This window comes from Streptomyces sp. NPDC001480, from assembly GCF_042894725.1.
GTDB lineage: Bacteria > Actinomycetota > Actinomycetes > Streptomycetales > Streptomycetaceae > Streptomyces.
Genome location: NZ_JBIAVX010000007.1, coordinates 1 through 57,671, shown reverse-complemented (window position 1 = coordinate 57,671; position 57,671 = coordinate 1). Strand labels below are relative to the sequence as shown.

At 72.7% G+C, this 57,671-nt stretch carries 47 protein-coding genes (1 of these 47 running past the window's edge); 24 read left to right on the top strand and 23 right to left on the bottom strand.

Going from position 1 to position 57,671, the window contains the following annotated elements; translation table 11 throughout:
- Positions 1–366, top strand: partial view of an acyl-CoA dehydrogenase family protein gene (locus tag ACFY01_RS18375; RefSeq protein ID WP_390736756.1) — the end only. 807 nt of this gene lie to the left of the window's left edge; 366 of the gene's 1,173 nt are visible here — the last part of the coding sequence; its start codon lies off the left edge, out of view; it ends in the stop codon at positions 364–366.
- Positions 367–734: 368 nt separating this feature from the next.
- Here the strand turns inward: ACFY01_RS18375 and ACFY01_RS18370 are convergent, their stop codons facing one another.
- Entirely contained in the window at positions 735–1,178 is a 444-nt protein-coding gene (locus tag ACFY01_RS18370) for a hypothetical protein (protein WP_390736755.1), read from the bottom strand.
- 268 nt (positions 1,179–1,446) lie between these two features.
- On the opposite strand from ACFY01_RS18370, the gene ACFY01_RS18365 reads away from it, so the two are divergent.
- The 4 genes from ACFY01_RS18365 to fxsA all read left to right on the top strand — a co-directional run bounded on the left by ACFY01_RS18365 (position 1,447) and on the right by fxsA (position 5,678).
- Positions 1,447–1,887, top strand: coding sequence for an Lrp/AsnC family transcriptional regulator (locus ACFY01_RS18365; RefSeq protein ID WP_066997022.1), 441 nt, complete (start codon positions 1,447–1,449; stop codon positions 1,885–1,887).
- A 233-nt stretch (positions 1,888–2,120) separates the two neighbouring features.
- Positions 2,121–3,737, top strand: coding sequence for an amidohydrolase (locus tag ACFY01_RS18360; RefSeq protein WP_390736754.1), 1,617 nt, complete (start codon positions 2,121–2,123; stop codon positions 3,735–3,737).
- 538 nt (positions 3,738–4,275) lie between these two features.
- Positions 4,276–5,070 carry a polyprenol monophosphomannose synthase gene (locus tag ACFY01_RS18355; protein WP_390736753.1) on the top strand — a complete coding sequence of 265 codons (795 nt, stop codon included), beginning with the start codon at positions 4,276–4,278 and terminating at the stop codon, positions 5,068–5,070.
- A 50-nt stretch (positions 5,071–5,120) separates the two neighbouring features.
- Positions 5,121–5,678, top strand: a complete 558-nt coding sequence (gene fxsA, locus ACFY01_RS18350; protein ID WP_390736752.1) for an FxsA family membrane protein — start codon at positions 5,121–5,123, stop codon at positions 5,676–5,678.
- A 99-nt stretch (positions 5,679–5,777) separates the two neighbouring features.
- Here fxsA and ACFY01_RS18345 read toward each other — a convergent pair whose 3' ends face one another.
- From ACFY01_RS18345 to ACFY01_RS18330, 4 genes are all read right to left on the bottom strand, one after another.
- Complete coding sequence (locus ACFY01_RS18345; RefSeq protein WP_009187548.1) at positions 5,778–6,152, bottom strand: RNA polymerase-binding protein RbpA; 375 nt, start codon at positions 6,150–6,152, stop codon at positions 5,778–5,780.
- A gap of 267 nt (positions 6,153–6,419) precedes the next feature.
- Positions 6,420–7,769: an MFS transporter gene (locus ACFY01_RS18340; RefSeq protein WP_390736751.1), complete on the bottom strand. Its 1,350-nt coding sequence runs from the start codon at positions 7,767–7,769 to the stop codon at positions 6,420–6,422.
- Positions 7,770–7,850: 81 nt separating this feature from the next.
- The gene (locus tag ACFY01_RS18335; protein WP_390736750.1) at positions 7,851–8,618 is read right to left on the bottom strand and encodes a glycerophosphodiester phosphodiesterase; all 768 of its coding nucleotides are present in this window, start codon (positions 8,616–8,618) and stop codon (positions 7,851–7,853) included.
- On the bottom strand, positions 8,615–9,250 hold the full coding sequence (locus ACFY01_RS18330; protein WP_390737097.1) for a YitT family protein: 636 nt from the start codon (positions 9,248–9,250) through the stop codon (positions 8,615–8,617). The genes ACFY01_RS18335 and ACFY01_RS18330 overlap by 4 nt, the downstream gene beginning before the upstream one ends.
- Positions 9,251–9,381: 131 nt before the next feature.
- On the opposite strand from ACFY01_RS18330, the gene ACFY01_RS18325 reads away from it, so the two are divergent.
- Positions 9,382–10,890, top strand: a complete 1,509-nt coding sequence (locus ACFY01_RS18325; RefSeq protein ID WP_390736749.1) for a PLP-dependent aminotransferase family protein — start codon at positions 9,382–9,384, stop codon at positions 10,888–10,890.
- Positions 10,891–10,903: 13 nt separating this feature from the next.
- Here the strand turns inward: ACFY01_RS18325 and ACFY01_RS18320 are convergent, their stop codons facing one another.
- Entirely contained in the window at positions 10,904–12,481 is a 1,578-nt protein-coding gene (locus tag ACFY01_RS18320; RefSeq protein WP_390736748.1) for a hypothetical protein, read from the bottom strand.
- A 49-nt stretch (positions 12,482–12,530) separates the two neighbouring features.
- Positions 12,531–12,725, bottom strand: a complete 195-nt coding sequence (locus ACFY01_RS18315) for a hypothetical protein (RefSeq protein ID WP_361441348.1) — start codon at positions 12,723–12,725, stop codon at positions 12,531–12,533.
- A 344-nt stretch (positions 12,726–13,069) separates the two neighbouring features.
- Between ACFY01_RS18315 and ACFY01_RS18310 the strand changes: the two genes are divergently transcribed.
- The 5 genes from ACFY01_RS18310 (at position 13,070) to ACFY01_RS18290 (ending at position 18,533) form a co-directional block, all read left to right on the top strand.
- Positions 13,070–13,462: an ankyrin repeat domain-containing protein gene (locus ACFY01_RS18310; protein ID WP_390736747.1), complete on the top strand. Its 393-nt coding sequence runs from the start codon at positions 13,070–13,072 to the stop codon at positions 13,460–13,462.
- A 299-nt stretch (positions 13,463–13,761) separates the two neighbouring features.
- Positions 13,762–15,180 (top strand): HEAT repeat domain-containing protein, encoded by a 1,419-nt coding sequence (locus ACFY01_RS18305; protein WP_390736746.1) that lies wholly within the window; start codon positions 13,762–13,764, stop codon positions 15,178–15,180.
- A 139-nt stretch (positions 15,181–15,319) separates the two neighbouring features.
- On the top strand, positions 15,320–16,450 hold the full coding sequence (locus ACFY01_RS18300; RefSeq protein ID WP_390736745.1) for a glycosyltransferase family 4 protein: 1,131 nt from the start codon (positions 15,320–15,322) through the stop codon (positions 16,448–16,450).
- Entirely contained in the window at positions 16,447–17,688 is a 1,242-nt protein-coding gene (locus ACFY01_RS18295; RefSeq protein WP_390736744.1) for a glycosyltransferase, read from the top strand. Before ACFY01_RS18300 ends, ACFY01_RS18295 begins: the two co-directional genes overlap by 4 nt.
- Positions 17,685–18,533, top strand: a complete 849-nt coding sequence (locus ACFY01_RS18290; protein WP_390736743.1) for an SGNH/GDSL hydrolase family protein — start codon at positions 17,685–17,687, stop codon at positions 18,531–18,533. Before ACFY01_RS18295 ends, ACFY01_RS18290 begins: the two co-directional genes overlap by 4 nt.
- Before the next feature lie 3 nt (positions 18,534–18,536).
- Here the strand turns inward: ACFY01_RS18290 and ACFY01_RS18285 are convergent, their stop codons facing one another.
- The 5 genes from ACFY01_RS18285 to ACFY01_RS18265 are packed head-to-tail and all read right to left on the bottom strand — an operon-like array spanning position 18,537 to position 22,946.
- Positions 18,537–19,406, bottom strand: coding sequence for a biotin-dependent carboxyltransferase family protein (locus ACFY01_RS18285; RefSeq protein WP_390736742.1), 870 nt, complete (start codon positions 19,404–19,406; stop codon positions 18,537–18,539).
- On the bottom strand, positions 19,403–20,020 hold the full coding sequence (locus tag ACFY01_RS18280; RefSeq protein ID WP_390736741.1) for an allophanate hydrolase subunit 1: 618 nt from the start codon (positions 20,018–20,020) through the stop codon (positions 19,403–19,405). Before ACFY01_RS18280 ends, ACFY01_RS18285 begins: the two co-directional genes overlap by 4 nt.
- Positions 20,017–20,775: a LamB/YcsF family protein gene (locus tag ACFY01_RS18275; protein WP_390736740.1), complete on the bottom strand. Its 759-nt coding sequence runs from the start codon at positions 20,773–20,775 to the stop codon at positions 20,017–20,019. The genes ACFY01_RS18280 and ACFY01_RS18275 overlap by 4 nt, the downstream gene beginning before the upstream one ends.
- A gap of 24 nt (positions 20,776–20,799) precedes the next feature.
- Complete coding sequence (locus ACFY01_RS18270; protein ID WP_390736739.1) at positions 20,800–21,630, bottom strand: putative hydro-lyase; 831 nt, start codon at positions 21,628–21,630, stop codon at positions 20,800–20,802.
- The gene (locus ACFY01_RS18265) at positions 21,627–22,946 is read right to left on the bottom strand and encodes an MFS transporter (protein WP_390736738.1); all 1,320 of its coding nucleotides are present in this window, start codon (positions 22,944–22,946) and stop codon (positions 21,627–21,629) included. Before ACFY01_RS18265 ends, ACFY01_RS18270 begins: the two co-directional genes overlap by 4 nt.
- A gap of 127 nt (positions 22,947–23,073) precedes the next feature.
- Between ACFY01_RS18265 and ACFY01_RS18260 the strand changes: the two genes are divergently transcribed.
- From ACFY01_RS18260 to ACFY01_RS18245, 4 genes are all read left to right on the top strand, one after another.
- Positions 23,074–23,826 carry a GntR family transcriptional regulator gene (locus ACFY01_RS18260; RefSeq protein WP_390736737.1) on the top strand — a complete coding sequence of 251 codons (753 nt, stop codon included), beginning with the start codon at positions 23,074–23,076 and terminating at the stop codon, positions 23,824–23,826.
- An 80-nt stretch (positions 23,827–23,906) separates the two neighbouring features.
- Positions 23,907–25,433, top strand: a complete 1,527-nt coding sequence (locus tag ACFY01_RS18255) for a hypothetical protein (protein WP_390736736.1) — start codon at positions 23,907–23,909, stop codon at positions 25,431–25,433.
- A gap of 38 nt (positions 25,434–25,471) precedes the next feature.
- Positions 25,472–26,350 (top strand): hypothetical protein, encoded by an 879-nt coding sequence (locus ACFY01_RS18250; protein ID WP_390736735.1) that lies wholly within the window; start codon positions 25,472–25,474, stop codon positions 26,348–26,350.
- A 39-nt stretch (positions 26,351–26,389) separates the two neighbouring features.
- Complete coding sequence (locus tag ACFY01_RS18245; protein WP_390736734.1) at positions 26,390–31,066, top strand: hypothetical protein; 4,677 nt, start codon at positions 26,390–26,392, stop codon at positions 31,064–31,066.
- A gap of 3 nt (positions 31,067–31,069) precedes the next feature.
- On the opposite strand, the gene ACFY01_RS18240 is transcribed toward ACFY01_RS18245, so the two are convergent.
- The gene (locus ACFY01_RS18240) at positions 31,070–31,639 is read right to left on the bottom strand and encodes a hypothetical protein (RefSeq protein ID WP_390736733.1); all 570 of its coding nucleotides are present in this window, start codon (positions 31,637–31,639) and stop codon (positions 31,070–31,072) included.
- Positions 31,640–32,042: 403 nt separating this feature from the next.
- Here ACFY01_RS18240 and ACFY01_RS18235 point away from each other — a divergent pair, with 403 nt between their 5' ends.
- The 5 genes from ACFY01_RS18235 to ACFY01_RS18215 are packed head-to-tail and all read left to right on the top strand — an operon-like array spanning position 32,043 to position 39,974.
- The gene (locus ACFY01_RS18235) at positions 32,043–34,889 is read left to right on the top strand and encodes a nitrate- and nitrite sensing domain-containing protein (protein ID WP_390736732.1); all 2,847 of its coding nucleotides are present in this window, start codon (positions 32,043–32,045) and stop codon (positions 34,887–34,889) included.
- Positions 34,886–35,320, top strand: a complete 435-nt coding sequence (locus ACFY01_RS18230) for a roadblock/LC7 domain-containing protein (RefSeq protein WP_390736731.1) — start codon at positions 34,886–34,888, stop codon at positions 35,318–35,320. The genes ACFY01_RS18235 and ACFY01_RS18230 overlap by 4 nt, the downstream gene beginning before the upstream one ends.
- 9 nt (positions 35,321–35,329) lie before the next feature.
- A complete protein-coding gene (locus ACFY01_RS18225; RefSeq protein WP_390736730.1) occupies positions 35,330–35,725 on the top strand; it encodes a DUF742 domain-containing protein in 396 nt (131 codons plus the stop codon).
- A gap of 24 nt (positions 35,726–35,749) precedes the next feature.
- Positions 35,750–39,388, top strand: a complete 3,639-nt coding sequence (locus ACFY01_RS18220; RefSeq protein ID WP_390736729.1) for a hydantoinase B/oxoprolinase family protein — start codon at positions 35,750–35,752, stop codon at positions 39,386–39,388.
- On the top strand, positions 39,369–39,974 hold the full coding sequence (locus tag ACFY01_RS18215) for an ATP/GTP-binding protein (protein ID WP_390736728.1): 606 nt from the start codon (positions 39,369–39,371) through the stop codon (positions 39,972–39,974). Before ACFY01_RS18220 ends, ACFY01_RS18215 begins: the two co-directional genes overlap by 20 nt.
- 69 nt (positions 39,975–40,043) lie before the next feature.
- Here ACFY01_RS18215 and glpK read toward each other — a convergent pair whose 3' ends face one another.
- The 5 genes from glpK to ACFY01_RS18190 all read right to left on the bottom strand — a co-directional run bounded on the left by glpK (position 40,044) and on the right by ACFY01_RS18190 (position 46,092).
- On the bottom strand, positions 40,044–41,564 hold the full coding sequence (glpK, locus tag ACFY01_RS18210; RefSeq protein WP_390736727.1) for a glycerol kinase GlpK: 1,521 nt from the start codon (positions 41,562–41,564) through the stop codon (positions 40,044–40,046).
- 20 nt (positions 41,565–41,584) lie between these two features.
- The gene (locus ACFY01_RS18205) at positions 41,585–42,334 is read right to left on the bottom strand and encodes an MIP/aquaporin family protein (RefSeq protein ID WP_390736726.1); all 750 of its coding nucleotides are present in this window, start codon (positions 42,332–42,334) and stop codon (positions 41,585–41,587) included.
- Positions 42,335–42,654: 320 nt separating this feature from the next.
- Positions 42,655–44,304, bottom strand: coding sequence for an EAL domain-containing protein (locus ACFY01_RS18200; protein ID WP_390736725.1), 1,650 nt, complete (start codon positions 44,302–44,304; stop codon positions 42,655–42,657).
- A 154-nt stretch (positions 44,305–44,458) separates the two neighbouring features.
- Complete coding sequence (locus ACFY01_RS18195; protein ID WP_390736724.1) at positions 44,459–45,649, bottom strand: lipid-transfer protein; 1,191 nt, start codon at positions 45,647–45,649, stop codon at positions 44,459–44,461.
- Positions 45,646–46,092 (bottom strand): Zn-ribbon domain-containing OB-fold protein, encoded by a 447-nt coding sequence (locus ACFY01_RS18190; RefSeq protein WP_390736723.1) that lies wholly within the window; start codon positions 46,090–46,092, stop codon positions 45,646–45,648. Before ACFY01_RS18190 ends, ACFY01_RS18195 begins: the two co-directional genes overlap by 4 nt.
- 223 nt (positions 46,093–46,315) lie before the next feature.
- On the opposite strand from ACFY01_RS18190, the gene ACFY01_RS18185 reads away from it, so the two are divergent.
- Positions 46,316–46,852 (top strand): NUDIX domain-containing protein, encoded by a 537-nt coding sequence (locus ACFY01_RS18185; protein ID WP_390736722.1) that lies wholly within the window; start codon positions 46,316–46,318, stop codon positions 46,850–46,852.
- A 7-nt stretch (positions 46,853–46,859) separates the two neighbouring features.
- Here ACFY01_RS18185 and ACFY01_RS18180 read toward each other — a convergent pair whose 3' ends face one another.
- Positions 46,860–49,220, bottom strand: a complete 2,361-nt coding sequence (locus tag ACFY01_RS18180) for a glycoside hydrolase family 31 protein (RefSeq protein WP_390736721.1) — start codon at positions 49,218–49,220, stop codon at positions 46,860–46,862.
- A gap of 211 nt (positions 49,221–49,431) precedes the next feature.
- Here ACFY01_RS18180 and ACFY01_RS18175 point away from each other — a divergent pair, with 211 nt between their 5' ends.
- The gene (locus tag ACFY01_RS18175; RefSeq protein ID WP_390736720.1) at positions 49,432–51,399 is read left to right on the top strand and encodes an acetoacetate--CoA ligase; all 1,968 of its coding nucleotides are present in this window, start codon (positions 49,432–49,434) and stop codon (positions 51,397–51,399) included.
- 12 nt (positions 51,400–51,411) lie between these two features.
- On the opposite strand, the gene ACFY01_RS18170 is transcribed toward ACFY01_RS18175, so the two are convergent.
- Positions 51,412–52,731 carry an aminotransferase class I/II-fold pyridoxal phosphate-dependent enzyme gene (locus ACFY01_RS18170; RefSeq protein ID WP_390736719.1) on the bottom strand — a complete coding sequence of 440 codons (1,320 nt, stop codon included), beginning with the start codon at positions 52,729–52,731 and terminating at the stop codon, positions 51,412–51,414.
- 111 nt (positions 52,732–52,842) lie between these two features.
- On the opposite strand from ACFY01_RS18170, the gene ACFY01_RS18165 reads away from it, so the two are divergent.
- Positions 52,843–54,048 (top strand): MFS transporter, encoded by a 1,206-nt coding sequence (locus ACFY01_RS18165; protein WP_390736718.1) that lies wholly within the window; start codon positions 52,843–52,845, stop codon positions 54,046–54,048.
- Positions 54,049–54,069: 21 nt separating this feature from the next.
- The gene (locus tag ACFY01_RS18160) at positions 54,070–54,963 is read left to right on the top strand and encodes a hypothetical protein (RefSeq protein WP_390736717.1); all 894 of its coding nucleotides are present in this window, start codon (positions 54,070–54,072) and stop codon (positions 54,961–54,963) included.
- A gap of 68 nt (positions 54,964–55,031) precedes the next feature.
- Here the strand turns inward: ACFY01_RS18160 and ptsP are convergent, their stop codons facing one another.
- From ptsP to ACFY01_RS18145, 3 genes are all read right to left on the bottom strand, one after another.
- The gene (ptsP, locus tag ACFY01_RS18155; protein WP_390736716.1) at positions 55,032–56,702 is read right to left on the bottom strand and encodes a phosphoenolpyruvate--protein phosphotransferase; all 1,671 of its coding nucleotides are present in this window, start codon (positions 56,700–56,702) and stop codon (positions 55,032–55,034) included.
- A 79-nt stretch (positions 56,703–56,781) separates the two neighbouring features.
- Positions 56,782–57,231, bottom strand: coding sequence for a PTS glucose transporter subunit IIA (locus tag ACFY01_RS18150; RefSeq protein ID WP_390736715.1), 450 nt, complete (start codon positions 57,229–57,231; stop codon positions 56,782–56,784).
- Between the two features lie 240 nt (positions 57,232–57,471).
- On the bottom strand, positions 57,472–57,671 hold a 200-nt coding region (locus tag ACFY01_RS18145; RefSeq protein ID WP_390736714.1), incomplete at its 5' end, for a hypothetical protein.

Sequence of the window (57,671 nt, the reverse complement as noted above, 5' to 3'; positions counted from 1 at the left end):
GCCTATGCCACCGACCGCCGGCAGTTCGGCCGCCCGATCGCCGACTTCCAGGGCCTGCGCTTCATGCTCGCCGACATGGCCACCCAGGTCGAGGCGGGCCGCGCCCTGTATCTGGCGGCGGCCCGGCTGCGGGACGCCGGCCGGCCGTTCGCCAAGCAGGCGGCCATGGCCAAGCTGCACTGCACCGACACCGCCATGCGCGTGACCACCGACGCCGTGCAGATCCTCGGCGGATACGGCTACACCGCGGACTTCCCGACCGAGCGCTACATGCGCGAGGCCAAGGTCCTCCAGATAGTCGAGGGCACCAACCAGATCCAGCGGATGGTCATCGCCCGTCACGTAGCGGGGCCGGAAGGCCGCTGAACTGCCCGAGGGTGACCGGCGGAGCCGCCAGCCTGACCCACTCCGGGTCGTGGCGGCCCGGCAGGGTGCGGCCCCGGTCGGCCCAGGCGCGCATCAGATCGCGGTAGATGGGCGGGTCCTGCGGCAAGGGCGGCGGAACCGATCCCGCGGGCGGGGGAACGAACACGCGGTACTGACGCCCGGTCGCCGATTGTGTGGGGGTCATACCAGGCCAACGCCCGCACCCGCGGACTGGTCACCGCCCCGGGGAATCGGGAGTGCGTTCGCGGCCGTACCACCCCGGGAATGCCGCGCGGCACACTGACCTGCACCACGGCAGCCTGCGGGCCATGGTGCAGGGCAGCTACTGGGATGCGGCGGGGTGATGTTCAGGCGGCCCGGCGCATCGCCGGCACGCGCATCGGGCGGGAACCCGGGCCGCCGACGTGCGAGAAGGGCTGCGTCCGCCAGTCCAGGCCCTGCGGCAGGGTCAGCAGGAGCGCGGTGTCCTGCTCCTGGGGCCGGAAGGACTCGTCCGCGGGGCGGGCGTCGGCGGCCCGACGGCCCGTACCGGCACACACCGTGAGACCGAACGGGTTCCACGGCGAGGCGCACAGCGCGTGCTCCGGCAGGACCTCCTCGTCCGCCAGCAGGGCGATGGGCTGCGCGCAGTCCGGGCAGATCACCCGGTACATCTCGAAGGTGTCGTAGGCGTCGAGTTCCTCGACGTCCGCGTCGTCGAAGGCGTCGGGTTCGACACCCTCCGGCGCGGGCTCGACGACCGGCTGCTGCCGCTTGGGCACGCCGCGACCAGGGCGCTTAAGACTCTGCATGGGATTCTCCCCCTAAGGCTGGGCCGTGAAGGCACTGCGGCCTCGACCACAGCAAGCACTTCCCGTCCGCTCTCGGCGGTAATCACGAGAACATCACGGAGCCCGTTCGGTGGCTGTGGCGTTCGTCACATGCCGCCCGCAGGTGCCCGGTGCGGTGCGTTTGTCCCCCAGCCGGCTCACAGCGGACTGCCGGGGACATCACGAACCGGGTATGACCTGGGCTGCTCAGGTATCCGAGGAGTTCAGGCGCACTGTAGGTTTTGGCGCCATGGAGGAGCTGGACCGTCAGATCGTGCAGCTGCTCGTCAAGGACGGGCGGATGAGCTACACAGACCTGGGCAAGGCCACGGGCCTGTCCACGTCGGCCGTGCACCAGCGGGTGCGCCGGCTGGAACAGCGTGGCGTCATCCGCGGCTATGCCGCGGTCGTCGACCCCGAGGCCGTCGGGCTGCCCATGACCGCCTTCATCTCGGTGAAACCGTTCGACCCCAGCGCCCCCGACGACATCGCGGACCGGCTCGCCGGCGTCCCGGAGATCGAGGCCTGCCACAGCGTCGCGGGCGACGAGAACTACATCCTCAAGGTCCGCGTGGCCACCCCGCACGAGCTGGAGGAACTGCTCGCCCGGCTGCGGTCCCTGGCCGGGGTGTCCACCCGCACGACGGTGGTGCTGTCGACGCCGTACGAGGCCCGGCCGCCGAAGATCTGAGACGGCGGCGGCCGTCCGCCGGTGCCTCAGATCTTCGGCGGCCGGCCGCTGGTCCGGGCTCACGCCGCGCCCCGGCCCAGCGGCCATGTCCGCGCCGGAGCGGCGCGACCCGGTCCGGTGGTGGCCCGCGCCGACCTGCCCCGCCGGCGCACCGCTCACGGCGTCGGCGCACCGCGGCCGGTGCGGCGGCCCCGCCTGCGACCTGCCGGGTCCCGCGCGAGAGACTGTCGGTCATGAGTGAACGACCCGCTGCCGACCCCAAGACCGTCCTCCTGCGCCGCGGAGAGGTGCACAGCCCCGCCGACCCCTTCGCCACCGCGATGGTCGTGGAGCGCGGCCAGGTCGCCTGGGTCGGCTCGGAGGGCGCCGCCGACGCCTTCGCGGACGGGGTCGACGAAGTGATCGACCTCGACGGCGCCCTGGTCACGCCGGCGTTCACCGACGCGCATGTGCACACCACCGCCACCGGGCTCGCGCTGACCGGCCTGGACCTGTCCGGCGCGCCCTCACTGGAGGCGGCCCTCGCCCGAGTGCGGGAGTTCGCCGCCGCCCGCCCGGACGACCGCGTGCTGCTCGGCCACGGCTGGGACGCGGCCCGCTGGCCCGGCGGCCGCCCCCCGACGCGCGCGGAGCTCGACGCGGCCACCGGCGGGCGCCCGCTGTACCTCTCCCGCATCGACGTCCACTCGGCGGTCGTCACAAGTGCGATGCTCGACCTGGTCGCGGGCGAGGTGTCCCGCGCCGACGCCCCGCTCACCCGCGACGACCACCACGCCGTCCGCTCCGCCGCGTTCGCCGCCGTCACCCCGGCCCAGCGAGCCGAGGCCCAGCGGGCCGCCCTCGCGCACGCCGCCTCCCTCGGTATCGGGTCCGTGCACGAGTGCGGCGGGCCGCGGATCTCCTCCGAGGACGACTTCGCCGGCCTGCTGCGGCTCGCCGCCGAGCAGCCGGGCCCTCGGGTCACCGGCTACTGGGCGGAACGCGACGCCGAGGGCATCACCAAGGCGCGTGAGCTGGGCGCGCGCGGTGCCGCGGGCGACCTGTTCGTCGACGGCGCGCTCGGCTCGCACACCGCCTGCCTGCACCAGCCGTACACCGACGCGGACCACACCGGCACCGCCTACTTCGACGCGGCCGCTGTCGCCGAGCACGTCGCCGCCTGCACCGACGCCGGCCTCCAGGCGGGCTTCCACGCCATCGGGGACGCCGCCGTCACCACCGTGGTCGAGGGCGTCCGTGCCGCCGCCGAGAAGATCGGCCTCGCCCGCGTCCGCGCCGCCCGGCACCGGGTCGAGCACGCCGAGATGCTCATCCCCGAGACCATCGCGGCCTTCGCCGAACTGGGCCTGACCGCGTCCGTCCAGCCCGCCTTCGACGCGCTGTGGGGCGGCGAGGACGGCATGTACGCCCGGCGCCTCGGCGCGCAGCGGGCCCGGACCCTGAACCCGTTCGCCGCCCTGCTGCGCGCGGGCGTCCCCCTCGCGTTCGGCTCCGACAGCCCGGTCACCCCCCTCGACCCCTGGGGCACCGTCCGCGCGGCCGCCTTCCACCGCACGCCCGAACACCGGATCTCCGTGCGCGCCGCGTTCACCGCGCACACGCGCGGCGGCTGGCGGGCGGTCGGCCGGGACGACGCGGGCGTCCTGGTACCCGGCGCGCCCGCCGACTACGCCGTCTGGCGGACCGACGCCCTCGTCGTCCAGGCCCCCGACGACCGGGTGGCACGCTGGTCGACCGACCCCCGCTCCGGCACCCCGGGCCTGCCCGACCTGACCCCCGGCCACGACCTGCCCGTCTGTCTGAGGACCGTCGTGGGCGGACGGACGGTGTTCGTACGGCCGGGCGAGTGATCTACCGGGGTGGCGGGGCGGCGATCGGCCGCCGCGGCCCCGTCGCGCGACCTGCGCATCCTCGCCTCTGACCAGGGGGTTGATCCTTTTCCCGCAGGTCAGGCGACTGTTGACAGTCAGCGGCGGCGGGCCGATAGGTTCGGCCGAGTCCACCACCGGACGCCCGACCGGGAAGCATTTCGCGCACGCGTCGCAGCGCCGCTGGGTCAGGGACGGTGTGCCGCACCGGGGCACCGTCGCTGGGAGCCAGGCTCAGCGCCCGCGCCGACGCGGGAACGCTTCCGACCGGGTCGGGAAGGTGTGACCCGGGTGGGGCCCGGACGCTCAGTAGACAACGGCTTTCGGTCGATCCGCAGCCAGCGGGTCCCAGGTCGGCCCGAAGGGCGCCGGGCCCCCATCCGCAGCCGGACGCGGAACGAAAAAAATCATTCTTACCCCGTTCTTGGGGAATCGACACCGCCTTACGCACGAGCCGTCGCTTCGGCGCAGGCCGCGGCCACTATGGTGGACCCTGCGTACGACATGTGAAGGGGCAGCAGTGAACGACGGCGACGGGACCCTCGCGGCACAGGACCGGGGAAGGCAGTACGGCCCGCTCGGCACGGCCTTGGTGATCATCCCGACCTACAACGAGGCGGAGAACGTCAAGTCCATCGTCGGCCGGGTGCGCAAGGCCGTCCCCGAGGCGCACGTGCTGGTGGCCGACGACAACAGCCCCGACGGCACGGGCAAGCTCGCCGACGAACTCGCCGCCGAGGACGACCACGTCCAGGTGCTGCACCGCAAGGGCAAGGAGGGCCTCGGCGCCGCCTACCTCGCCGGCTTCCGCTGGGGCCTGGACAACGGCTACGGCGTGCTGGTCGAGATGGACGCCGACGGTTCCCACCAGCCCGAGGAACTGCCCCGCCTGCTGACCGCCCTCAAGGGTGCCGACCTCGTGCTCGGCTCCCGCTGGGTGCCCGGCGGCCGGGTGGTGAACTGGCCGAAGTCCCGCGAGTTCCTCTCGCGCGGTGGCTCCACCTATTCGCGGCTCATGCTCGACGTGCCGATCCGCGACGTGACCGGCGGCTTCCGCGCCTTCCGCCGCGAGACCCTGGAGGGCCTCGGCCTCGACGAGGTGGCCTCGCAGGGCTACTGCTTCCAGGTCGACCTGGCCCGGCGCGCGGTCAAGGCCGGCTACCACGTGGTCGAGGTGCCCATCACGTTCGTGGAGCGGGAGCTCGGCGACTCCAAGATGAGCCGCAACATCGTGGTGGAGGCACTGTGGCGGGTCACGGCGTGGGGCGTGGGGGAAAGGCTGGGCAAGGTCACGGGCAAGGGCAAGCGGGTCTGACCCCCTGACCCCTTATCCCGAGCTGAGCCGGGCCCGGGCACACTGGTGGCATGACGACTGGCGTTCCGACCTCGCAGCAGCCCACCATGCGGCCCCGGCGCTCCCGGCTGCGTACCTTTCTGCCGCTGGGGATCGCCGCCTGGCTGGTGCTGGAGATCTGGCTGCTGACGGTGGTCGCGGGCGCGGCGAGCGGCTTCACGGTGTTCCTGTTGCTGGTGGCGGGCTTCGTCGCCGGTTCCGTGGTGATCAAGCGGGCCGGCCGCCGTGCCTTCCAGGACCTCAACGAGGCGTTGCAACGGGGCGGCTCGCCCTCGAAGGGCTCCGGCAACGGCATGATGATGCTCGGCGGCCTGCTGCTGATCATCCCTGGCCTGATCTCGGACGCCATGGGCCTGCTGCTGTTGATCCCGCCCGTCCAGAAGGCCCTGAGCGGCTACGCCGAGCGCACCTTCGACCGCAAACTCCGTGCGGCAGCGCCCGGCAGCCTGGGTGACGCCTTCCAGCAGGCGCGGATGCACCGGCCCGACGGGAAGGTGGTCCAGGGCGAGGTCATCAGACAGGAGCCGGGCGACGCGCCGTGGGAGCAGCGTCCGCCGCTGACCGGCTGAGGGCTCGCAGCGCGGCGTTTGAGCAGCAGAAAACCGCGGGCGCCGTACGTGACTGACGTACGGCGCCCGCGGTGATGACGCTCCTTGTTGTCTGCCGCGCTACGCGCTCTTGCGGCTGTCCCGGGGGTGAACCGCGATGTTCATCGCCCCGGAGCGCAGTACCGCCAGCCGCTCCTCGAGGACCTCTTCGAGCTCCTCGCGGGTGCGTCGCTCCATCAGCATGTCCCAGTGCGTACGCGCGGGCTTGGCCTTCTTCTCCTCTGGGCCGTCGCCGTCCACCAGGAGCGCAGGGGCTCCGCAGACCTTGCACTCCCACTCCGGCGGGATCTCCGCCTCCACCGAGAAGGGCATCTCGAAGCGGTGCCCCTTCTCGCATGCGTACTCCACGGCCTGGCGGGGGGCCAGGTCGATGCCGCGGTCCGTCTCGTAGCTGGTCACCACGAGGCGCGTACCGCGAAGAGCTCGCTCACTCATGAATCGTGCCTCCCGGGCTTGTCGCCCACAGGACAGGTGTCGCTGTCGTCGTCATCCGGTCAACGTCCGGTCGGCGGTAAAGATTCCCGTTCCGTGTCCCGTTCCGGGTCATGCATCGCCGTCGTAGCCGCCCCTTGTTGTACCCACCAGCGCCCGGTTTGTCACATCTGAAAGCAGATGTCACCTAGCGTTTCGGCTTCTTTGACGCGCAGTAACGGTACGCCTGGCAGGCCAAACGCGTACACTACCTCCCTTTCGTGTTGAGCGCTAAATCTTCTCCGGAACCGGATTGCCCGCCTCTCCGATCGCCCGCTGTACCGGGACCCGCGCCAGCAGCGCGAACCCGATGACGAAGAAGGCCACGAGCGAGATGATCGCCGAGCGGTAGCTGCCGGTCAGCTGGTAGGTGACGCCGAACAGCAGCGGTCCGAGCCAGCTCATCCCGCGGTCGCTCATCTCGTACGCCGCGAAGTACTCGGCCTCCTTGCCGGGCGGGACCAGATGGGAGAACAGCGACCGGGAGAGCGCCTGGCTGCCGCCGAGGACCAGCCCGATGCCCGCGGCGAGCACGAAGAACCACCCCGGCGCCCCGGCGGGCAGGAAGTACCCGGCACCCAGTGTGAACGTCCAGGCGACGAGTGACCCGAGGATCGTCCGCTTCGCCCCGTAGGTCCGGGCCAGCCGCCCCATCGCCAGGGCGCCGGCGACGGCCAGCACCTGCACCAGGAGCACGGCCCCGATGAGAGTCGACTGCCCGAGCCCCAGCTCCTCGGAGCCGTAGACCGAGGCCTGGGAGATCACCGTCTGGATGCCGTCGTTGTAGACGAGGTAGGCCAGCAGGAAGGCGAGCGTCAGCGGATGGCGGCGCATGTCCCGGACGGTGGCCGCCAGCTGCCGCAGCCCGGGAGCGGTGGCCTCCCGTGCCGCCCCGGCGCCGCGGTCGCGCAGCCGCCGCAGCGGTACGAGCGTGAAGGCGCCCCACCACAGACCGGCCGACGCCAGACAGATTCGGACCGCCGCCGTCTCCGAGAGCCCGAAGGAGTCGTGCGCGGAGTACAGCACCAGGTCGCCGATCAGCACCAGGGAGCCCGCCGCGTACCCGAAGGCCCAGCCCCGGGAGGAGACCGTGTCGCGTTCCTCGGGCGGGGCGATCTGCGGCAGGTAGGAGTTGTAGAGCATCATCGCCACGGACTGTGCCGCGTTCGCGACGATCAGCAGGACGCCGCCCAGGAGATAGCGGTCGCCGTCGAGGAAGAACATCCCGGTCGTCGCCGTCGCGCCCACGTACGCCGCCGCCCCCAGGAGCGGCTTCCGGCGGCCGGTGCGGTCGGCCGCGCTGCCCACGACGGGCATCACCACGACCGCCAGGACCACCGACAGGGACACCGAGTAGGCGAAGAAGGACCCGGCCCGGACCGGCACCCCCAACGGGTGGACGAAGCCGTCGGCATCCGCCGCCGACTCGGCGACCGACGTCAGGTAGGGGCCGAGGAACACGGTCAGCACGCTCGTCGAGTAGACCGAGCACGCCCAGTCGTAGAAGTACCAGCCGCGCTGCTCGCGGCGCCGCCCGGCGGCCTCACCGGCCCCCTGGGCCTGCACGGTGTCGGTGCCCACCCGTGCCCTCGCTTCCCCGCTGAAGTGCCGTGCGAAGGGCCCTGCTCCGGGGGGGTCCCGGCACCGGGGACCCCGGACCGCTCAGGCCCAGACGCCCCGGTCCTCCATGACCTTGCGCAACGTGTCGATGTGATCGGTCATGATGCCATCGACCCCGAGGTCGAGGAGCCGGTGCATCCGCTCCGGTTCGTTGATCGTCCACACGTGCACCTGGAGCCCGTGCGCGTGGGCGACGCGCACGAAGCGGTGGTCGACCACCGGGACGCCCGACTGGGACTCCGGCACCTGCGCGGCGACCGCGGACCGGCGCACCGCGGCGGGCAGCCCCCAGGAGCGCAGCCGGAGGTTGAGCACCCCGCGCGTACCGAACGACGTGGCCAGGCGCGGCCCGGCCAGCCGCTGGGCGCGCAGCACCCGCGCCTCCGAGAAGGAGCCGACGCAGACGCGGTCCCAGGCGTCTCTCCGCTCGATCAGCGCCAGCAGCGGCCGCAGGGCCGGCTCCGCCTTGCAGTCGACGTTCCAGCGGACGTCCGGGAAGTTGTCCAGCAGCTCCTCGAAGAGCGGCACCGGTTCGCGGCCCGCCACGCGCGCGTGCCGGACGTCCTCCCAGGGCAGGTCGGCGATCCGCCCCGCGCCGTCCGTGACCCGGTCCAGGGTCGCGTCGTGGAAGGCGACCAGCTTCCCGTCCGCCGTGGCGTGCACATCGGTCTCGATGTACCGGTAGCCGAGGTCGACCGCGCGGTGGAACTGCGCCACGGTGTTCTCCAGGCCGTCGGCGGCCCCGCCCCGGTGCGCGAAGGCGATGGGGCCGGGGTGGTCCAGGTACGGGTGGCGGATGAGCGTCGTCACCTGCGCAGTATCACCCTCTCGGGTGACCCGGTGGCAACCACCGTGCTGCCGGCGGATGCCGACGGGACGGCGAAAAGCCGCAGGAACAGCTGGGCCAGCGGGCCGATCGACAGCGCGTACAGCACGGTGCCCACCCCGACGGTGCCGCCCAGGGCGAACCCGGTGGCCACGACCGTGAGCTCGACGGCGGTGCGGATCAGCCGGATCGAGCGGCCCGTGCGCCGGTGCAGCCCGGTCATCAGACCGTCGCGCGGGCCCGGGCCGAAGTCGGCGGCGATGTAGAGGCCGGTCGCCGCGCCGTTGAGCACGATGCCGGCCAGCAGCAGCGGGATCCGTACGGTCAGGGCGTGCGCGTCGGGCAGCGCGGAGAGCGTGGCGTCCATCGCGGCGCCGATCACCAGGACGTTGGAGACGGTGCCGAGGCCGGGGCGCTGGCGCAGCGGGACCCAGAGCAGCAGCACCGCCGCGCCCACGATCGTGAGCACGACGCCCATGCTGAGGCCCGTGAGCTCCGCGAGGCCCTGGTGCAGGACGTTCCACGGCTCGAGACCGAGACCGGCCTTCACCAGTAGCGCGGAACTCGCGCCGTACAGCGCGAGCCCCCCGTACAGCTGGATCAACCGCCTCGCCATCTGGTGCTTCGCGAACGACTTCGCGGACAAAGTGTCCCCCCTGGGTGGTGGTAGTGGCCTGACGCGTGTCACTCTGTGGCTTGGAAAGGCAAGCCATCCATGGCCAATCCGGGGAAGGTGGACTTATCTTCATGGCTCAGTGGACCTCAGCGGTGGGTGCCGCGCAGCTCGCCCGGCTCCTCAACTCCCAGCAGGACCGCCCGGCCGGCCCCGGTACGCGCCGTCCGCCCGCCTACCGGGCGCTCGCCGACGGCATCCGGTTGCTGGTCCTGGAGGGCAGGGTGCCGGTCGCCGCCCGCCTGCCCGCCGAGCGGGAACTGGCGCTCGCCCTCTCGGTCAGCCGCACCACGGTCGCCGCGGCCTACGAGGCGCTGCGTGCCGAGGGTTTCCTGGAGTCCCGGCGCGGCGCGGGCAGCTGGACGGCGGTCCCGGCGGGCAACCCGCTGCCCGCCCGCGGTCTCGAGCCGCTGCCGCCCGAGGCGCTCGGCTCGATCATCGACCTGGGCTGCGCGGCCCTGCCCGCCCCCGAGCCATGGCTCACCCGGGCCGTGCAGGGCGCTCTGGAGGAATTGCCGCCCTACGCCCACACGCACGGGGACTACCCGGCCGGCCTGCCCGCGCTGCGCTCGGTGATCGCCGAGCGGTACACCGCGCGCGGGATCCCGACCATGCCCGAGCAGATCATGGTGACGACCGGCGCGATGGGTGCCATCGACGCGATCTGCCACCTGTTCGCGGGGCGCGGCGAGCGCATCGCCGTGGAGTCGCCGTCGTACGCCAACATCCTCCAGCTGATGCGGGAGGCGGGCGCCCGGCTCGTACCGGTCGCGATGGGCGAGGGGCTCAGCGGCTGGGACATGGACCGCTGGCGCCAGGTCCTGCGGGACGCCGCGCCCCGGCTCGCGTACGTCGTCGCCGACTTCCACAACCCCACCGGCGCCCTCGCCGGCGAGGACCAGCGGCGCCGGCTGGTGGACGCGGCCCGCTCGGCGGGCACGGTGCTCGTCGCGGACGAGACGATGAGCGACCTGTGGCTCGACGAGGACCTCGACGGCTCGGTGATGCCGCGCCCGGTGTGCGGCTTCGACCCGGCCGGCTCCACGGTGATCACGGTCGGCTCGGCGAGCAAGGCCTTCTGGGCCGGGATGCGCATCGGCTGGGTACGGGCGGCACCGGACGTGATCCGCAGCCTGGTCGCCGCGCGCGCCTACGCCGACCTGGGCACGCCCGTCCTGGAACAGCTCGCCGTCAACTGGCTGTTCACCACCGGTGGTTGGGAACAGGCGGTGGACCTCCGCCGCACCCAGGCCCGCGAGAACCGCGACGCTCTCGTCACCGCGATCCGGCGCGAGCTGCCCACCTGGGAGTTCGAGGTCCCCAAGGGCGGCCTGACCCTGTGGGTGCGCGCGGGAGGCCTGTCGGGCTCGCGGCTCGCGGAGGCGGGGGAGCGGGTCGGCGTACGGGTCCCGTCGGGCCCGCGCTTCGGGGTCGACGGTGCCTTCGAGGGCTACGTACGGCTCCCCTTCACGGTCGGCGGAGCGGTGGCGGAGGAGGCGGCGGCCCGACTGGCCGCGGCCGCACGCCTGGTGGAGACGGGCGTGAGCAACGGAACGGAGTCACCGCGCACGTTCGTGGCCTAGCGGATTTGTCCCCTCACGAACTCTCGGCCGCCACGGCCTCCGCGGGCACCGGCTCGGCCTCCACCGCCGCCGCGTCCGCCGGGGTGGTCCGCGGCGGCAGCAACGCCAGCACCGTCCGCCGGTCGGCCTCATCGGTGTCGTCGTCGTACGGGTCGGGCGTCGAGGGCACCTGCAGCCGGTGCACCGGGCCATGGCCCAGCCGTGCGTACCCCCGCCCCGGCGGCACCTCGGCCGGCGGTGTGGTGTGCGGCGGCACGCCCAGCACGTCGACCAGTTGCTCCCGCGTCGCGGGGCCGAGCACGACACGCGCGCGCGTGTGCTGCCGTACCGCCTCGCTCAACGCGTCGGCGCTGTCGAACTGGTCGGCCACCGCCACCGTCACATTGGCCGCCCGGCCGTGCCGCAGCGGCACCTGGAGCAGCGCCTGCGGATCCTTGCGTCCGTCCGCCGCGGCCACATGGGTGAGCGCGCTCGGCCGGTCCAGCAGGATCCACAGCGGCCGCCTGGTGTCGTCCGGCGGCGGATGACCCGCCTGCCGCGCCCGGCTGAGGGCGATGAGCCGCCGTTCCGTCTCGTGCGCGGCCCACTCCAGGCTCGCCAGCGCCCCGGCCGGCCCGCACTCCACCGCGAGCACCCCGTCGCGCCCGGTCAGGCACGCGTACTCGCCGGTGCCGCCCCCGTCGACGACGAGCACGTCACCGTGCTGGAGGGCCTGGAGCGCGACGGACCGCAGCAGGGTCGAGGTGCCGCTGCCCGGCCGGCCCATGGCCAGCAGGTGCGGCTCGGTGGAGCGCAGGCCGGTGCGCCACACGACGGGGGGAACGTCGCGCCGCTCCTCGCCGAAGGAGAGGGGCAGGGTGCGCTGCACCTCGGTGGGGTCGGTGAAACCGAGGACCGTCTCGCCGGGCGCGGTGACGAACCGCTGGGCGGCGATGCCGGCGGGCAGCGGGGCGAGGGCGGTGACGGTGAGTTCGTTGCCCTCCTGGTCCCACGTGAAGTGGTACTCGCGGCCTCGCCCGGCCTTCGCGGCGAGCAGCGCCTCGACCCGGGCGCGGGCCTCGCTCTCGCCGTCCGGGAAGTACGCCGGGTACCGGATCAGCAGGTGCCCGACGCGGCCCACGTCGTCGAACTCGTGCACGGCGAAGGCCTTCTCCCAGTCCCCGCCGTGTGCGTACAGCGGAGCCGGGTCGTCGGCGGTGGAGAAGTGGGGGACGAGAGCCTCGTACAGCGTCTGGAGGCGCTGGGTCTGGGCCTCGTCGGGGCCGGCCGGCCCGGGCGGTGTGCGGTCCCGGCCGTGCCAGGCCGCGGCCGCCATCAGCGTGATGGCGGCCAGCAGCGGGCCGTACGGCACCAGGGCCACGACCATGACCGCCGAGGCCGCCAGGAACAGCAGTGGCCCGCGCCTGTCCTTGGGCGTGTCCGCCCATCTGCGTCGGCCGGCCGAGGCCAGCCGGCGCAACCCGCGTGTGACGGTGATCAGCGGGTGGAGGACGTCGGTGGCGCTGTCGGCCGCCGTCCGGGCCAGCTCCCGGCTCCTGGCGATGTGCGCGCCGCCGGTGCTCAGAATGCGGGGGAGGGGGCGCCGGGCCACTGCTGTCTCCTGAGGGTGCGTACGGGCGGAACGGTCGGCGTGGGGTCGCTCAGAACTTGATGCCGCCCAGTAGCCCCGCCAGGCTTTCGCCGCCGGCCTTGATGCTCGGGGCGATACCCGTGCTCGCCAGGTAGAAGCCGAACAGCGCCGAGGTGCACGCGTGCGAGCCCTTGAGCCCGTCCTTCCTGAAGAAGAGGAAGACGATGACGCCGAGCAGCATGACGCCTGAGATGGAGAGGATCATTTGAGGTCTCCTGGTGTCGAGGGGGACAGTCACCCTGAGTTCTTCCAGGATCACAGCATGTATCCATACGATAAAAGGTGCAACTGGGTGAATTGCGGCTGATTTCGCCCCAGTGGTCCAGTGGTGGGGGTCCGGTTGGCCGGGATTCCTGAGCCTGACGGGGTGCCCGGTGTCGTCGGGGTGATCTTTACCTCGGGCAGATCGGGTCATGTTCCCCCGGAACCAGTACGCTGGCGATTCACTCGTACGGCGGCGGGTCGCACCGCTGCCGTACGCTCCCCCCGTCACCGGAAGCCCCCCGGGGCCCCGGAGTTCCCAAGTTCCAAGGAGAGGCGGTCAGGCCGATGAGTGAAGCCCCCGACCCCGAGGTCGTGGAGCTGGCGACCAAGATCTTCGATCTGGCCCGCAAGGGGCGGACCGAGGCACTCGTGGCGTACGTCGACGCGGGGGTTCCGGCCGACCTCACCAATGACCGCGGTGACTCGCTGGTCATGCTCGCCGCCTACCACGGCCATGCCGAGGCGGTGCGGGCGCTCCTCGCCCGCGGCGCCACGCCCGACCAGGTGAACGACCGGGGCCAGACCCCGCTCGCGGGAGCCGTCTTCAAGGGTGAGACGGACGTGATCGAAGCACTTCTGGAAGGCGGCGCGGACCCCGGGGCGGGGACCCCGTCGGCCGTCGACACCGCCCGGATGTTCGGTAAGACGGAACTCCTGGAATTGTTCGGCGCACACTGATCCGAACGTCCTGACCAGGCACGACACGAAAAACGGGGGAGGCGGTAAAGGGCCGCCGGAAATACGGTCGCGGCAGGAGAAACCCGCGGGTCATCATGACGTCGTGATTCACGGACGCGATGGCTGGGCAGGTGTTGCCGCACCACGCGGGCCGTGATGCGGTCCGCATGGGCCACAGACGAGAGGCAGAGAGATGGTCTACAGCAAGCAAGAGACGGCGGGCGCCCCGACGTTGTGTCACGCGGCCAGGTAGTGCGTGTTCCCCGGTTGCGTCGACGCTTGATGTGAGGCTGTTTCCCATGTTCGATCCGGTCATAGCGCCCAGCGGTACGCTGCTCGGCCTGCTCCAGCGGGGCCGTGGCGACGGCACGCTGCACGCGCTCACCGCCCCGCGCGCCGAGGCGCTCGCGGCCCTGGACCACTGCGTGCTGCGCGATCCCCGCCACGACTGGCAGGTGGAGAACCGCTCCCTGTACTACGCCCGCCTGTACCTCGACCTGAACGGTGAACTCGACGCCATCGAGGCGCACCTGTTCGACCCCGAGGACGTCCTGGACACCGAGGAGTCCCGTACCGGACTGGCGCTCGCGGTCCTCGGCCACCTCGCCTCGTACGGCAGGCGGGACGCGCTCGAACTGCTGCGCAGGTACGCCGCGCACGGCTCCAACTGGGCCTGGGCCCTCGACGAGCTGGCGCTCCGCGACGACGACGCGGCCCTGCGCGCCCTCGCCGCTCCCGTCCTGGCGCGTTTCCCCACCGACCCCGACGGCGAGGCCGAGCTGGCCGCCGCCGTCCGCGACGCCTTCGAGCCCCGGCCGTGGCGGTTGTGGGCCGAGGATCCGCGCGAATCGATCGCCACGCGCGTGCGTGCCGCCCAGGAGGCGGGCTGCTTCGACCGCTGGCAGCGGCAGATGCGGCCCGGCGGCCCCCGCCCGGACTGGAGCGTGCGGGCCGTCCTCGAATGGGCCCAGCAGGGCGTCGAGCGCGGTGCGGCCCTGCACGTCCCGGCCGCCCGCTGCCTGGTCGCCGTAGCGGGCCCCGAGGACCGGCCGGAGATCGTGCAGGCCGCCAAGGACGGCACCGAGGGAGCCCGGTGCACCGCCCTGCGCTACCTCGCCGACAGCAACGACCCCGTCGCCCTCGACCTCGTCGAGGCCGCCGTCGCCGACGGCACCACGCCCGTCGTCGAGGCCGCCGTGGACGCCTTCGAACGGATGCGCAGCATCGCCGCCGTCGACCGCGCGCGCGGCTGGGCCCACCGGCCCGACGCCCTCGGCGCCGCCGCCGGACGCATGCTCGCCTGCCGCGGCGGTGCCCAGGACAGCGACCTCGTACTGGGTGCCCTCCGCGAGGCCGTACGGGGCGAGGGCCCCGACGCACCGACCCTGTGGACCCTCGTCGACGGCGCCGGACGCCTCGGCATCGCCTGCGCCGCGCCCGTCCTGCGCCACATCTACCGCGAGACCGCCTCCTCCCATCTCCGCGGCCGCGCCGCCCGCGCGCTCGCCGCCACCGATCCCTCCTTCCCCGCCGGATTCGCCGTCGAATGCCTCTGGGACTGCGAGGAGACCACCCGCGAAATCGCCGCCCGGCACGCCGAGACCGGCGACGCCCGCGTGGTCGATCAACTACGCCGGCTCGCCGCCGACCCGGCCGAGGAGGCCGAGGTCCAGACCGCCGTACGCAGCCGGATCGGACCGGAAGGGCTCACCGCGTGAACACCGGATGACCCGCGGGTCAGGAGGGCATGGACACGGCCTGACCTGCTCGGGTGTGCAGTGCAACGCTCACAGGACGTTCCTCGTCCGGAAAGATCCACGTTGACGCGGCCACGTCCAGCGCGGCGACAACACCCTTATGCGTGTCGTCATCGTGACCGAATCCTTTCCCCCCGATGTGAACGGCGTGGCCCACTGCGCGCTCCAGACCGCCCGGCACCTCGTAGATCGCGGTCACCTTCCGCTCGTCGTCGCGCCGGCGCCCGCGCCCGGTGTCAAGGCCGACGCCCTCGCGGCGCCGTGCCCCGTCGTCCATGTCCCTTCTCTCCCGCTCCCCGGCTACCCCCAGGTCCGCGTCGCCCTCCCCAGTCGGCGCCTCGCCGCGGCCGTCACCGAGCACCGCGCCGACCTGGTCCACCTCGCCAGCCCCTTCGTCCTCGGCGTCCGCGGCATGGCCGCCGCCGCCCGGCTGGGCGTCCCGGCCGTCGCCGTCTACCAGACCGACCTGGCCGGATACGCCCGCACCTACATGGGCGCCGGCGAGGCGGCCGCCTGGCGCCGCATCCGCTCCGTGCACTCCGCCGCCGACCGCACCCTCGCCCCCTCCAGCGCCGCCCTGCACGACCTGGAGGCGCACGGCGTGCCCCGGGTACGGCTCTGGCCGCGCGGCGTGGACACCGTCCGCTTCCGCCCCGACCGGCGCGACGAGGCGCTGCGCCGCGAACTCGCCCCGAACGGCGAACTGATCGTCGGCTACGTCGGGCGGCTCGCCCCCGAGAAGCAGGTCGAGCTCCTGGCCGGGGTCTGCGGCCTGGACGGCGTCCGGGTCGTCGTCGTGGGCGACGGCCCCAGCCAGGACCACCTGGCCGAGGTACTGCCAGGCGCGGTCTTCCTGGGCCGCCGCACCGGCGACGAACTCGCCCGGATCTTCGCCTCGCTGGACGTCTTCGCGCACACGGGCCCCTTCGAGACCTTCTGCCAGACCGTCCAGGAGGCCATGGCCAGCGGCGTGCCGGTCGTGGCGCCCGCCGCCGGCGGACCGCTCGACCTGGTGGCCCACGGCCGCACCGGGCTGCTGGTGCCGCCGTGCGACGCCGATGCCGTACGGGACGCGGTGGCCGCCCTGGCCGCCGACGCGGCACCGCGGACCGCCTTCGGCGCCGCGGGCCGGGCCATGGTCGAGGGACGGACCTGGGCGGCGGTCGGCGACCAGCTGATCGCGCACTACGAGGACGTGCTCGGCGCGCGGCAGACGGTGGTGGCGGCATGACCGGCGAAGCCGGCACCCGGCCCCTGCGGATCGTGCGGCTCGCCAACTTCGTCGCCCCCGCCTCGGGCGGCCTGCGCACCGCCCTGCGTGAACTCGGCAGGGGTTTCCGGGCGGCGGGCCACGAACCCGTCCTCGTCGTCCCCGGCGAGCGCCACACCGACCGCGAGACCGAGCAGGGCCGCGTGATCACCCTGCCCGGCCCGCTGCTGCCCGGCACCGGCGGTTACCGCGTGCTCACCGACAAACGGCGCGTCGCCGCCCTCCTGGAGGACCTCGCCCCGGACCGCCTGGAGGTGTCCGACCGTACGACGCTGCGGTGGACCGGCAGGTGGGCACGGCGGGCCCGGGTCCCCGCCGTGATGGTCTCCCACGAGACCGCCGACGGCGTGCTGCGCACCTGGGGCCTGCCGGAGAACCTCTCCCGGCGCGCCGCCGACGCCCTCAACCTGCGCACCGCTCACGTGTACTCGCGGGTCGTGTGCACCACCGAGTTCGCCGAGCGGGAGTTCGTCCGGATCGGCGCGCGCAACGTCGTACGCGCCCCGCTCGGTGTCGACCTGATGGAACGTCACCCCTCCCTGCGCGACGCGGAGCTGCGTGCGCGGCACGCGCGCGTGGACGAGGCACTGCTGGTGATGTGCTCCCGGCTGTCCGTGGAGAAGCGGCCCGGTACGGCGCTCGACGCCCTGGACGCGCTGCTGCGGCGCGGGCGGTGCGCGGTGCTCGTGGTGGCCGGGGACGGGCCGCTGCGGGGACGGCTGGAGCAGCGGGCGCGGGAGCGCGGGCTGCCGGTGACCTTCCTCGGGCACGTCGCGGACCGGGGTCTGCTGGGGGCGCTCCAGGCCGCCGCGGACGTTTGCCTGGCGCCCGGGCCCGCCGAGACCTTCGGACTCGCCGCCCTGGAGGCCATGGCGTGCGGTACGCCCGTGGTGGCCAGCGCGTCGTCGGCGCTGCCCGAGGTGATCGGTGCCGCCGGGGCCACGGCGGCCGACCGCGGGGCGGCCTTCGCGGACGCGGTGGAGCTGCTCCTGGCACGCTCCGAGCCGGAACGGCGGGAGGCGGCACGCGCGCGTGCGGAGTGCTTCGGCTGGGGCGCGGCGGTGGAGGCGTTCCTGGCGGCGCACGACGCCGCGGTGCTGTGCCGTCCCTCCGAGGACGGCGGGACGGCACAGCAGCGTCCCCACGCGGGCGATGAGACGGCATCCTCCCGTCGTGGCGTCGCGGAGGGCGTCGCATGAGACCGGTCCGCTTCGTGGCCCTGGGGGACTCGCTCACCGAGGGCGTGGGCGACCCCGTCGGCGACGGCCGGCGCGGCTGGGCCGCGCTGCTGGCCGACGGGCTGGCCGAGGGGCACGTGGAGTTCACCAACCTCGCCCTCAGCGGGGCGCAGACGCGTGACGTGCTGGAGCGGCAGACCCCGGCCGGACTCCAACTGCGCCCGGACCTGGTGTCGGTCGTCATCGGCGTCAACGACACCCTGCGGTGCACCTTCGACATCCACGCGGTGGCCGCCCGGCTGGACGAGGTCTACGCCGCCTTCACCGGCCAGGGCGCCGTTCTGCTCACGGCCTGCCTGCCCGACCCCGGCACGATGCTGGGACTGCCGAGCGCGCTGGCCCGTCCGCTCGCCCGGCGGCAGCGCGCGGTCAACGCGGTCGTGCACGCGCTCTCCGAGCGGTACGGCGCCGTCCACCTGCACGCCTCGGAAGGCGCCTGGCTCACCGACCGCGCGCTGTGGAGCGCGGATCGGCTGCACCCCGGCGAGCGCGGCCACCGCCAGCTCGCCGTGCGCTTCCACGCCCTCCTCACGGAGGCGGGCGCCGCGCGCGGGCCCGCGCCCTCGGCGGAACCGGAGTCCCCCGCGCCCACCCGGTCGGCGAGCCTGTGGTGGCTGGCCACGGCCGGGACGGGCTGGGTGGCCCGCCGGTGCACCGACCTGCTGCCGCAGCTGCTGGGGCTGGCCGCCGACGAGATGCGCCACCGCGCCCGCGGCACCAGCGCCCGCCTCGACCTGCGCACCGCGCACGCCGTGTCCGCCGCGCTGGCCTCGCTGTCGGTCGTGGAGAGCCCGGACGCCGCCTGAGGGTCAACGGCGGCGGACGGCCACGAAGCGGACCGGTGTGCCCGGCAGCGCCTGCCCCGCCGCCGGCAGGTCGGCGGCGCGCACCACCGCGATCACCGGGTAGCCCCCGGTGGTCGGGTGGTCGGCCAGGAACACCACGGGCCGGCCGTTCGGGGGGACCTGGACCGCGCCCAGGACCATGCCCTCGCTGGGCAGTTCGCCGGGGCGGGCCCGCTCCAGGGCGGGTCCCTCCGTACGCAGCCCGATGCGGTTGCTCGCCGACGACACGCGGAACGTCCGCGCGGTGAGGTCGCGGACGGCCCCGGGTGTGAACCAGTCGTCGCGCGGGCCGAGCGTCACCCGCAGCACGAGATCGGCGGGCGGGCCGGGCTGTGGGGCGACGTCCACGCGCGCGTGCGGGGCGGAGGGCCGCCCCAGGGGCAGCACCGCCCCGTCCGCGAGCGGCGCCGGCCCCAGACCGGACAGCAGGTCCGCGGAACGGCTGCCGAGGACGGGCTCGACGGCGATGCCGCCACCGACGCCCACGTAGGCGCGCACTCCCCGCTCGGCCGCCCCGACCTCCAGCACCTCACCGGCGGGCACCACCACCGGCGCGCCCCAGGCGGCCGCCCGCCCACCCACCCGCACGGGGCACGGCGCACCCGCGACCGCCACCGTGACCGTCGAACGCGGGCGCAGTGCGCAGCCGGTGAGCGTCGTCTCCAGGACGGCCGCGCCGGGCGCGTTGCCGACCAGCCGGTTGACGAGTGCCGCCGCGGGCGGGTCGAGCGCCCCCGAACGGGGCACACCGAGGTGGGCGTACCCGGGCCGCCCCCGGTCCTGCACGGTGGTCAGCGCTCCGGCGCGTACCACCACGAGCGCCCGGTCGGTCATGCCTCCCCCACCGGTACGAAGCGGACGCGGGTGCCCGGTGACAGCAGCGCGGCCGGCACGCGCGCGTGGTCCCACAGGACCGCGTCGGTCGTGCCGATCAGCTGCCAGCCGCCCGGCGACGACCGCGGGTACACACCGGTGTACGGGCCGGCCAGCCCGACGGCGCCGGCCGGGACGGAGGTGCGCGGGGTGGCCCGGCGCGGCACGTCGTGGTGCGGCGCGAGGCCGGTGAGGTAGCCGAATCCGGGGGCGAACCCGCAGAAGGCGACGGTGAACTCGGTGGCCGCGTGGATACGGGCCACCTCGTGTGCCGGAACGCCCCAGTGGGCGGCGACGTCGGCGAGGTCCGGGCCGTCGTAGCGGACCGGGAGTTCGACGGTCTCACGCGCGCGCGGGGCCGCGGGCGGCACCTCGGCGGCGGTCAGCTCGGCGGCCAGGAGCTCCGGGGCGTCGAGGCCGTCGAGGAGGACCGTGCGGGCGGCGGGCACGATCTCACGGACGGACAGCAGCCCTTCCGCACGGCGCCGCAGCAGTTCCGCGTGCAGTGCCTGGGCCTCCTCGCCCGAGGCCAGCTCGACCAGCAGCCCGCGGTCGCCGACGGGCAGCGTCCTCATGCGAAGGCCTCCACGGTCACGCCCGAGGCGACCAGCCGCTCGCGCACCCGACGGGCCAGCTCGACCGCGCCGGGCGTGTCCCCGTGCAGGCACAGGGAGCGGGCGCGCACCTCGATGCGCTCGCCGGAGTGCGCGGCGACCGTGCCCGAGCGCGCGAGCTCCGCCGAGCGCTCCACGACCGCCTCCGGATCGCTGACCACCGCCCCGTCCCGGCCGCGCGGCACGAGCGTGCCCTCCTCGGTGTACGCACGGTCCGCGAAAGCCTCCGTGACGGCCGGCAGCCCCGCCTTGCGGGCCAGCTCCAGCAGGCGCGAGCCGGGCAGGCCGAGGACCGGCAGCGACCCGTCCGCCAGAAGCGTGCCCTCGATCACCGCCCCGGCCTGTTCCTCGTCGTGCACCACCCGGTTGTAGAGGGCACCGTGCGGCTTCACGTACGCCACGCGCGCGCCCGCCGCGCGTGCGAACACCTCCAGGGCGCCGATCTGGTAGGCGACCTCGGCCGCCAGTTCGGCGGGCGGCACGTCCATCGCGCGCCGCCCGAACCCCGCCAGGTCCCGGTACGAGACCTGCGCGCCGATCGTGACGCCGCGCTCGGCCGCCAGCTCGCACACCCGGCGCATGGTGGCCGCGTCCCCGGCGTGGAAGCCGCAGGCCACGTTGGCGCTGGTGACGACGGACAGCAGCCGTTCGTCGTCGGTGAGCCGCCAGCGGCCGAAGCCCTCGCCGAGGTCGGCGTTCAGATCGATCGAGGTCATGGATCTTCTTCCGTGTCAGTGCGGTCAGAGCACGCGGTACTGCTCGTCGCGGGCGTCGGTGAGGAACATCTGGCCCGGCGCGTGCGTGATGGCGAACGGCGGGCGCGAGGCCATCACCGCCGCCTGCGGGGTCACCCCGCAGGCCCAGAACACCGGGATGTCGTCCGGCTCGGCCTCCACCGGGTCGCCGAAGTCGGGCCGGCCGAGGTCGTCGATGCCGAGCGCCGCCGGATCGCCGCAGTGCACGGGGCTGCCGTGCACCGCCGGGAGCAGACTGCTCTCCCGGATCGCGGCTGTCAGATGCTCCGGCGGCACCGGCCGCATGGAGACCACCATCGGGCCGCGCAGCCGCCCCGCCGGACGGCACTGGCGGCTGGTGACGTACATCGGCACGTTGCGGCCCTGCTCGACGTGGCGGATCGGCACACCGGCCCCGGTCAGCGCCCATTCGAAGGTGAAGCTGCACCCGAGCAGGAACGAGACCAGGTCGTCCCGCCAGTGCGCACGCACGTCCGTCGGCTCGTCGACCAGTTCGCCGTCCACCCACACCCGGTAGCGCGGCAGGTCGGTGCGCAGGTCCGCGCCCTCGGCGAGGACGGTGGTCCACGAACCGGCGTCCGTGACGTCGAGCACCGGACAGGGCTTGGGGTTGCGCTGGCAGAACAGCAGCATCTCGTAGGCCCAGTCGGCGGGCACCGAGATCAGGTTGGCCTGTGTGTGACCGGCCGCCACCCCGGCCGTGGGGCCCGCCAGGCCTTCCCGGAAGCGCTCCCGCGCGGCTCCCGGGCTCCACGCGTGCGCGTGCTCCTCGACCGCGGTCAGGGGGCGGTCCCCGGTGCGGTTCGCCGTGGTCACCGCAGCTCCGTTCCGCGCGTCTCCGGCAGCCCCAGCAGGGCCAGCGCCGCGATGCCGTACCCGATCGCGCCGAAGACCAGCGCGCCGCCCACGCCCCAGCTGTCGGCCAGGAAGCCCACCAGGGTCGGGAAGACCGCGCCCACCGCACGGCCGGTGTTGTACGTGAAGCCCTGCCCGGTGCCGCGCACCGCCGTCGGGTACAGCTCGCTCAGGTAGGAGCCGAATCCGCTGAAGATGGCCGACATGCAGAAGCCGAGCGGGAAACCGAGCACCAGCAGCAGGGTGTCGGCGCCGCTGGGGATGTTCGCGTACGCCAGGATGCAGACGGCCGACAGCAGGGCGAAGAGCCAGATGTTGCGGCGCCGGCCGAGCCGGTCGGTGAGGTAGCCGCCGGTGAGGTAGCCGAGGAAGGCACCGGAGATCAGGAACGTCAGGTAGCCGCCGGTGCCGACGACCGAGAGGCCGCGCTCGCTCTTCAGGTACGTCGGCACCCAGGTCGCCAGTGTGTAGTAGCCGCCCTGCACACCCGTGGACAGCAGACCCGCGAAGACCGTCGTGCGCAGCAGTCCCGGCGCTTCGGCCGTGCCCGGCCGGAAGATGGCCGCGAACGACCCGCGCTGCGGGCTCTGTTCGCGGGCGGCGCTCGCCTGCGGGGCGTCGTGCACGCGGCGGCGCAGCCACACCACGAGCAGCGCGGGCAGCGCGCCGGTCCAGAACATCACGCGCCAGGCCAGGTCGTCGCCCGCGAAGGAGAACACCAGCGTGTAGACGATCGCCGCCAGCGCCCAGCCGACGGCCCATGAGCTCTGGATCGCGCCCAGCGTGCGTCCCCGGTGCCGGGCGCTCGCGTACTCGGCGACCAGGATCGCGCCGACCGCCCACTCACCGCCGAAGCCGAGGCCCTGGAGGGCCCGGAAGACCAGCAGGGTCTCGTAGGTGGGCGCGAAACCGCAGGCCACGGTGAACACCGCGTAGGTGATGACCGTGATCATCAGCGCCCGGACCCGGCCGACGCGGTCCGCCACCACGCCCGCCACGGCACCGCCGATCGCGGAGACCACCAGTGTGACGGTGGTGAACAGTCCGGTCTGGCCGCTGTCGAGGCCGAAGTACGCCGCCAGCGCCACCATGCTCAGCGGCAGCGTGAAGTAGTCGTAGGAATCCAGGGCATATCCGCCGAAAGCACCGGCGAAGGCGCGGCGGCCGCGCGGTCCGAGAGCGTGCAGCCAGCCCAAGGGGCCGTCCGCGGCGCTGTGTTCGCCTTGCGCCGACGGCGCGCCTGGTGTCACGGACTGTGGCGGAGGGGTCGTGCTCATGGGCACCTCGCAGAGGGAGGACGGAGGGTGCGGAGACGTGAGCCGTGCCGAGCACCGTAGAGGATCGTTCAACGATCCTTCAATACCCGTGTTGTATCGTCCTTGTGTCTGCGGTTGAATTCCGGGCATGGCAGAGCAGCTGACGGGACTGGCCGACGACCGCGCGCTCCTGGGGCGCACCAGCACCGCCGAGCGGGTCTCGGACATCCTCAGAGGCCGCATCGCCGAGGGTTACTTCCCGCCCGGCACCCGGCTGTCGGAGGACAGCATCGGCGGGGCGCTCGGCGTCTCCCGCAACACCCTGCGCGAGGCGTTCCGGCTGCTCACCCATGAGCGCCTGCTCGTCCACGAGCTCAACCGGGGCGTGTTCGTCCGGGTCCTGACCGTCGAGGACGTCGAGGACATCTACCGCATCCGCGCCCTCGTCGAGTGCGCCGTCGTCCGGGAGCTCGGCGAGCCGCCGTACGCCGTGGACGGACTCGCCGGAGCGATCGCGGAGGGGCAGCAGGCGGCCGTCGCGCATGACTGGAAAGGACTGGGGACGGCCAACTTCCACTTCCACCGGGAACTGGTGGCCCTGGCCGGCAGCGAACGCACCGACGAACTGATGCGCAGCGTCTTCGCCGAACTGCGCCTCGCCTTCCATGTCGTCGACGACCCGCGGGCGCTGCACGAGCCGTACCTCGCCCGCAACAGTCAGATCCTCCAGGCGTTGCAGGCCGGGGACCGCGCGGAGGCGGAAAAGCTGCTCCACACGTACTTCGCCGACTCGCTGGAGCGGATCGTGGAGGTCTACCGCCGCCGGGTCGGCCAGGACGGACGGGATGGACAGGACGGGCAGGACGGACGGGACGCACGGGACGCACGGGACGACGACTGAGGCCGCCTCGCGTCTGTGTGACGGCCGTCGCTTCTGCGTCGTTTGGGTCGTTGTCAGACCGAGGACCTAGTCTGTGCACCGTGACTTCGCCTGCATCGACGGACAGCGTTCCGCCCCAGTTCACCGCGGGGCCGCGCCCGGCGCCGGGCCCGGCCGCCGACGAGGGGCTGGCCCGGCGGCTGCGGGCGCTCGCCTGCACCGCGCCGCTGCACGACCTCGACGCGCGCAAGGCCAACCTGGCGGGCGAGTACTCGGTGTACGGCATGGCCGAGGTGGCCCTCGCGGCCATCGATCTCGTCACGCTGAACATGGACTTCGACACGGGCGCCGACCACGAGCAGATCGTGGCCAGGCTCATCCCGCGCATCGCCGCCCAGGCCCCCGAGCGGCCCGTCGCCGAGCACGAGCGCGTGGCCCGCTGGGTCCTGGAGAACCTGATCAACGTCGGCAGCGTCGACCGCGGCTTCCGCGCGGTGTACGGCACGTTCGCGCCGGACGGCACCTATGTGCGCCGCGACTACGACTTCAAGCTGATCGAGGAGGTCCCGGGCCCCGGCGGCACGATCTACCTCCGGACCACCGACGAAGCCGTCAACGTCCTCGTCGGCGCCCTCGACACCGATGTCACCAGCGCCCAGATCGCCGCCGAGGTCAAGCTCGAGGTGCTCATCAGCCGCGGCCGCCTCGCCGACGCCCAGCTCGCCGCCGAGCAGGCACGGTACCGGACCGTCCAGTACTCGGAGACCCTGCGCCGAGCCCTGGACGCGACCCGGCGCAACGTCCGCGCGGTGGACTGGCTCACCGCCGTGCCCGACATGATCACCGAGGCGTTGGACCACGTGGCCGACCGGTACCGCCACGAGAACGCGATCCTCACCAACATCCGCAAGGCACGCGACGAGACCGAGGACCCCGAGCACAAGCGGCGGGCCGCCGAACTGGTCGACATCGTCAAGGACTGCATCCGGCGGCACACCCAGCTCCAGTCGCGCCTGCTGGAGGCCGGACCCCTCTTCCGCGCCGAACAGGACCGGCAGGCCTTCGCCACTCCGCTGACCACCTCGGGCATCGACCTGTACGGACACCTCGTCGCGCCCGTCCTCCCGCTGCCCCTGGAGCAGGCCATCCGGGTCACGGACGCCTTCTTCGCGCGCGGGACGGGCCTCCGCACGCCGGTGTCGGTCCGGGTCGTCGATCTCGTCGACATACTGCTCACGCCGCCGATGGAGCGCGAACACCTGGGCGCCGAGATGCCCGAGCCGGACCTGATCGCCACCCCGGACGACAGCCGGTTCAGCGAGGAGCAGCTGGCCGCGGCGACGGAACTGCTGGACCTCCCGGCGGACGCGCCCCGACGGCTGTCCGGGCTGCTGGCCGAAGCCCGACTGCAGGACCCCGATTTGCCCTACCTGGTGGCGCTGCTCGCCGTGCACGCGGCCAGCCCGCCGGTGGGGACCGCCTACCGGCAGGGCGAGGAGAAGCTGCTGTTCGCCGTGGACGACGGGACCGAGCTGGACGACCCCGAGTTCGGCGGGGCCGATCTCATCGTCGGCACCGCCCTGCTGGACGCGGCGGGGATGGCCGCGGACCGGACGGAAGCAGCATGAGTGATGAGTGACCGAGCGAGCGACAAGGAGCCGAAGCCGTGACCGAGCACGTCGACTGGAGTGAGCCCGAGCCTGCCGCCGCGCCGGCGAGCTCCGCCGTCACCCCCGCCGACGCCGCCGACGCGGCCCGGCTCGTCGCCTTCGGGCTCCAGCCCAAGCTCCAGCCCGCCCGCGACCAGGAGTACACCGAACTGCTGCGCCGCTACCGCGAGGACCCGCCCTTCGCGCGGCTCGCGGACGCCGTCGCCGCCGGACTCGGGCTCGTGGTGCTGGAGGTGTCCCCGCGCGCGGGGATGGCCGTGACGGCCGCCGAGGACTCGGTGTTCGCCGTCCGCATGGGTGACTACGCGCGTCGCACGTCCGCCGACTCCGGGGACCGGTTCCTGCACGGGCTGGCCCATCTCGCCGTCGCCGCGCTTGCGTTCCCGAGGCCGGAGGACCTGGCCGACGACGGCTACATCGGGCGCGTCAGCGTCAACGGCGTCGACGCCTTCGTCCGGCAGGCCTGCCGGCGTCTGGAGGAGCGCGCCGACGAGCTCGGCGAGAACACCGACCCGGCCACCGACGCGCCCGGACTTGAGGCCGCCTGGCGGATCTGGGCCAGGCGCAGCGCGACCGGAGCCACCAAGGACGCACGCCGGCCGGCCGCCTCGACCACGGGCATCGTGGCGAAGGCCGTCGGATTCCTCACCGACTCCGGGTTCCTCCAGCGCACGGGCGACGACAACGGCGGTACCTACCGCACGACCGCCCGCTACCAGCTCCAGGTACGCGACCTGGCCGGCGGCGCCGCCATGGCCGAGCTCCTGGAGCTGGGCGTCGTCCCGGTCACCGACGGCACGGCCAGCCTGCTGCCCGCCGAGGACACCGACGACCTGGATCTGGTGGCCGACGCCGGGCTGCCGTTCCACTCCTGAACCTTCCGACCTGCCGAAGACTTAACGCGAGAGTCCGCCATGTACGAGCTGTCCCGGGTCCGCCTCTACTCCATCGGACCCGCCGGTGCGCGCTACGCCGACACCGTGCTTGACCTGCGAGGCGTGGGTGAGCCGGTGCCCGAACCCGCGCCCACCCAGGCGGAGTTCTTCGAGGAGGAGCCGGTCGGCCCGCCTCGCCGGCCCGCGCCCGCCGGTGTGCTCTTCCTGGAGAACGGCGGCGGCAAGTCCGTCCTGCTCAAGCTGATCTTCTCCGTGATGCTGCCGGGTCACCGCAACACCCTCGGCGGCGCCAGCTCCGGCGTGCTGCGCAAGTTCCTGCTCGCCGACGACTGCGGGCACGTGGCCCTGGAGTGGCAGCACGTGCTGACCGGCGAGTGCGTCGTGGTCGGCAAGGCCAGCGAGTGGCGCGGCCGTCAAGTGTCCAACGACCCGCGCAAGTTCGCCGAGGCCTGGTACTCCTTCCGGCCCGGACCCGGGCTGAGCCTCGACAACCTGCCCGTCGCCGAGTCCACCGCCGTACGGCCGCCCGTGGAGGGCCAGTCGGGCGCGCAGGGCCGCCGCCGCACCATGAAGGGCTTCCGGGACGCCCTCACCGAGGCGGGCAAGGCGTACCCGCACCTGGAGGTGCACTGGGAGGAGATCCACGACCGCTGGATCGAGCACCTCGGCGAGCTCGGCCTCGACCCCGAACTCTTCCGCTACCAGCGGGAGATGAACGCGGACGAGGGCGAGGCGGCCGGCCTCTTCGCGGTGAAGAAGGACTCCGACTTCACCGACCTGCTGCTGCGCGCCGTCACCGACACCCGCGACACCGACGGACTCGCCGACCTGGTCAGCGGCTTCGGCAACAAACTGGGCCGGCGCGCCGAACTGATCGCCGAACGGGACTTCACCGCCGGGTCCGTCGACCTGCTCGGGCGGATCGTCGAGGCCGCCGAGGCCCGCTCACGCGCGCGTGACATCCACGCCGGTGCCGAGCGCCGCACCCGCACCCTGGCCCGGCGGCTCTCCGCGCGGGGCGTGCAGGAGCGGGTGCGCGCCGCGGATCTCGCCCAGCGGGTCACGGCCGCCGCCTACGCCGTCACGCATTCCGAGGGCGCGCGGGAGCGCAGCGCGCTGATCGCCGCCGAACTCGCCTACCGGCACGCCTCGTTGGCGCTCGCCGCCGCGGAGAAGTCCGCCGCGGCGCAGAAGCGCGAGCTCGCCGACGCGCGCACCCTGCACTCCGCCTGGCAGGCCGCCGAGGCCGTGCTGCGCCACCGCGCCGCCGCCGACCGCGTCGCGCGCGTGGCCGCCGCCATCCAGGAGGCCGAACGGGACGCGGCCCCCGCGCTCGCCGCCCGCGCCAAGGCCGCCGTCGACCTCGTACGGGCCCTGCACTCCGCCGCCGAGAGCGCCGAGAACCTCGCCAACGAGGAGGAGGAGCGCTCGGCCGCGCTCCAGCAGGTCAACGACTCCGCGTACCGCGACTCGACCGCCGCCGCCACCGAGGCACAGCGCGCCCGCAGCGAGGCCGGCCACCTGCGCCAGCGGCTCAGCGAGGTCGAGCAGGAGACCGCCGAGGCGGTCCGCGCGGGCTGGCTCGACGACAGCGCGCCCGACGCCGACCCCGCGCGCGCGGCGCTCGCCGCCAGCGACGCCGAGAAGACCGCCGTGGCCGCCTGGGACGTGGCCCGCGAGGCCTCCCGCAAGGCCACCGAACACGCGCGTGAGGCGGCCTCCGCCGAGTCCCGCGCGGAGCTGACGGCGGCCCGCGCGGCCGACGCGGCGACGGCGGCCGAACGGTCGTACGAGGCCGAGCGCCGGCTCGCCGAGTCCCTGGCGGCGGAGCAGCGGCTCGCGGAGCTGCTCAGCCTCACCAGCGAGGACGTACGACCCGGCATTCCCCAGCCCCGGCACGACAGCGACACCCGCCCGGTACCGGCGGCCAGGCCGGGTGACGCCTCCACCGGCTCTCCCGGCTCCCCCACTCCTCTCACGCCGGAGGAACTCGACCGCTTCGCCGACGAGTTGCGCGAACTCCTCGACGACGCCGTCGGCACCGCCGAACGCCACCTCTTCGAACTGCGCACCGCCGCCGCCGACGACTCCCGGATCCTCGGTGCGCTGGGCGACGGCGGACTGCTGCCGCCCGGCCCCGACGTCCTGGCCACCGTCGAGTACCTGGGCGAGCACGGCATCCCCGCGCTGCCCGGCTGGCGCTACCTCGCCCAGGCCGTCGACCCCGCCGACCACGCGCGTGTGCTCGCCGCCCGCCCGGAGCTGGTCGACGGTGTGATCATCACCGACCCGGACACGCACGCCCGGGCCCGCGAGGTGCTCGGCGAGGCCGCCCTGCTGCCCCGGTCCGCCGTGGCCGTCGGCACCGCCGCCGCGCTGCTCGCCCCCACCCCGGCCGAGGACACCACCCCGGGGGGCGCTGCCCAGGTCTTCCTCGTCCCACCGAACCCGGCCATGCACGACGAGCACGCCGCGGACGAGGAGCGGCAGACGCTGCGCGCGCGGGCCACCGAGCGGGACGAGGAGATCCGGGCGCTCGCCGTCCGGCTCGGCAAGGACCGGGAGCTGGCCGCACGGCTCGCCTCCTGGCGCACCGGCTGCCCGGCCGGACGCCTCACCGAGCTGGCGCGGACCGCACAGGAGACGCGTGCGTTCGCCGAGGAGTCCGAGACCGAGCTCGCCGAAACCCGGACCGTGCGCGCGGAGGCCGACGAGGCCGCCGCCGAGGCCGCGCAGGTGCGCGACGAGCGGCAGGAGACCGCGCAGAAGGCCCGGCGCGCCGCCGATGCCCTCGCCGGGCTCGCCTTCCGGCTGCGCGAGCGCGCGGGCTGGCAGGTCAAGGTGCGGGAACTCGCCGACGAGGCAGCCGAGTCGGAGGCCCGCGCCCAGGCCTGCCTGGAGCGCGCCCGCGCCGCCGACGAGGACCGCCGTGCCGCCCAGCGGGCCGCCGACGACGCCCGCCGCACCGCCCGCGCACTGCGCGCCGAACGCGCCGAGATCGCGGGCGCGCCCGACGACGTACCGGACACCGACGCGGACGCGCCCAAGGCGTCGCTGCCCGCGCTGCGTGAGGCCTACCGGGCCGCCTCCCAGGTGTACGAGAAGGTCGGCGTCGGCGCCGACCTGCGCGCCGAGCAGGCCCGCGCGGAGAGCGACGAAAGCGCGGCCCGCGCCGAACTGGACCGGCTCAGCAACAAGGTCCGCACGCGCGCGGAACAGCTGCTCGAGTCGCCCGACGGCTCCGACGGCCCCTCTCGGCAGGCCGCCGTCGCGCGCGCGGAGGAGCTGGTGCAGCTCCTGGAGACCCGTATGTCCAGCGCCAGCGAGCAGCTCGGCCGGCTGCGCGGCGAAGCCGAGCGGCACGCCCCCGAGGACGGCGAGGCGCACACCGAACTGCCCGAGGAACTCGTCCCGCGCGACGCCGAGCACGCCCAGGCCCTGCTGCGCACGGCGACCGCCGAACTGGCCTCCCGCACCGAGGCGTTGGCCCAGGCCCGCGAGGCGCACGCCGAGCTGCTCGAGGCCCACCGGGCCGCCGAGGAGGCGGCGAGCGGCTTCGACGAGATCGCCGCCATGCTCCGCGACCTGCTCCGTGAACACGTGACCGACGAGGAGCCGGAGGAGCCGGAGCCCTACCCCGGCAGCCTGGAGGACGCCCGGCAGACAGCCGCCGAGGCCCGCCGCTCGCTGCGCGGCTGCGCCGCCGACCTGTCAACCGCCGAGGCCGCCGTGCGCGAGGCCGGTGACGTCCTGGTCCGGCACGCCAACTCCACCCGCTACGAACAGGTCCGCACCCCCGCCCGGCAACAGATCCGCGAGCTGCCCGCCTCCGCGCTGCCCGAGCACGCCCAGAAGTGGGCGGACGCCTTCGCACCCCGACTGCGCGTCCTCACCGACGAGCTGGAGCAGCTGGAACGCAACCGCGACTCGATCGTGGACCGGCTGCGCGGGCTCGTGGAGTCGGCCCTCGCCACCCTCCGGTCCGCCCAGCGGCTGTCGCGCCTGCCCGAGGGGCTCGGCGAGTGGTCCGGACAGGAGTTCCTGCGTATCCGCTTCGAGGAACCCGACCAGGCCACGCTCACCGAGCGGCTCGGCGAGGTCATCGACGAGGCGACCCGGGCCGCCGTGCGGAAGAACTCCGACCTGCGCCGCGACGGCATGTCCCTGCTGTTGCGCGGAGTCGCCGCCGCGCTCCAGCCCAAGGGCGTGGCCGTCGAGATCCTCAAGCCCGACGCCGTGCTGCGCGCCGAACGCGTCCCCGTCGGGCAGATGGGCGACGTGTTCTCCGGCGGCCAGCTGCTCACTGCGGCCATCGCCCTTTACTGCACGATGGCGGCGCTGCGGTCGAACGACCGGGGGCGGGACAAGCACCGCCACGCGGGCACGCTGTTCCTGGACAACCCGATCGGCCGCGCCAACGCCACGTACCTGCTGGAACTCCAGCGCGCCGTGTCCGACGCGCTCGGCGTCCAGCTCCTCTACACCACCGGCCTGTTCGACACGACCGCGCTCGCCGAGTTCCCGCTGGTCATCCGGCTGCGCAACGACGCCGACCTCAGGGCGGGCCTGAAGTACATCAGCGTGGAGGAACACCTCCGCCCAGGCCTTCCCCAGCAGCCGCAGGCGGGGGAGGCGGTGCACAGCGAGATCACGGCGACACGGATGTTCAAGCGGCCGGCCTCCGCCACCCCCTGATGGTCAGGAGTGGGACAACTGCCCTGCCCCGCCCCGCCGCCGTATCCGCGCCTGGGCCCGCTCCGCGGCCCGCTCCTCCCGCCGGGCGGTGCGCCGCTCACGCCGCAGTGAGCGGGCCGTGCTGCTCGGCTCCGACACCACGCCGTTGCGCTGGTTCCACACCTGGTGGGTCACCCATACGTCGACCGCGCCCCAGGTGGCCACGACCGTGCTCGCCACGCTGCTGATCACCATGGGGAACGCCAGCCAGGACCCGGCCATCGTGCACAGGAAGGCCACCATCGCCTGAATGAGCGTCACGGCGATGAGCAACACCGCCCTGACAGCCGCCGTCCGCACCGGGTCGGGCAGCCGTCGCCGCCGCGCCGGCTCCTCCACCCACAACGGCTGGTAGGAGGGCTGTTCCTGCGCCCGCGCCGACCCCGCGTCACTTGCGTCCGGTTTCCCACGCCCGTGCGGCCGAATGCCGCTGACCGGCGCCTGAGGGCCGCTCAGCTCCTCCGCACGTACCGCCCCGCCGCCCTCGGGCGCCTTGCTCCGCTCCGCCGTGCCCATCACCGTGTCACTCCCCACCGCCGGCACACCGCTCTCGCTCCGGCGTCCGAAGACACCAACTCCCCAGCGACTGCCCGGCTTGCGCTGTTTTACGCCGCCCAGGTGCGGGATGCGACTCCTGTGGCCGATTCCGCACTCATCTCCCGTATGAAGGACGAACGAAGCGTCACGAAGATTCCCAACGGCCGAAAAATTCCGGCCAACCGGTCCGCCTAACCGGTCCCGCCGTTCTCCCCTTCACCACGTCGATCACGGTGGCAATCTCCCGCAATGCCCGGACAACTCGCCATGTCTCGACGTGGGCGCGGAAGTTCACCTTCCGGACGCGTCTTCGAGTTAACGGTGCGACGGTAGTAGGCTCGCGCCGTTTGTTGACGCACATGAGCACCCCCGACCGGCGGGGGTCGAGCTGGGGGAGGCCATGCGCTTTCGCGGGAAGTCCATCCGCCGGAAGATCGTGGCGCTGCTTCTCGTGCCGCTGGTGTCCCTGACCGCGATCTGGGGCTTCGCGACCGTGCTCACGGGTCGCGAAGTGGCACAGCTGTTCCACGTCACGGACGTCGTGGAGCACATCGGCTACCCCACCGAGGACACCGCCCGTGTCCTCCAGCAGGAACGCCGCCAGACCCTCGTCTACCTCGCCGACCCCCGTGCCTCCGACGCGCTCACCGCCCTGCGCCGCACCCGGGCCGCAACCGACGAGACCGTCCGCAAGCTCCGTAAGAACGCCAAGGACTCCGACACCGTCGACGCAATGGACGCGGACGACCGCGAGCGTCTCACCGCGGCCCTGGACGGCCTGGACGGCATCGACTCCCTGCGCCGCAGTGTCGAGGAGGGCACGGTCGACCGCGCCCAGGCCCTCGACCGCTACAACCACCTCGTCGACCCCTGCTACACCCTGCTGGCCTCGCTCGACGGCATCGACGACGTGGAATCGGACAAGCAGGCCCGCGCCCTCGTCAACGTCACCCGCGCCCGCGAGCTGCTCTCCCGCGAGGACGCCCTGGTCGGCTCCGCCCTGGTGGTCGGAAAACTCTCCGCCGACGAGACCCGGGAAGTCTCCGACCTCGTCGCCCAGCGCAACCTCCTGTACGACATCAGCCTGCCGCTGCTGCCGTCGTCGGAACGCGAACGCTACGACCGCTTCTGGAAGAACGCCACCACCGCGTCGCTGCGCAGCGCGGAACAGGACGTCATCGCCATCCGCTCCGGAACGCCCCACGGCGTCACCGCCAGGACCTGGGACACCGCCGCGGGTGACGTGCTCGACGAACTCCGCACCCTGGACGACCAGGTGGGCGACCGCTACCAGGACCGCGTCCGCCCGGTGGCCGTCTCAGTGATCGTCCAGGCGGCAGTCGCCGGCGCCCTCGGACTCGTCGCCCTGCTGCTCTCCGTGGTCCTGTCCGTACGCGTCGGCCGCAGCCTCATCCGCGATCTGCGGCAACTGCGCCTCGAGGCGCACGAGGCGTCCGGCGTCCGGCTGCCCAGTGTGATGCGCCGGCTGTCCGCGGGCGAGCACGTCGACGTGGAGACCGAGGCCCCGCGCCTGGAATACGACAAGAACGAGATCGGCGAGGTCGGCCAGGCGCTCAACACCCTGCAGCGCGCCGCCGTGGAGGCCGCTGTCAAGCAGGCCGAACTGCGCGCGGGCGTCTCCGAGGTCTTCGTCAACCTCGCCCGCCGCAGCCAGGTGCTGCTGCACAAGCAGCTCACGCTCCTCGACACCATGGAGCGCAGGACCGAGGACACCGACGAGCTCGCCGACCTCTTCCGTCTGGACCACCTCACCACCCGTATGCGCCGGCACGCCGAGGGCCTGGTGATCCTCTCCGGCGCCGCTCCCTCGCGGCAGTGGCGCAAGCCCGTGCAGCTCATGGATGTCGTCCGGGCGGCCGTGGCCGAGGTCGAGGACTACGAACGCATCGAGGTCCGCCGACTGCCGCGCGTCGCCGTCACCGGCCCGGCCGTCGCCGACCTCACCCACCTGGTGGCCGAGCTGCTGGAGAACGCCACGGTCTTCTCTCCGCCGCACACCGCCGTGCAGGTCCTCGGCGAGCGGGTCGCCAACGGCTTCACGCTGGAGATCCACGACCGGGGTCTCGGCATGGCCGCCGAAGCGCTGCTGGAAGCCAACCTGCGGCTCGCCGAGACACCCGAGTTCGAGCTCTCCGACACCGACCGGCTCGGCCTGTTCGTGGTCAGCCGGCTCGCTCAGCGCCAGAACGCCCGGGTCTCGTTGCAGCCGTCGCCCTACGGCGGCACCACCGCCGTCGTCTTCATCCCCGACGTCCTGCTCACGGACGACGTCCCGGACACCAACGGCATCGGCTTCCGCCTCGACCGGGACCGGCCCACGAAGGCGGCCACCCGCGAGGAGAGCCGTGCGTCGGCCCTCAGCCAGGCGCCCGCGCAGCTGCCCGGCCTGCCGCCGGGTCTCCTGGACGGACCGGTCGAGCTCGAGGCACCCGTCGACCTGGACGCCCTCGACGGCTTCCCGGGAGCCCTCACCGACGGGGAAAGCGAACGGGGCAGCCTGTTCCGCCCCCGCCGCTCTCTCGCCGACGCCGACGACGAGGCCCCGGCCCGGATGGGTGAGCTCCATCAGCACTCCTCCGGCGCCGGGAACCCGCCGAACGCCGACGACCGCCCGAACGCACCCGTGCCGCTGCCCCGGCGCCGTACGCCCAAGCTGGTCACCTCGCACGGGCGGCCCGTCACCGAACAGCGGCCCCCGCGCGACGAGGCGGACGACAGGTCCCGATCGGACTCCGGCCGCCTCCGGTTGGAAGCGGACGCGGGCCCGGCTCCGCTGCCGAACCGCCGGCGCGGCGAGGCGGCAACGCGCCGCGCCACCGGACTGGCCGACCGCGTCGACGCACGAGCCCAGTCCCCGGCCGCCGACGCGGCCAAGCCCACGGAAGCCCCGGCGCTGCCCCGGCGGATCCGTCGCCCCGCGATCAGTTCCGGCGGCGGCCCCGGCGAGTCCGGCCCGCCCGCCGCAGGCACCCCCCAGGACACCGGGGCCGGCACCGGAGAGCTCCCGAGGCGCGTCCGGCAGGCCAGCCTGGCCCCACAATTGAGGCAAGACCCAAAACGGCGGGCCCAGCGCCAGGCGGAGCCCGTCGAGCGCGACGCCGACGAGGTACGCAGCCGCATGGCCTCGCTCCAGCGTGGCTGGCAGCGCGGCCGAGAGGAGAACGCCACGGGCGACGGGGCCCGGAACGGCACAGCACAAGGAACGACAAAGGGGGACGGTCGATGACCGCACCGAAGGCGACCGGCCACAGCGCGACGAACAACGGGGAGCTGAACTGGCTCCTCGACGACCTCGTCGACCGGGTTGCCAGCATCCGCAAAGCCGTCGTCCTCTCCGGCGACGGCCTTCCCACGGGGGTGTCCAAGGACCTCACCAGGGAGGACAGCGAGCACCTGGCCGCCGTCGCCTCCGGCTTCCACAGCCTTGCCAAGGGCGTCGGCCGCCACTTCGAGGCGGGCAGTGTCCGGCAGACGGTCGTGGAGCTCGACGACGCCTTCCTGTTCGTGACCGCCGCGGGCGACGGCAGCTGCCTCGCCGTCCTCTCGGACGCCGACTCCGACGTCGGACAGGTCGCGTACGAGATGACACTCCTGGTCAAGCGGGTGGGCGTGCATCTGGGCACCGCCCCGCGCACCGATCTGCCCGCCGGCGGGTAGTGGGATGACATGAGCGGAGACGGTCAGGGAAGAAGCCACTGGTTCGACGACGAAGCCGGACCGGTCGTCCGCCCCTACGCCATGACGCGCGGCCGCACCACGAGCGCGGCCCAGCACCGCCTCGACCTGATCGCGGTCGTCGTCACGGAACCACACGCGGACGACCCGGAAGCGGACCAGACGCTGTCCCCGGAGCACGTGGACATCGTCGAGCTGTGCCGCGAGGTCCCGCAGTCGGTCGCGGAGCTCGCGGCCGAGCTCGACCTGCCCGTCGGGGTGGTGCGGGTCCTCATCGGCGACCTCGTGCACGAGGAACTCGTCCACGTCAACCGTCCGGTACCCCCGGCGGAGCTGCCGGACGAGAGTATTCTGCGCGACGTGATCAACGGCCTCCGGGCGCTGTGAGCGGCGCGGAAGCGGGGTGGTGACGTGACTGGCTGGCAGTTCTGGGTCGACCGAGGCGGCACCTTCACCGACATCGTCGCGAGGCGCCCGGACGGCCGGCTGCTCACGCACAAACTGCTCTCCGACAATCCCGCCCGGTACACCGACGCGGCCGTCGCCGGAGTGCGCGCCCTTCTCGACGGCTCCCGGGAGCCCGTCGAGGCGGTCCGTATGGGCACGACCGTCGCCACCAACGCACTGCTGGAACGCAGGGGCGCGCGCACCCTCCTGCTCGTCACCCGGGGCTTCCGCGACGCCCTGCGCATCGCCTACCAGAACCGTCCCCACATCTTCGCCCGCCGCATCGAACTGCCGGAGCTGCTGTACGAACGGGTCGTCGAGGTCGACGAGCGCGTCACGGCCGACGGCACCGTCCTGAGCGCACCCGACCCGGACGCGCTCGCGGGCCCGCTCCAGGAGGCGTACGACGACGGGATCCGCGCCGTCGCCGTCGTCTTCATGCACAGCCACCTCCACCCCGCTCACGAACGAGCCGTCGGCGAGCTGGCCGCCGCCACCGGCTTCCCGCAGATCTCGCTGTCCAGCGAGGTCAGCCCACTGATGAAACTCGTCCCGCGCGGGGACACCGCCGTCGTCGACGCCTACCTCTCGCCCGTGCTGCGCCGCTACGTCCAGCACGTCGCCGGAGAACTCGAGGGCGTGCCGCTGATGTTCATGCAGTCCAACGGCGGACTCGCGGAGGCCGGGAAGTTCCGCGGCAAGGACGCCATCCTGTCCGGACCGGCCGGCGGCATCGTCGGCATGGCCCGCATGTCCCAGCTGGCCGGGTTCGACCGCGTCATCGGATTCGACATGGGCGGCACCTCCACCGACGTCTCCCACTTCGCCGGCGCGTACGAACGCGTCTTCACCACACAGCTCGCGGGCGTCCGGCTGCGCGCCCCCATGCTGGACATCCACACCGTCGCCGCCGGCGGCGGCTCGGTCCTGCACTTCGACGGTTCCCGCTACCGCGTGGGACCGGACTCGGCGGGCGCGGATCCGGGACCCGCCTGCTACCGCGGCGGCGGCCCGCTCGCCGTCACCGACGCCAACGTCATGCTCGGCCGCATCCAGCCCGCGTACTTCCCCCAGGTCTTCGGCCCCGACGGGGACCGGCCCCTCGACGCGGAAGTCGTCCGGGACCGCTTCACCGCCCTCGCGCACGAGATCCGCGAGCGGACCGGCGACGACCGCACCCCGGAGCAGGTCGCCGAGGGCTACCTCCAGATCGCCGTCGCCAACATCGCCAACGCCGTGAAGCGGATCTCGGTGCAGAAGGGCCACGACGTCACCCGCTACGCCCTCACCACCTTCGGCGGAGCGGGCGGCCAGCACGCCTGCATGGTCGCCGACTCGCTCGGCATCCGTACCGTGCTGGTGCCGCCCATGGCGGGCGTCCTCTCGGCGCTGGGCATCGGCCTGGCGGACACCACCGCGATGCGCGAGCAGTCCGTCGAGGCACCCCTGGAAGCCGCCTCTGTGCCCGGTGTGCGCAAGACGGCCGGCGAACTGGAGGCCGCGGCCCGAGGCGAACTCCTCGCCGAGGACATCCCCGAGGACCGCATCCGGATCACGCGCCGCGCCCAGCTCCGCTACGACGGCACGGACACCACCCTCACCGTCGAGCTGACCGAGCCCGACACCATGCGGCACGCCTTCGAAGAACGTCATCGCGCCACGTACTCCTTCACCCTCGACCGCCCGGTCGTCGTCGAAGCCCTCTCCGTGGAAGCCACCGGCATCACCGAACCCCCCGATCTCTCCGCCCTCGCCCCCTACGAGGGTCACGCCACCGCCCCCGAGACCGTCCGCCTGCACACCGGCGGCGCCTGGCGCGACGTACCCCTCCACCGCCGCGAGGGACTGCCCCCCGGCGACACGGTCACCGGCCCCGCGATCATCACCGAGGCCGGCGCGACGACCGTCGTCGACGACGGCTGGCGGGCCACGGCGACCGATGACGGGCATCTGGTCATGGAACGCACGGCGGTCACGCAGAGTTCCGATCTCGACACGAAAGCCGACCCGGTTCTCCTCGAGGTCTTCAACAACCTCTTCATGTCGATCGCCGAGCAAATGGGCGCCCGGCTGGAATCGACGGCCCAGTCCGTCAACATCAAGGAACGCCTGGACTTCTCCTGCGCCCTGTTCGACCCCGACGGCAACCTGGTGGCCAACGCCCCCCACATCCCCGTCCACCTGGGTTCGATGGGCACCAGCGTCAAGGAGGTCATCCGGCGCCGCGGCGAGGCGATGCGGCCCGGCGACACCTACGCCGTCAACGACCCCTACCACGGCGGCACCCACCTGCCCGACGTCACCGTGATCACCCCCGTCTTCGACACGAACGGCACGGCGGACACGGACGGTGACCGCAAGATCCTTTTCTACGTCGCCTCACGCGGCCACCACGCGGAGATCGGCGGCATCGCCCCGGGCTCCATGCCGGCCGACAGCCACACCATCGAGGAGGAGGGCGTCCTCTTCGACAACTGGCTGCTCGCCGAGAACGGCCGACTCCGTGAGGAGGAGACCCTGCGCCTGCTCACCGAGGCGCCCCACCCCTCCCGCAACCCACGGACCAACCTCGCCGACCTGCGCGCCCAGATCGCCGCGAACCAGAAGGGCGTCGACGAGGTCGGCCGCATGATCGAGGACTTCGGTCTCGACGTCGTCCAGGCCTATATGCGGCACGTCCAGGACAACGCCGAGGAGGCCGTCCGCCGCGTCATCGACGCCCTGGACGACGGCGAGTACGCCTATGAGACCGACTCGGGCGCCGTCATCCGTGTCCGGGTCCGCGTGGACCGCGCCGACCGCCGCGCCACCATCGACTTCACCGGTACGTCCGCCCAGCTCGCCACCAACTTCAACGCCCCGTTCTCCGTGGTCAACGCGGCCGTGCTCTACGTCTTCCGCACCCTGGTGGCCGACGACATCCCGCTCAACGACGGCTGTCTGCGCCCCCTGGACATCATCGTGCCGCCCGGCTCGATGCTCGCCCCCGAGCCGCCGGCCGCCGTCGTCGCGGGCAACGTCGAGACCTCCCAGGCCATCACCGGCGCCCTCTACGCGGCGCTGGCCGTGCAGGCCGAGGGGTCCGGGACCATGAACAACGTCACCTTCGGCAACGACCGCCACCAGTACTACGAAACCATCGCCTCCGGATCGGGCGCCGGCGAGGGCTTCCCGGGGGCGAGTGTCGTCCAGACACACATGACCAACTCGCGCCTGACCGATCCGGAAGTCCTGGAGTGGCGACTGCCCGTGCTGCTCGAGGAGTTCGCGGTCAGGCGGGGGAGCGGCGGCGCCGGTCGCCGGCGGGGTGGCGACGGAGCGGTGCGCCGCATCCGGTTCTGCGAGGCCATGACGGTCTCCACCCTGTCCCAGCACCGCCGGGTCCCGCCGTACGGCATGGCGGGCGGCTGCCCGGGAGCCCTGGGCGCCAACCGCGTGGAACGGGCCGACGGCACGGTGACCGCTCTCGGCGGAAGCGACTCGGCCGACGTCGGCCCCGGCGACGTACTCGTCATCGAAACCCCTGGTGGCGGAGGCTACGGCCGGCCGTCACCCGACCACCATCAAGCAGGAGAAGAGATCGATGATCTTCGGGCGTTCTGAGCGCGGCAAGCCCCCGGTCGAGCCCGTCACGCTCAAGATCCTCGTGGCCGGCGGCTTCGGCGTGGGCAAGACGACCCTCGTCGGCGCGGTCAGCGAGATCAGACCGCTGCGCACCGAGGAACTGCTCACCGAGGCGGGCCGCCCGGTCGACGACACCAGCGGCGTCGAGGGCAAGCGCACCACCACGGTGGCCATGGACTTCGGCCGGATCACGCTGCGCGAGGACCTCGTGCTGTACCTGTTCGGAACACCCGGGCAGGAGCGGTTCTGGTTCATGTGGGACGAGCTCTCCGAGGGCGCGCTCGGCGCCGTCGTCCTGGCGGACACCCGCCGCCTCGAGGACTGCTTCGCCGCGGTCGACTACTTCGAACGGCGCTCGATCCCCTTCCTCGTCGGCGTCAACTGCTTCGAGGGATCCGCTCGTTATCCGGCCGGGGACGTACGCCAGGCCCTCGACCTCGACGACGACGTACCGCTCGTGCTGTGCGACGCCCGCGACCGGGAGTCGGTCAAGGAGGTACTCATCGGGGTCGTCCAGCACGCGATGGCGTACGCGGCCGGCCGCCGCCAGGCCGTCAGCATGTGACGTCCCGTTCCGCCCAGAGGCACGGCCCGTACCCCCGCCGACCGGGGTACGAGCCGTGGTTCCGTGGGGCTAGTCGTCACCCTCTTCCAGCCAGCCGAAACTCTTCTCCACGGACTTGCGCCAGTTGCGGTACTCGCGGTCCCGCACCGACGCCTCCATGGCCGGCGTCCACTCCGCGTCCTGCTGCCAGTGCGACTTGAGCTCGTCGAGGTCGTTCCACACGCCCGTGGCGAGGCCGGCCGCGTACGCGGCGCCCAGGCAGGTCGTCTCGGAGACCCTGGGCCGGATCACCGGCACCCCGAGGACATCGGCCTGGTGCTGCATGAGCAGGTTGTTCCTCGTCATGCCGCCGTCCACCTTCAGGGTCGTGATCTGCACCCCGGAGTCCTGGAACATGGCGTCCACGACCTCCCGCGTCTGCCAGCTCGTCGCCTCCAGCACCGCGCGCGCGAGGTGCGCCTTCGTGACGTAACGGGTCAGCCCCGTGACGACCCCGCGCGCGTCGGCGCGCCAGTAGGGGGCGAACAGACCCGAGAACGCGGGCACGATGTACGCGCCGCCGTTGTCCGCCACGCTCGCCGCGAGCGTCTCGATCTCATCCGCGGTTCGAATGATGCCGAGTTGGTCACGGAACCACTGCACCAGTGCGCCCGTGATCGCGATCGACCCCTCCAGGCAGTAGACCGGCGCCTCGCCCCCGATCTTGTAGCCCATGGTGGTCAACAGCCCGTTCTTGGAGGGGACCGGCCGGTCGCCGGTGTTGAGCAGCAGGAAACTGCCCGTGCCGTAGGTGTTCTTCGCCGTCCCGATGTCGTAGCACGCCTGCCCGAACACAGCTGCCTGCTGGTCGCCGAGAGCCGACGCGACGGGCACCCCGGCGAGTTGACCGACGGCCGTGCCGTAGACCTCCGCGGAGGACCTGATCTCGGGGAGGACCGCTTCGGGAACGTTCATGGCGGACAGGATGGACGTGTCCCACTGGAGGGTCTCCAGGTTCATCAGCATCGTGCGCCCGGCGTTGGTCACGTCGGTGACGTGCCGTCCTCCGTCCGTGCCTCCCGTGAGGTTCCAGATCAGCCAGGAGTCGATGGTCCCGAAGGCGATCTCGCCGCGCTCGGCACGGTCCCTGAGCCCTGGCACGGTGTCCAGCAGCCAGGCCGCCTTGGGACCGGAGAAGTAGCTGGCCAGAGGCAGTCCGGTCCGCTCACGGAACCGGTCCTGCCCGTCCGCGCCGCCCAGCTCGGCGCACAGCGCCGCGGTGCGGGTGTCCTGCCAGACGATCGCGTTGTGCACGGGTTTGCCGGTGGCGCGGTCCCACAGGACCGTGGTCTCGCGCTGGTTGGTGATGCCGAGCGCGCTGAGCTGGTCGGCGCGCAGCCCGGCCTTGGCGATGGCCCCGGCGACCACCGCCTGCACCTTGGACCAGATCTCGGTGGCGTCGTGTTCCACCCAGCCCGGCTTGGGGAAGATCTGCCGGTGTTCTCGCTGGTCGATCGCGACGATCGCCCCGCTGTGGTCGAAGACGATGCAGCGGCTCGAGGTGGTGCCCTGGTCGATCGCGGCGACGTACTTCTCGGCGTTGTCCGTCATGGCTGCCCCTTGGTCGCTGGTCAGAAGGCTGCTTTGTAGATGAGGCCCGCGAGCACCCCTCCGATCAGCGGGCCGATGACCGGGACCCAGGCGTAACCCCAGTCGGAGCTGCCCTTGTTCGGGATCGGCAGGAAGGTGTGCACGATGCGCGGGCCCAGGTCACGTGCGGGGTTGATCGCATAGCCGGTCGGCCCGCCCAGAGAGAGCCCGATGCCGACCACGAGCAGCGAGACGATCAGTACGGTGGTGCCGGACTCGCCCAGTCCTTTGGTCAGTCCGAAGGCGAGGATCGGCAGGACGAGAGAGATCGTCGCGATGATCTCCGTGATCAGGTTGGCGACCGGATTACGGATCTCCGGGATGGTCGAGAAGATGCCCAGGGTGGGCACCGGTTCGTCGGCGGTCCCCTCGGTGGTGCCTCCCGTACGGGTGTTGGCCTGGAACTGGGCGAGGTACACCAGGTAGGCCAGGAGGGCGCCGAGCATCGCGCCCACCATCTGGCCCAGCAGGTAGAGCCAGACCTTGCCCCACTTGCCGGTGTCGATGGCGATACCGATCGTGACGGCCGGGTTGAGCTGGCCGCCGGAGAGCGGGGCGGCGGTGTACGCGCCCGCCAGCACACCGAATCCCCAGCCGAACGCGATCACCACCCATCCGGAAGCCCGTGCCTTGGAGTATCTGAGGGTGACGGCGGCGCAGACGCCGGCACCGAAGAGGATCAGGATCGCGGTGCCGATGACCTCGCCGACGAATATGTCTCCGTTGCTCATGGCGGCTCCTAGGCGCTGGTCCGGGGAGGGCCGGCCCTGTGGCCGCCCCGAGTGCAGGGACGTTTCCCTTGGCGACTTCAGCCGAAGGCAGGGAGGGTCCCGCGCCCCGCCCGGCGTCCGTGACGAGCGTGCCGTGACAGCCGAATCGCATGTGGAGGAACGGGCCGTGGCCCAGGGAGAATCCGCGCGGCGCAGTACCTGAATACGCCGAGAACGTGCGGCGATGCCGACCGACACGGGAAGTGTTCACCGGCGCTCCGGGAGCGTCAAGGTTGCCGACACCAACGGTGACAGCCCCTTGTGCGGCAGCGGAGAGGACCTCAGCCCAGTGGCTCCGCGGCCGCGTACCCGGCCTGGGTGGGCGTCGCTCCACAACCGCGCCGGATCTCGTGCCCCGGCAGCCCCGCACGCCCCACTACCCAGCTCGCCCCGCTCAGCGACTTCGCCGCCGTCTTCAGCGGTGCCAGACACGCTGCTGCCTGCCGGTGGTCGGTCACGCTGCCCGGCGCGCACACGACGGTGGCCAGGGACAGGGTGACCGGACGGCCGCCCGCGGACCAGGCCGCGTCGAGCACCGCGCTGACGAACTGCTCCAGCCCTTCCTCCTCGGCGAGCACCAGGAAGTCGTCCCCGCCGATGTGTCCCACGCGCGCGTGCCCGGTGACCGCCTGCTGGAGCGCCCGCCCCACCGACCGGATCAGCTCGTCGCCCGCCGCGAATCCGGCTCCGTCGTTGACCTGCTTGAAGTGGTCGATGTCCAGCCAGCTCAGCGCGAACGCCCGCCCCTCCGTGATCCGCCGGTCCACCTCCCCGGTGATCGCGTCCGAACCGGGCAGCCGGGTCAGCGGATTGAGCCCGGCCGCCTCCTCGACCCTGGTCTCGGCCAGGGCCCGTACGAGGTCCGCGAGCCGTACGACGCCCACGCACCGCCCGTAGTGGTCCACGACCGCCACGTCGTCCGAGGTACGGTCCCGCCCGCCGACCGCCACCACGTCCAGGACCTCCCAGGCCGTGGCGTCGGCGCCCACCATGCGTGGAGGGTCGCCGAGTTTGACGGCGGGCCGGTCGGCGTACAGGGCGTGCCCGTAGCGGCCCGACAACGTGAGCAGGAAGCGGGAGCGGTGCACCGACCGGACCGGTACCCCGGCCTGGTCGACGAGCAGCACCCCGGACACGTCCGGCGAGCAGGTCAGCAGAGCGCGCACCTGGCCCGCGGACGCCGTGACCGGCAGCAGTGCCGCGGGCCGCACGAACTCCCGTACCGACGGGCCCGACCGGGGCACGGCCCCGTGCGCCGGGAAGCGTGGCGGAACGTATACGTCCGCCAGGGGGATCCGGGCCGGGGGCGCGAACAGCGCGCCCTGCGCCAGCTGCGCCCCGGCCGCCAGCGCCGCCGCGCACTGCAGTTCCGTCTCCACACCCTCGACCGACAGCAGGGCGCCGAGGTGCTCGCAGAGGGTCCGCATCGCTCGCACCGCGGCCGGTCGCGCCAGCAGTGAGGCGTCGAGCTTCACAAGGTCGGGCGCGAGGTCGGTGAGCAGCCGCAGTGGCACGTCGCCGTCTCCGATGCCGTCGGCGCTGATCCGGAAGCCCTGCCCGCGCAGGGCTGTCACCGCCTCCAGCAGCGCCGGCTGCGGGACGTGCGTGAAGGGCGGGACGACATCGAGCGTCACCTCCCACGGCATCCGGCCCGCCTGCCGTACCGCGTCGCGCAGAGGGGTGAGGCCACCCAGGTCGGCGAGCGTGCCGGCGAACACGTTGACGTGCAGCGGCAGCATCGTCTCCGTGCGCAGCGCCGCCCTGAGGGCCAGGACGGCAAGCCGACTGTCGAGTTCGGGGTCACGGCGGGCCTCGGCCAGGACATCGCCCGTCTCCGGGCGGGCCAGTATCTCCAGTGCGGCGACACCACCGGTCCGCAGGTTGACCACCGGTTGGAAGGCGAAGCGGAGAGTATCCGTCCAGGAGCGCACGGAAGCATGATGTCGCCGCCCGCTCACGCCCAAGCGCAGTTCATAAGACGTTCACGCAGCATTCCGGGGTGATCACAGAGCGTGGAAATCACCTTGTGACGCCCCTGTCACACCGACCCCGCCGCGTCGTCGATCACGCCCATGGCGTCGGCTCTCACCGCAGTGCGATGACCGACGAACCATGGCCGAACAGCCCCTGGTTGGCCGTGATCCCCACGCGTGCCCCGGCGACCTGCCGGTCGCCGGCCGTGCCCCGCAACTGCCAGGCCAGTTCGCAGATCTGGGCGATCGCCTGGGCCGGCACGGCCTCCCCGAAGGAGGCGAGCCCGCCACTGGCGTTCACCGGTATGCGGCCGCCCAGGGCCGTCGCGCCCTCCCGCAGCAGCTTGGCGCCCTCCCCCTCACCGCACAGCCCCAGATCCTCGTACCACTGCAACTCCAGGGCGGTGGAGAGGTCGTACACCTCGGCCAGGGACAGGTCCTCCGGGCCGACGCCCGCCTCCTCGTACGCCGCGCGGGCGATCGACGCCCGGAACGTCTCGTCCGGGGGCTCGACCGCAGCCGCGGAGTCCGTCGCGATGTCCGGCAGGTCCAGCACGGTGTTCGGGTAGCGCGGCGTCACCGTGGACACCGCCCGGATCCGCACCGGTGCGCTCACGCCGTGCCGGCGCGCGAAGTCCGTGCTGGACAGCACCAGTGCCGCGCCGCCGTCGGAGGTCGCGCAGATGTCGAGCAGCCGGAGCGGATCGGCGATCACCGCGGAGGCGGCCACCTCCTCGGCGGTGACCCGCTTGCGGTAACGCGCGTACGGGTTCAGCGCTCCCTGGGCGGCGTTCTTCACCTTGACCAGCGCGAAATCCTCCGGGGTGTCGCCGTGCACCGCCATCCGCCGTCGCGCGTACAGCCCGAAGTACGCCGGGTTCGTCGCCCCTAGAAGGCGGAACCGCAGCCAGTCCGGATCGTCGGGCCGGTCTCCGCCTCCGGGCCGGAAGAAGCCCTTGGGGGCGGCGTCCGCGCCCACCACGAGGACCGCGTCCGCGAGCCCCGCGAGAATCTGGGCCCGCGCGGTGGCGACCGCCTGCGCCCCGGAGGCGCACGCAGCGTACACGCTGGCGACCCGGGCACCCTGCCAGCCGAGCGCCCTGGCGAACGTGGCGCCCGCGACATAGCCGGGATATCCCCCGCGCACGGTGTCGGCGCCCACCACGGAGCGGATGTCGCGCCAGTCCAGGCCCGCGTCCGCGAGGGCCGCACGGGCCGCGGCCGCCCCGTACTCGACGAAGCCGCGGCCCCATTTGCCCCAGGGGTGCATGCCCACGCCGAGCACCGCCACGTCCGCCGTCACGCCGTCACCTCCGTCGGCCTCCAGTGCCACGTCGTCCAGGTCGTCTCCGTGTCCTCGAACAGCACTCCGGGGACGACCTCCACCTCCATGCCCACCGTCAGATCGCAGACGGTGATCCCGGGAACGGCCTGTCCCAGCACCACGATGCGCTCGGACTCCAGCTCCACCGCGATCAACGTGTACGGCTCCCACGGAAGTTCCGGATCGCTCACATAGGGTGACGGCGGCCGGTACCGGCCGTCGGTGTACGACCAGATCCGTCCCCGCCGCGACAGCGTGATCTCCTCGAGGTCACCACCGGGACATCCGGGGTTGCGGCAGTGGGTGTCCTCGCGGGGGAAGAAGACCGACGCGCAGTCGGAGCAGCGCGTGCCGAGGAGCCGGAAGCCGTCCCCCTCACCGTCGAACCAGCCGTCGACCGCAGGCGTGCGTGTCCGCGACAAAGCCCCTCCCGCATCCGATCTGACGGAACGTCAGGAGTGTGTCACGGGCAAGCGGAAATGGGCAGGCCGTACGCAGAACCGCACGGCCCCTTTCGGCGTCGTGGTATCGGGAAGGGTGGCCGGGGCCGACGGGGGTGGTTCCGGCCACCCTTCCGCTTTCCTGCGACGCCGAGCCCGACTGCTTCCGGAACACGCCCCTGCTGTGATCGGATACAGTCCGCGCGTGTCCGAAATTCAGCACCCAACCGCCAACTCCGTACCGCACTCGCACTGTTCGAGCTGCGGAGCGCCCTACGGAGAGGGAGTCTCCGGCTGGCCCCGCACCTGCCCGTCCTGCGGCAGCGTCGCCTACCGCAATCCGTTGCCGGTCGCGGTCGCCCTCCAGCCCGTGTACGACACCCAGGGCACCGCCCTGGTCGTCATCACCCGGACCGTCGCACCCGCGCGCGGAGGCACGGCACTGCCGGGCGGCTACGTCGACGACCGCGAGGACTGGCGGCACGCCGTCGTCCGCGAACTCAAGGAGGAGACGGGCATCGACGCCGCCGCGCGCGACGTGCGCCTGATCGACGCCATGAGCTCGCCCGACGGACACCTGCTGCTCTTCGGGCTCCTGCCGGAACGCCCCGCCGAGGGACTGCCGCAGTCCGCCGTGACGGACGAGACGGAGGGCTGGCACCTGCTGCGCAGGCCGGAGGAGCTCGCCTTCCCGCTGCACACCGTGGCCGCGCGGGCGTGGTTCGAAGGCCGCTACATCTGAGCCCGCCTCACCCGAGCCCTCGTACGCGCACCGGGTAGGGCGGCTCACCGGCGCCGTCCTGCCCCTCCCGTACGACCACCAGCCGCCGGCCCTCCCAGCGGGCGACGTAGTGCTCGATCTCCGGTTCGTCCCACCCGTCGCCCGCGTCCGGCACCACCAGCCCGGACCCGGTGCGTCCCCGGTCGGGCGCCCACACCTCGAGCTCCAGCCCGCCCTCCTCGCCCCGCACCGGAAGGATCGCCCCCGCGCGCGCGAGCACCGGGATCCGCGACAGGGGCGCGTCGACCCGCACCTGCGCCGGCCCCTGGAACGCCTGCTCCGTCACGGTGTCGTACCAGCGCCCCCTGGGCAGCCGCACCGCGCGCCGGTCCGCTCCGGCATCGAGCACCGGCGCCACCAGGAGACAGTCGCCCAGCAGGAAGGCGTCCTCGCAGTCGCGCAACGCACGGTCCTCCGGCGCACCCCACCACAAGGGCCGCACATACGGCGCGCCGGTACGCCGGGCCACGTGCGCCAGCGTCATGAAGTACGGCAGCAGACGCCTGCGGTGCAGGAGCGCCCCGCGCGCGTGCTCCAGCACCTCGGCACCGAACTCCCACGGCTCCCTGCGCCCCGCGCGCAGACTCGCGTGCGTGCGGAACAGCGGAAGGTACGCACCGAGCTGGAACCACCTCAGATACAGCTCGGGCGACGGACTCCCGTCGAACCCGCCCACATCCGGCCCCGAGTACGGCACCCCGCACAAACCGAGCCCCAGGACCAGCGACAGGGAGGCACGCAACCCCGGCCAGCCCGTGGCGACGTCACCGGACCACGCACCGCCGTAGCGCTGCATCCCGGCCCAGCCGGAGCGGGAGAAGAAGAACGGCCGCTGCCGTGGTGCCAGTTCACGCAGACCCTCGTAGCCCGCCCTGGCCATGCACAGCGCGTACACGTTGTGCGCCTCCTGATGGTCCCCACCACGCCCCTCCATCGAGTGCCGGGCCGAACGCGGCAGGGTGGACTCGCCGAAGGCGTTGAAGGACGTCGGTTCGTTCATGTCGTGCCAGAACCCGGCGAAGCCCTGCGTGAGCCGCTCCTCGTAGAGCCCGCCCCACCACTTCCGCACGCGCGCGTGCGTGAAGTCCGGGTAGACCGACTCCCCGGCCCACACCACACCCCGCACCGTCCGCCCCGAGGCATCCCGCACGAAGGCGTCCACAGCAGCCCCGCCGTCGTACACGGCATTGCCCACGGCCGCCTTCACCGCCGGATCCACGATCGACACCAGCCGGATCCCGTCCCGGCGCAGCTCCTCCGCGAGGCCCGGCAGCTTGGGGAAACGCTCCTGGTCGACGGTGAACACCTGATGCGCGTCGAAGTGATCGATGTCCAGGTGGACGGCGTCCAGCGGCAGACCGCGCTCCTGATAGCCCGCGACGATCCGGCGCACCTCCTGCTCACTGCCGAACCCCCAGCGGGCGTGATGGTGCCCCAGCGCCCACGCCGGCGGCAACGCGGGCGCACCGGTGAGCGAGGCCCAGGTGTGCAGCACGCGCGCGGGGGCGCCCACCATCACCCAGCACCGCAACGGACCGCCGTCCATCCGCAGCTCGGACCTGCCCGCGCGATCGTGACCTGAGCCGGCACCCTCCTCGCCCTCGCGCAGCGTCACCGTGCCGTCCCAGGACGTGTCGTGGAAGACCAGATGCGTCGCCGCGTCCGACACCACGAGCTGCACCGGCATGGTGATGTACAGCGGATCGTCACCGGGGGCGAAGGCGCGGCCGGGATCGGTGTTCCACAGCCGGTACGTGCCGTCGCGCAGCCGGGGCCCGGACGCCCTGCCGCCGAGCCCGAAAAAGCGCGCGTCGGCCGCCACCTCCGACCGCTGCATCCAGCGTGCCGTGCCCCCGCCCACCGGCTCCCACCACCGCGGCGGCAGATCCCGGCGCAGCAGCACACCGCCCGGCGTGCACACCTCGATCGCGCCGTGCCGGGAGACGGAGACCGTGACCCGCTCCGCCACGACCCGCCAGCCCCCGTCCTTGTCCGGCTCCAGCACGGCCCGCGGATCCGGCTCCGGGCAGCGCCCCGCCAGCGCGTACGACGGCTCCGGCCCGGCCCCGTCCCAGCCCCAGAAGACAGCACCGTTCACCGCCACCGTGATCCGGAGCTCGGACCGGCTGAAGCGAATGGCACCACCCCCGGGCCCGGGCTCGGCATCCCGCACCTGACCGGGCACCCGCGCGCGCTCGGCCCCCCGTGGCGGCAGTCCGGCGGCGTCGGTACGCCTCCTGCGCCACGCCGCCCGTACGGCACGCAGCCCCTGCGCCGCCCCCGTCGAGCTCACCACCTTCACCGAACGCACCAGGTCACGACCGTCCATGCTGCTCAGCCTGCCATTGACCGCCCCACACGGGTGTGTCGTTCAACTTCCGTTCACCCGTGCTGGGAGCACATCTTCACGACACGGAGTATGTGGGGCGCACCCTGGTGTAGAAGTCGATCACATGGCATCGTCCGTGTCACCCGCGTACGCGCACACCCAGCCCGTGCGCGATCGACGCCCACGAAGCGCACAGTCCGGGAGCCGCCCCATGTCGACCGCGAACCCCCAGCCGCTCTGGCAGCCGGATCCGGAACGGATCGCCCGAGCCCGGATCACCCAGTTCCAGGCCTGGGCGGCCGAACAGCACGGCGCCCCGGCCGAGGGCGGCTACCCCGCGCTGCACCGCTGGTCCGTCGACCACCTGGACACCTTCTGGAAAGCCGTCACGGAGTGGTTCGACGTACGGTTCTCCACGCCCTACGCGCGCGTGCTCGGCGACCGCTCGATGCCCGGCGCGCAGTGGTTCCCCGGAGCGACGCTGAACTACGCCGAACACGCCCTGCGCGCCGGCGCGGACCGCCCGGACCAACCCGCGCTCCTGTACGTCGACGAAACCCACGAACCCCGCCCGGTGACCTGGTCCGAGCTGCGCCGCCAGGTCGGCTCCCTGACCTCCGAACTGCGCGCCCTCGGCGTACGCCCCGGAGACCGCGTCAGCGGCTACCTCCCGAACATCACGCAGGCCGTCGTCGCGCTGCTCGCCACGGCCGCCGTCGGCGCGGTGTGGACCTCCTGCGCACCCGACTTCGGCGCCCGCAGCGTCCTCGACCGCTTTCAGCAGGTCGAGCCCGTCGTCCTGTTCACCGTCGACGGCTACCGCTACGGCGGCAAGGAGCACGACCGGCGCGAGATCGTCGCCGAGCTGCGCCGCGAACTGCCCACCCTGCGCGCCGTCGTCCACATCCCCCTGCTCGGCACCGAGGCCCCCGAAGGAGCCCTGGAGTGGTCGGCCCTGACGTCGGCCGACGCGGAGCCCGTCTTCGAGCAGGTCCCGTTCGACCACCCCCTGTGGGTGCTCTACTCCTCCGGGACCACCGGCCTGCCCAAGGCCATCGTCCAGTCCCAGGGCGGCATCCTGGTCGAGCACCTCAAGCAGCTCGGCCTGCACTGCGACCTGGGCCCCGAGGACCGCTTCTTCTGGTACACCTCGACCGGTTGGATGATGTGGAACTTCCTCGTCTCCGGCCTCCTCACCGGTACGACCGTCGTCCTGTACGACGGCAGCCCCGGCTACCCGGACACGGGTGCCCAGTGGCGGGTCGCCGAACGCACCGGCGCGACCCTGTACGGCACGTCGGCCGCGTACGTCATGGCCTGCCGCAAGGCGGGCGTCCACCCGTCCCGCGACTTCGACCTCTCCCGGGTGCAGTGCGTGGCCACCACCGGCTCACCCCTGCCCCCCGACGGTTTCCGCTGGCTGCACGACGAGGTCCGCGAGGACCTGTGGATCGCGTCGGTCAGCGGCGGCACGGACGTGTGCTCGTGCTTCGCGGGTGCCGTACCGACCCTCCCCGTGTACACCGGTGAACTCCAGGCGCCGGGCCTCGGCACCGATCTTCAGTCCTGGGACCCCGCCGGAAAGCCCCTCGTCGACGAGGTGGGCGAACTCGTGGTCACCAACCCCATGCCGTCGATGCCGATCCACTTCTGGAACGACCCCGACGGCAGCCGCTACCACGACAGCTACTTCGACACCTACCCCGGCGTCTGGCGCCACGGGGACTGGATCACGCTCACCTCGCGGGGCTCCGTCGTCATCCACGGCCGCTCCGACTCCACCCTCAACCGGCAGGGCGTCCGCATGGGCTCTGCCGACATCTACGAGGTTGTCGAACGCCTGCCGGAGATCAAGGAGTCCCTGGTCATCGGCGTCGAGCAGTCCGACGGCGGTTACTGGATGCCGCTCTTCGTGCAGTTGGCCCCGGGAGCCGTCCTCGACGAAGCGCTCCTGAACCGCATCAAGCAGGCCATCCGCGAACAGCTCTCCCCGCGGCACGTGCCGGACGAGGTCATCGAGGTCCCCGGCGTCCCGCACACCCTCACCGGCAAGCGCATCGAGGTGCCCGTCAAGCGCCTTCTCCAGGGCACCCCCCTGGAGAAGGCCGTCAACCCCGGCTCCATCGACAACCTCGATCTCCTGCGCCACTACGAGGAGCTGGCCCGCAAACGCGCCTGACCCCCTCCGGACTCACCCCCCGTAGGTGGCCTCGGACTCGCCGAGCACGGCGGCGAAGTCCGAGGCCAGCCGCTCCGCGTCGGCCGGTTCCAGACCGGCCGCGGTGATCCGGACCCCGGGCCCGGACGCCAGCCGGAACCTGGCCCCGGCAGCCACCCACCACCCGTACGACCGCAGTCCGTTCACCACCGCCGACTCGTCCCGCACGGGCACCCAGAGGTTCATCCCGCTCGCGCCGTGCGACGCGATGCCCCGCGCGGCCAGCTCACGGCCGAGCGCGGTGCGGCGCCTCGCGTACGTCTCACGCGCGCGTGCCACCAGCGCGCGCGTGCCGCTGTCCGTCATCAGCCCGTGGACGGTCTCCTGCAACAGGTGACTGACCCAGCCGGACGTGAGGAGCAACCGCCCGTCGTGCCGGGCGAGGGTCACCGGATCACACGCGGCGGCGGCCCAGCGCAGGTCGGTCCCGAGGAACTTGCTCACTGTCCGCACGTGCACCCAGCGCGCCGGTCCCGCCCCGGTCACCGTGCGCAGGGGAGCGTCGGCCACGGCGGACGCGTGGTCGTTCTCGATCACCAGTGCGTCGGACGCGTCCCGCAGCACCTCGACGAGCGTCTGCCGGCGTCCTTCCGAGAAACAGCCGCCGTACGGGTTCTGCGCCCGTGGACTGAACACCACCGCGCGCACACCGGTGCGCAGTGCGCCACGGACGGCCTCGGGACGCACACCCTCGTCGTCCACCGCGACCGGCACGATCCGCAGCCCCATCGCCGTGACCAGGTCCAGCAGATGGTGATACCCCGGATCCTCCATGGCCACGGCGTCCCCGGGACGCAACTCGACCGACAGCACCCGGGCGATCAGGTCCAGCGCTCCGTGCGCGAAGGTCACATGTTCGGCCGGAACGCCCTCCGCGCCGAGCCAGTCGCGCACGGCGTCCTCCAGCCGTTCCAGCCGGGGTGCGGAGCGGTGGGAGCGGGCGCCGGGGGACAACCGCGAAGGCGGCACCAGGGCCGGCAGCAGCCCCGGATCGGGATGCCCGCCTGCCAAGTCGCGCAAGCCCTCCGGAACCTTGGGCGGGCGCCGTGACGCCACCGCCGGCGACGACGCGACAACCGTGCCGCCACGCCCGCGCGTGACCACGATGCCCCGCTGCCGCAGCTCCTTGTACGCCGTGGCGACCGTACCCGGACTCACTCCCAGCCCGTCGGCGAGGCGGCGCACGGGAGGCAGCGCGACCCCCGGCTCCAACGTGCCGTCGGTGACCCCTCGTTCCACGGACGCGGCAATTTCCTTGGCCGTCGCGCCACTGATCTCATATTGTGTTGCCACGTTGAAAAGTATGTATCAATACATAACTTGGTGCAAGGGGGAACAGTGGATGTGACGCCTCGTGTCGCCGGCAGACGACCCCGCATACCGGGAGGCCGCGACGGACGCAGGATGATCGGCATCACCTTCGTCGACCGCATCGGCAGCGGCCTGTGGGCATCCGTCTCCGTCCTGTACTTCACCTACGTCTCCGGCCTCTCCGTCGCCCAGGTCGGAACCCTCGTCGCCGTCGCAGGCGCCGTCGGCATCGCGGGCGCCCCCCTGGGCGGCCGCATCGCCGACCGCTTCCCGATCACCCGCGTCCTCATCGCGCTCCAACTCCTGCGCGCCCTCGCCTCCTTCGCCCTGCTCACCACCGACCACTACGCCCTGCTCCTGACCTACGCGGCCATCGGCAGCCTCGGCGACCGGGCCGCCAGCGTCCTCACCAAGCTCTACGCCACCCGCGTCGCCGGACCCGACCGCGTCCGCTACCAGGCGCTCAACCGCACCGCCTCCAACGCCGGCTGGGCCCTGGGCGGCCTCGCCGCCGCAGCCGCCCTCACCCTCGGCACCACCAGCGCCTACCGCTGGCTCCTCGCCGGCGACGCCGTCTCCTTCGTGGCGGTCGCCCTGCTCACCCTGACCTGCGCGGAACCCCCGTCACCCAGCCGCATCGCCGCCACCGCCCAAGACACACCACACAGCACACCGGCCAACCCCTGGCGCGACCGCACCTACCTCGCCTACGTGACGACCGAGACCGTCCTCTCCCTGGACGACACCGTCTTCAAGCTCGGACTGCCCCTGTGGATCGCGCACAGCCACGGCGTACCCCACGGCCTCGCACCCCTGCTGCTCGTCCTCAACAACGTGATGGTCGTGGCCCTCCAGGTCCCACTGGCACGCCTCGGCACCACCACGGCCGCCGCCCGCAACCTGCTGCTCCCACTCTCCGCGGCCTTCGCCCTCGGCGGCATCACCATGGCCCTCTCCGCCACCGGCGGCACCCTCCGGGCCACCTGCCTGCTCACCGCGTCAGCCATCCTCTTCACCCTGGCCGAGATGCTCCACGCCACCGTCTCCTGGGAACTCTCCGTGGCCCTCGCCCCGGGCACCGCACAAGGCGCCTACCTCGGTGTCCATGGACTCGCCCAGTCCACCCAGCGCAGCATCGGCCCGCTCGCCGTCACCGCCGCCATCGCCACCGGCCCCCTCGGCTGGACCGTCTTCGGCGCCACCATCGCCGTGACCTGCGCAATCCAGCACCGTCTGGTACGCGACCGACTTCAGCCCACCCCGTTGTCAGTGCCACCGGTTACCGTGAGTGAGCATTGATCGACGCGCATTGGGGGAAACATGGCGCACACCGACCACCAGACACTGCGACGCGTCCTGCGCCGCGAAATCGCCGGCACCATCGGCCTGCTCACCGACGAGCATGACTTCCGCGCCATGCGGCGCTACCGAACCTTCACCTTCGACGACCACACCACCTATCTCCAACAGGTGGAAGCCCTCCTGAGGACCCGCGCCTCCCAGGGCAGCCACACCACGGTCGCCCTCTTCGACCCCGAGGAGTACGCCGAGTTCTGCGCGGAGAACGGCCTCGACCCCGACCAGCCGTCGAGCCGCACCCGCTTCACAGCCGAACTCGCGGCAACAGGCCCCGCCGTCTCCTACGAAGGCCAGGCACTCACCGACCTCGTGCCCGTCCTCGTCGACGAAGCCGTCCGACAGGCCACCTGGCAATACGCCGCCACCCTGCTGACCCGCCTCGGACCCTGCCCCACCTGCGGCGAGGACATCGGCCGCGCCGCCTTCACCCGCGCCTCCGACCTGGTCGGCCGCATCCTCGACACCGCCCCACCCGGCGACCGGCACCTCGTCTGCAGCGTCTCGGGAACACCCGAAGCACTCGTCTCCGTCCTCCACGCCGACGAGGACACCGACGGCAGCCGCCACCTGGACCAGGCCGAACTCCTCGAATTCACCACCGTCCTCGCCGTCGGCCTCGCCACACGCAGCCCCGGCGGACTCGTCATGCGCACCAGCGCCCAGGACGAGGCCGACCGCATCTACGGCTGGCGTCTGCGCGGAGAAGGCCTGCAACCCCTGACAGCGGGGGAGGTCTTCGACGCCTACTGCACCGACATCGAAACCGGCGACCTCATCTCCCCGGAATCAGGCGTCGACTACTGCGTGGCCCCCGACCTCGGAGAGGAGGACACGGCAACGGAGCACCGCCACTGAACACACCAGGGGCGTTCCATCCGTGGACGGAACGCCCCTGAAGCAGCCGGCGACCCGCCGGGCCCGGCCTACTCGCCGGACAGCACCGCCTGCGCGGCGCTGCGCGCCTCCTCGGCGCTCTCCGTCGCCCGCGCGGCCGCCGCGGCACGCTCGCACTGCGCCAGTGTGTACTTCGCGAGCGTCGCCCGGACATAGGGAATCGACGCCGCGCCCATGGACAGGGAGGTGACACCCAGACCCGTAAGCACACAGGCCAGCAGCGGGTCCGACGCGGCCTCGCCGCACACGCCACAGCTCTTCCCCTCGGCCTTGGCCGCCTCCGCGGACAGCGCGACCAGGTCGAGCAGAGCCGGCTGCCAAGGATCCTGGAGCCGGGACACCGCACCCACCTGACGGTCCGCGGCGAAGGTGTACTGCGCGAGGTCATTGGTCCCCAGAGACAGGAACTCCACCTCCTGAAGAACCGAGCGGGCCCGCAGCGCGGCCGACGGGATCTCCACCATCGCGCCGAACTTCGCCCGGAGCCCGGCATTCCGGCACGCGTCCGCGAACGCCTTGGCATCGGCACGGTCGGCCACCATCGGGGCCATGACCTCGAGGTAGACCGGCAGCCCCTCCGCGGCCTTCGCCAGCGCCGTCAGCTGCGTGCGCAGGACTTCCGGGTGGTCCAGCAGCGTCCGCAGGCCCCGCACGCCGAGCGCCGGGTTGGGCTCGTCCGCCGGCGTCAGGAAGTCCAGCGGCTTGTCGGCACCCGCGTCCAGGACTCGGACCACGACACGGCCCTCGGGGAACGCCTCGAGGACCTGTCGATAGGCCTCGATCTGCTTCTGCTCGGAGGGGGCGTTCTTGCTGTCGTCGAGGAAGAGGAACTCGGTACGGAACAGACCGACACCTTCCGCCCCCGCCTCGACGGCGGCCGGAACGTCCGCCGGACCGCCGACGTTGGCCAGCAGCGGCACCTTGTGTCCGTCGGCGGTGGCGCCCGGCCCGGTGGAGGCGGCCAGCGCGGCCTTGCGCTCCGCGGCGGCGGCCTCGAGCTGCGCCTTCTTCTCCTCGCTCGGGTTCACGAATATGTCGCCGGTGCTGCCGTCGACCGCGATCAGCGTGCCCTCGCCGAGCTCACCGGCACCCGGCAGTGCCACTACGGCCGGCACCCCGAGCGCCCGCGCCAGGATCGCGCTGTGACTGGTCGGACCACCCTCCTCGGTGACGAAGCCGAGCACCAGCGTCGGGTCCAGCAGCGCGGTGTCGGCCGGCGCCAGGTCACGGGCGACCAGCACATACGGCTCGTCGCTGTCCGGGACGCCCGGCATGGGCACGCCCAGCAGCCGGGCGACGATACGATTCCGCACGTCATCGAGGTCGGCCACGCGCCCGGCGAGGTACTCACCGGCGCCGGCCAGCAGCTCGCGGTAGGCGGCGAACGCGTCGTAGACGGCACGTTCGGCCGTGCTCCCGACGGCGATGCGCCGATCCACGTCCGCCATGAGCTCGGGGTCCTGAGCCATCATGGCCTGTGCCTCGAGCACCGCCTGGGCCTCGCCCCCCGCCAGATTGCCGCGCGCCATCAAATCGGCGGCCACAGCATCCACGGCCTGTCGGGCACGCCCCTGTTCGCGCTCCGCCTCCTCCGCCGGGATCTGCTTGGCGGGCGGCTCCAGCACCGCCGTTCCCATGTGCCGAACCTCGCCGATCGCCACACCGTGGCTCACGCCGACGCCTCGCAGCGTTGTCTCCATCTCACCCGTCTCCGTTAGTGCGGCGGGTCCCGCCGCCGCCGTGGTTGTTCTGTTCACCGTCCCTACGACGGCATGGACGTCACTTCCAGAGGAAGAGACTGTCGCCGGCCTTCACATCGCCGTTGTCGCGGAGGTCGGAGAGGGACTCGGCCGTGGCCTCCAGTGCCACGACGGGGCACACCGCGGACTTGCCGGCGGCCTCGACGGCGGCCGGGTTCCAGCGCACGACGGCCTGCCCACGCGTCACCTTGTCGCCCTTGTTGACGAGCAGCTCGAATCCTTGGCCATTGAGCTGCACCGTGTCGATACCGAGGTGGGTGAGCACGCCGTGCCCCTGTTCGTCGACGACGACGAACGCATGCGGGTGCAGAGAGACGATGACGCCGTCGACGGGCGAGACGGCCTCGGAAGGCTCCCGCACGGGGTCGATGGCGGTGCCCGGGCCGACCATGGCCCCGGAGAAGACCGGATCCGGCACAGCCGCCAGTCCGATGGCACGTCCGGCAAGAGGGGACGTCACGGTGGTCATGGGAAGCCTCCCAGGGGTGGAGATCAGATGGGCCGTCACTGCCTGTCCCGGACGACGCACTGGCAGCAGCGTATGTCATGGGAAGTGACGGTTCCGTATGGAAGTTACTGGCAAGAGGTCTAGACCACAAGCCCCGGCGATTTGCACCGTCTTCGAGGCCGCGTGTACAGTCGTAACCCTGCTCGACGCCGGACGACGCAACCAAGCGTCCTTGCTCAGCAGCATCCAACTTGTCAGATCCTATCTCTGGATCATCTTCTGCATGCTCGCGGGAGAGTGGTCAGAGAGACGGAAAAACACTGATAGAGTTGGAAACACCGAAGGGAAGCGCCCGGAGGAAAGCCGCGAGAGAGTCTCTCGGGTGAGTACAAAGGAAGCGACCGTTCCTTGAGAACTCAACAGCGTGCCAAAAATCAACGCCAGATATGTTGATACCCCGT

Excerpts from the sequence above, each read along its gene's own strand:
- ACFY01_RS18180 (WP_390736721.1), bottom strand. The coding sequence starts at position 49,220 with ATGGACGGTCGTGACCTGGTGCGTTCGGTGAAGGTGGTGAGCTCGACG.
- ACFY01_RS18365 (WP_066997022.1), top strand. The coding sequence starts at position 1,447 with ATGGAGGAGCTGGACCGTCAGATCGTGCAGCTGCTCGTCAAGGACGGG.
- ACFY01_RS18290 (WP_390736743.1), top strand. The coding sequence starts at position 17,685 with ATGAGACCGGTCCGCTTCGTGGCCCTGGGGGACTCGCTCACCGAGGGC.
- ACFY01_RS18325 (WP_390736749.1), top strand. The coding sequence starts at position 9,382 with ATGGCTCAGTGGACCTCAGCGGTGGGTGCCGCGCAGCTCGCCCGGCTC.
- ACFY01_RS18275 (WP_390736740.1), bottom strand. The coding sequence starts at position 20,775 with ATGACCTCGATCGATCTGAACGCCGACCTCGGCGAGGGCTTCGGCCGC.
- ACFY01_RS18165 (WP_390736718.1), top strand. The coding sequence starts at position 52,843 with ATGATCGGCATCACCTTCGTCGACCGCATCGGCAGCGGCCTGTGGGCA.
- glpK (WP_390736727.1), bottom strand. The coding sequence starts at position 41,564 with ATGACGGACAACGCCGAGAAGTACGTCGCCGCGATCGACCAGGGCACC.
- ACFY01_RS18245 (WP_390736734.1), top strand. The coding sequence starts at position 26,390 with ATGTACGAGCTGTCCCGGGTCCGCCTCTACTCCATCGGACCCGCCGGT.
- ACFY01_RS18285 (WP_390736742.1), bottom strand. The coding sequence starts at position 19,406 with ATGACCGACCGGGCGCTCGTGGTGGTACGCGCCGGAGCGCTGACCACC.
- ACFY01_RS18295 (WP_390736744.1), top strand. The coding sequence starts at position 16,447 with ATGACCGGCGAAGCCGGCACCCGGCCCCTGCGGATCGTGCGGCTCGCC.
- ACFY01_RS18235 (WP_390736732.1), top strand. The coding sequence starts at position 32,043 with ATGCGCTTTCGCGGGAAGTCCATCCGCCGGAAGATCGTGGCGCTGCTT.
- ACFY01_RS18300 (WP_390736745.1), top strand. The coding sequence starts at position 15,320 with ATGCGTGTCGTCATCGTGACCGAATCCTTTCCCCCCGATGTGAACGGC.
- ACFY01_RS18215 (WP_390736728.1), top strand. The coding sequence starts at position 39,369 with ATGATCTTCGGGCGTTCTGAGCGCGGCAAGCCCCCGGTCGAGCCCGTC.
- fxsA (WP_390736752.1), top strand. The coding sequence starts at position 5,121 with ATGACGACTGGCGTTCCGACCTCGCAGCAGCCCACCATGCGGCCCCGG.
- ACFY01_RS18310 (WP_390736747.1), top strand. The coding sequence starts at position 13,070 with ATGAGTGAAGCCCCCGACCCCGAGGTCGTGGAGCTGGCGACCAAGATC.
- ACFY01_RS18225 (WP_390736730.1), top strand. The coding sequence starts at position 35,330 with ATGAGCGGAGACGGTCAGGGAAGAAGCCACTGGTTCGACGACGAAGCC.
- ACFY01_RS18345 (WP_009187548.1), bottom strand. The coding sequence starts at position 6,152 with ATGAGTGAGCGAGCTCTTCGCGGTACGCGCCTCGTGGTGACCAGCTAC.
- ptsP (WP_390736716.1), bottom strand. The coding sequence starts at position 56,702 with ATGGAGACAACGCTGCGAGGCGTCGGCGTGAGCCACGGTGTGGCGATC.
- ACFY01_RS18160 (WP_390736717.1), top strand. The coding sequence starts at position 54,070 with ATGGCGCACACCGACCACCAGACACTGCGACGCGTCCTGCGCCGCGAA.
- ACFY01_RS18150 (WP_390736715.1), bottom strand. The coding sequence starts at position 57,231 with ATGACCACCGTGACGTCCCCTCTTGCCGGACGTGCCATCGGACTGGCG.
- ACFY01_RS18260 (WP_390736737.1), top strand. The coding sequence starts at position 23,074 with ATGGCAGAGCAGCTGACGGGACTGGCCGACGACCGCGCGCTCCTGGGG.
- ACFY01_RS18305 (WP_390736746.1), top strand. The coding sequence starts at position 13,762 with ATGTTCGATCCGGTCATAGCGCCCAGCGGTACGCTGCTCGGCCTGCTC.
- ACFY01_RS18280 (WP_390736741.1), bottom strand. The coding sequence starts at position 20,020 with ATGAGGACGCTGCCCGTCGGCGACCGCGGGCTGCTGGTCGAGCTGGCC.
- ACFY01_RS18360 (WP_390736754.1), top strand. The coding sequence starts at position 2,121 with ATGAGTGAACGACCCGCTGCCGACCCCAAGACCGTCCTCCTGCGCCGC.
- ACFY01_RS18230 (WP_390736731.1), top strand. The coding sequence starts at position 34,886 with ATGACCGCACCGAAGGCGACCGGCCACAGCGCGACGAACAACGGGGAG.
- ACFY01_RS18370 (WP_390736755.1), bottom strand. The coding sequence starts at position 1,178 with ATGCAGAGTCTTAAGCGCCCTGGTCGCGGCGTGCCCAAGCGGCAGCAG.
- ACFY01_RS18265 (WP_390736738.1), bottom strand. The coding sequence starts at position 22,946 with ATGAGCACGACCCCTCCGCCACAGTCCGTGACACCAGGCGCGCCGTCG.
- ACFY01_RS18175 (WP_390736720.1), top strand. The coding sequence starts at position 49,432 with ATGTCGACCGCGAACCCCCAGCCGCTCTGGCAGCCGGATCCGGAACGG.
- ACFY01_RS18315 (WP_361441348.1), bottom strand. The coding sequence starts at position 12,725 with ATGATCCTCTCCATCTCAGGCGTCATGCTGCTCGGCGTCATCGTCTTC.
- ACFY01_RS18205 (WP_390736726.1), bottom strand. The coding sequence starts at position 42,334 with ATGAGCAACGGAGACATATTCGTCGGCGAGGTCATCGGCACCGCGATC.
- ACFY01_RS18330 (WP_390737097.1), bottom strand. The coding sequence starts at position 9,250 with ATGGCGAGGCGGTTGATCCAGCTGTACGGGGGGCTCGCGCTGTACGGC.